General features: G+C 65.0%; 59 protein-coding genes and 1 tRNA gene (1 of these 60 only partly in view). 20 read left to right on the plus strand and 40 right to left on the minus strand.

Going from position 1 to position 55,416, the window contains the following annotated elements:
- From ACK543_RS02420 to ACK543_RS02430, 3 genes are all read left to right on the plus strand, one after another.
- Window positions 1-1,048, plus strand: a 1,048-nt coding sequence (locus ACK543_RS02420) for a M20 aminoacylase family protein (RefSeq protein WP_409941277.1), incomplete at its 5' end; no start/stop codon positions are given.
- Window positions 1,045-2,346: a D-amino acid dehydrogenase gene (locus ACK543_RS02425; RefSeq protein WP_409941278.1), complete on the plus strand. Its 1,302-nt coding sequence runs from the start codon at window positions 1,045-1,047 to the stop codon at window positions 2,344-2,346. The genes ACK543_RS02420 and ACK543_RS02425, both read left to right, overlap by 4 nt.
- 258 nt (window positions 2,347-2,604) lie before the next feature.
- Window positions 2,605-3,927, plus strand: coding sequence for a hemolysin family protein (locus tag ACK543_RS02430; protein ID WP_409941279.1), 1,323 nt, complete (start codon window positions 2,605-2,607; stop codon window positions 3,925-3,927).
- A gap of 232 nt (window positions 3,928-4,159) precedes the next feature.
- Here ACK543_RS02430 and ACK543_RS02435 read toward each other — a convergent pair whose 3' ends face one another.
- From ACK543_RS02435 to ACK543_RS02460, 6 genes are all read right to left on the minus strand, one after another.
- Window positions 4,160-5,485, minus strand: a complete 1,326-nt coding sequence (locus ACK543_RS02435) for an FIST N-terminal domain-containing protein (RefSeq protein WP_409941280.1) — start codon at window positions 5,483-5,485, stop codon at window positions 4,160-4,162.
- Between the two features lie 69 nt (window positions 5,486-5,554).
- Window positions 5,555-6,412, minus strand: coding sequence for a PhaM family polyhydroxyalkanoate granule multifunctional regulatory protein (locus ACK543_RS02440; protein WP_409941281.1), 858 nt, complete (start codon window positions 6,410-6,412; stop codon window positions 5,555-5,557).
- Window positions 6,413-6,638: 226 nt separating this feature from the next.
- Window positions 6,639-7,133: a copper chaperone PCu(A)C gene (locus ACK543_RS02445; RefSeq protein ID WP_409941282.1), complete on the minus strand. Its 495-nt coding sequence runs from the start codon at window positions 7,131-7,133 to the stop codon at window positions 6,639-6,641.
- A gap of 56 nt (window positions 7,134-7,189) precedes the next feature.
- The gene (locus ACK543_RS02450) at window positions 7,190-7,750 is read right to left on the minus strand and encodes a YcnI family protein (RefSeq protein WP_409941283.1); all 561 of its coding nucleotides are present in this window, start codon (window positions 7,748-7,750) and stop codon (window positions 7,190-7,192) included.
- Between the two features lie 137 nt (window positions 7,751-7,887).
- Window positions 7,888-10,224 carry a TonB-dependent receptor gene (locus tag ACK543_RS02455; protein ID WP_409941284.1) on the minus strand — a complete coding sequence of 779 codons (2,337 nt, stop codon included), beginning with the start codon at window positions 10,222-10,224 and terminating at the stop codon, window positions 7,888-7,890.
- A gap of 80 nt (window positions 10,225-10,304) precedes the next feature.
- The gene (locus ACK543_RS02460) at window positions 10,305-10,676 is read right to left on the minus strand and encodes a DUF2946 family protein (protein ID WP_409941285.1); all 372 of its coding nucleotides are present in this window, start codon (window positions 10,674-10,676) and stop codon (window positions 10,305-10,307) included.
- Window positions 10,677-10,972: 296 nt separating this feature from the next.
- On the opposite strand from ACK543_RS02460, the gene ACK543_RS02465 reads away from it, so the two are divergent.
- Both ACK543_RS02465 and ACK543_RS02470 read left to right on the plus strand, forming a co-directional pair.
- Entirely contained in the window at window positions 10,973-11,344 is a 372-nt protein-coding gene (locus ACK543_RS02465; protein WP_409941286.1) for a TraR/DksA family transcriptional regulator, read from the plus strand.
- Window positions 11,345-11,440: 96 nt separating this feature from the next.
- Window positions 11,441-11,815, plus strand: coding sequence for a hypothetical protein (locus ACK543_RS02470; protein WP_409941287.1), 375 nt, complete (start codon window positions 11,441-11,443; stop codon window positions 11,813-11,815).
- 124 nt (window positions 11,816-11,939) lie between these two features.
- Here the strand turns inward: ACK543_RS02470 and ACK543_RS02475 are convergent, their stop codons facing one another.
- Window positions 11,940-12,485: an Rrf2 family transcriptional regulator gene (locus tag ACK543_RS02475; protein ID WP_409941288.1), complete on the minus strand. Its 546-nt coding sequence runs from the start codon at window positions 12,483-12,485 to the stop codon at window positions 11,940-11,942.
- Window positions 12,486-12,629: 144 nt separating this feature from the next.
- Here ACK543_RS02475 and nhaR point away from each other — a divergent pair, with 144 nt between their 5' ends.
- Window positions 12,630-13,538, plus strand: coding sequence for a transcriptional activator NhaR (nhaR, locus tag ACK543_RS02480; protein ID WP_409941289.1), 909 nt, complete (start codon window positions 12,630-12,632; stop codon window positions 13,536-13,538).
- Window positions 13,539-13,701: 163 nt separating this feature from the next.
- Here nhaR and ACK543_RS02485 read toward each other — a convergent pair.
- The 19 genes from ACK543_RS02485 to ACK543_RS02575 form a co-directional block, all read right to left on the minus strand.
- Window positions 13,702-13,778 (minus strand) — tRNA-Met (locus ACK543_RS02485).
- A 22-nt stretch (window positions 13,779-13,800) separates the two neighbouring features.
- The gene (gene rplQ, locus ACK543_RS02490) at window positions 13,801-14,193 is read right to left on the minus strand and encodes a 50S ribosomal protein L17 (protein WP_063462385.1); all 393 of its coding nucleotides are present in this window, start codon (window positions 14,191-14,193) and stop codon (window positions 13,801-13,803) included.
- Between the two features lie 96 nt (window positions 14,194-14,289).
- Window positions 14,290-15,282 carry a DNA-directed RNA polymerase subunit alpha gene (locus ACK543_RS02495; RefSeq protein ID WP_409941290.1) on the minus strand — a complete coding sequence of 331 codons (993 nt, stop codon included), beginning with the start codon at window positions 15,280-15,282 and terminating at the stop codon, window positions 14,290-14,292.
- 111 nt (window positions 15,283-15,393) lie between these two features.
- Window positions 15,394-16,017, minus strand: coding sequence for a 30S ribosomal protein S4 (gene rpsD, locus ACK543_RS02500; protein WP_409941291.1), 624 nt, complete (start codon window positions 16,015-16,017; stop codon window positions 15,394-15,396).
- Between the two features lie 91 nt (window positions 16,018-16,108).
- Window positions 16,109-16,513, minus strand: a complete 405-nt coding sequence (gene rpsK / locus ACK543_RS02505; protein ID WP_005793662.1) for a 30S ribosomal protein S11 — start codon at window positions 16,511-16,513, stop codon at window positions 16,109-16,111.
- Window positions 16,514-16,531: 18 nt separating this feature from the next.
- The gene (gene rpsM, locus ACK543_RS02510) at window positions 16,532-16,897 is read right to left on the minus strand and encodes a 30S ribosomal protein S13 (RefSeq protein WP_409941292.1); all 366 of its coding nucleotides are present in this window, start codon (window positions 16,895-16,897) and stop codon (window positions 16,532-16,534) included.
- A 23-nt stretch (window positions 16,898-16,920) separates the two neighbouring features.
- A complete protein-coding gene (gene rpmJ, locus ACK543_RS02515) occupies window positions 16,921-17,034 on the minus strand; it encodes a 50S ribosomal protein L36 (RefSeq protein ID WP_005793651.1) in 114 nt (37 codons plus the stop codon).
- A 143-nt stretch (window positions 17,035-17,177) separates the two neighbouring features.
- Entirely contained in the window at window positions 17,178-18,497 is a 1,320-nt protein-coding gene (secY, locus tag ACK543_RS02520; RefSeq protein ID WP_409941293.1) for a preprotein translocase subunit SecY, read from the minus strand.
- Window positions 18,498-18,521: 24 nt separating this feature from the next.
- On the minus strand, window positions 18,522-18,953 hold the full coding sequence (gene rplO / locus ACK543_RS02525; RefSeq protein WP_409941294.1) for a 50S ribosomal protein L15: 432 nt from the start codon (window positions 18,951-18,953) through the stop codon (window positions 18,522-18,524).
- 10 nt (window positions 18,954-18,963) lie between these two features.
- Window positions 18,964-19,146 carry a 50S ribosomal protein L30 gene (rpmD, locus tag ACK543_RS02530; protein ID WP_007861725.1) on the minus strand — a complete coding sequence of 61 codons (183 nt, stop codon included), beginning with the start codon at window positions 19,144-19,146 and terminating at the stop codon, window positions 18,964-18,966.
- Between the two features lie 14 nt (window positions 19,147-19,160).
- On the minus strand, window positions 19,161-19,679 hold the full coding sequence (rpsE, locus tag ACK543_RS02535) for a 30S ribosomal protein S5 (protein WP_409941295.1): 519 nt from the start codon (window positions 19,677-19,679) through the stop codon (window positions 19,161-19,163).
- A 17-nt stretch (window positions 19,680-19,696) separates the two neighbouring features.
- Window positions 19,697-20,062 (minus strand): 50S ribosomal protein L18, encoded by a 366-nt coding sequence (rplR, locus tag ACK543_RS02540; RefSeq protein WP_409941296.1) that lies wholly within the window; start codon window positions 20,060-20,062, stop codon window positions 19,697-19,699.
- Between the two features lie 11 nt (window positions 20,063-20,073).
- On the minus strand, window positions 20,074-20,607 hold the full coding sequence (gene rplF / locus ACK543_RS02545) for a 50S ribosomal protein L6 (RefSeq protein ID WP_409941297.1): 534 nt from the start codon (window positions 20,605-20,607) through the stop codon (window positions 20,074-20,076).
- Between the two features lie 25 nt (window positions 20,608-20,632).
- Window positions 20,633-21,028, minus strand: coding sequence for a 30S ribosomal protein S8 (gene rpsH, locus ACK543_RS02550; RefSeq protein WP_056420320.1), 396 nt, complete (start codon window positions 21,026-21,028; stop codon window positions 20,633-20,635).
- A gap of 20 nt (window positions 21,029-21,048) precedes the next feature.
- Window positions 21,049-21,354, minus strand: a complete 306-nt coding sequence (gene rpsN, locus ACK543_RS02555; protein WP_007861712.1) for a 30S ribosomal protein S14 — start codon at window positions 21,352-21,354, stop codon at window positions 21,049-21,051.
- A gap of 8 nt (window positions 21,355-21,362) precedes the next feature.
- On the minus strand, window positions 21,363-21,902 hold the full coding sequence (gene rplE, locus ACK543_RS02560) for a 50S ribosomal protein L5 (RefSeq protein ID WP_069103889.1): 540 nt from the start codon (window positions 21,900-21,902) through the stop codon (window positions 21,363-21,365).
- Between the two features lie 9 nt (window positions 21,903-21,911).
- Window positions 21,912-22,232, minus strand: a complete 321-nt coding sequence (rplX, locus tag ACK543_RS02565) for a 50S ribosomal protein L24 (protein ID WP_409941298.1) — start codon at window positions 22,230-22,232, stop codon at window positions 21,912-21,914.
- Between the two features lie 9 nt (window positions 22,233-22,241).
- Window positions 22,242-22,610: a 50S ribosomal protein L14 gene (gene rplN / locus ACK543_RS02570; RefSeq protein ID WP_007861702.1), complete on the minus strand. Its 369-nt coding sequence runs from the start codon at window positions 22,608-22,610 to the stop codon at window positions 22,242-22,244.
- Between the two features lie 194 nt (window positions 22,611-22,804).
- Complete coding sequence (locus ACK543_RS02575; protein WP_409941299.1) at window positions 22,805-24,403, minus strand: FAD-dependent oxidoreductase; 1,599 nt, start codon at window positions 24,401-24,403, stop codon at window positions 22,805-22,807.
- Between the two features lie 268 nt (window positions 24,404-24,671).
- Between ACK543_RS02575 and glpK the strand changes: the two genes are divergently transcribed.
- From glpK to ACK543_RS02605, 6 genes are all read left to right on the plus strand, one after another.
- Entirely contained in the window at window positions 24,672-26,165 is a 1,494-nt protein-coding gene (gene glpK, locus ACK543_RS02580; protein ID WP_409941300.1) for a glycerol kinase GlpK, read from the plus strand.
- A 308-nt stretch (window positions 26,166-26,473) separates the two neighbouring features.
- A complete protein-coding gene (gene proC, locus ACK543_RS02585) occupies window positions 26,474-27,310 on the plus strand; it encodes a pyrroline-5-carboxylate reductase (RefSeq protein WP_409941301.1) in 837 nt (278 codons plus the stop codon).
- 460 nt (window positions 27,311-27,770) lie between these two features.
- Complete coding sequence (locus tag ACK543_RS02590; protein WP_409941302.1) at window positions 27,771-28,136, plus strand: c-type cytochrome; 366 nt, start codon at window positions 27,771-27,773, stop codon at window positions 28,134-28,136.
- Window positions 28,137-28,147: 11 nt separating this feature from the next.
- Window positions 28,148-29,491 (plus strand): FCSD flavin-binding domain-containing protein, encoded by a 1,344-nt coding sequence (locus tag ACK543_RS02595; protein ID WP_409941303.1) that lies wholly within the window; start codon window positions 28,148-28,150, stop codon window positions 29,489-29,491.
- A gap of 7 nt (window positions 29,492-29,498) precedes the next feature.
- The gene (locus ACK543_RS02600) at window positions 29,499-30,596 is read left to right on the plus strand and encodes a YeeE/YedE family protein (protein ID WP_409941304.1); all 1,098 of its coding nucleotides are present in this window, start codon (window positions 29,499-29,501) and stop codon (window positions 30,594-30,596) included.
- Between the two features lie 4 nt (window positions 30,597-30,600).
- Entirely contained in the window at window positions 30,601-31,380 is a 780-nt protein-coding gene (locus ACK543_RS02605; RefSeq protein ID WP_409941305.1) for a thiosulfate oxidation carrier protein SoxY, read from the plus strand.
- 46 nt (window positions 31,381-31,426) lie between these two features.
- On the opposite strand, the gene ubiA is transcribed toward ACK543_RS02605, so the two are convergent.
- From ubiA to recG, 4 genes are all read right to left on the minus strand, one after another.
- Window positions 31,427-32,314, minus strand: coding sequence for a 4-hydroxybenzoate octaprenyltransferase (gene ubiA, locus ACK543_RS02610; RefSeq protein WP_409941306.1), 888 nt, complete (start codon window positions 32,312-32,314; stop codon window positions 31,427-31,429).
- Between the two features lie 85 nt (window positions 32,315-32,399).
- Complete coding sequence (locus ACK543_RS02615; RefSeq protein ID WP_409941307.1) at window positions 32,400-32,903, minus strand: Dps family protein; 504 nt, start codon at window positions 32,901-32,903, stop codon at window positions 32,400-32,402.
- A 178-nt stretch (window positions 32,904-33,081) separates the two neighbouring features.
- The gene (locus tag ACK543_RS02620; protein WP_409941308.1) at window positions 33,082-34,047 is read right to left on the minus strand and encodes a LysR substrate-binding domain-containing protein; all 966 of its coding nucleotides are present in this window, start codon (window positions 34,045-34,047) and stop codon (window positions 33,082-33,084) included.
- 2 nt (window positions 34,048-34,049) lie between these two features.
- Window positions 34,050-36,215, minus strand: coding sequence for an ATP-dependent DNA helicase RecG (gene recG / locus ACK543_RS02625; protein WP_409941309.1), 2,166 nt, complete (start codon window positions 36,213-36,215; stop codon window positions 34,050-34,052).
- Window positions 36,216-36,337: 122 nt separating this feature from the next.
- Between recG and ACK543_RS02630 the strand changes: the two genes are divergently transcribed.
- The 3 genes from ACK543_RS02630 to queA all read left to right on the plus strand — a co-directional run bounded on the left by ACK543_RS02630 (window position 36,338) and on the right by queA (window position 39,930).
- Window positions 36,338-37,621, plus strand: coding sequence for an HD-GYP domain-containing protein (locus ACK543_RS02630; RefSeq protein ID WP_409941310.1), 1,284 nt, complete (start codon window positions 36,338-36,340; stop codon window positions 37,619-37,621).
- On the plus strand, window positions 37,615-38,604 hold the full coding sequence (locus tag ACK543_RS02635; RefSeq protein ID WP_409941311.1) for a 1-phosphofructokinase family hexose kinase: 990 nt from the start codon (window positions 37,615-37,617) through the stop codon (window positions 38,602-38,604). The genes ACK543_RS02630 and ACK543_RS02635 overlap by 7 nt, the downstream gene beginning before the upstream one ends.
- A 132-nt stretch (window positions 38,605-38,736) precedes the next feature.
- Window positions 38,737-39,930, plus strand: coding sequence for a tRNA preQ1(34) S-adenosylmethionine ribosyltransferase-isomerase QueA (gene queA / locus ACK543_RS02640; protein WP_409941312.1), 1,194 nt, complete (start codon window positions 38,737-38,739; stop codon window positions 39,928-39,930).
- Between the two features lie 6 nt (window positions 39,931-39,936).
- On the opposite strand, the gene ACK543_RS02645 is transcribed toward queA, so the two are convergent.
- The 8 genes from ACK543_RS02645 to trpE all read right to left on the minus strand — a co-directional run bounded on the left by ACK543_RS02645 (window position 39,937) and on the right by trpE (window position 47,500).
- A complete protein-coding gene (locus tag ACK543_RS02645) occupies window positions 39,937-41,538 on the minus strand; it encodes a gamma-glutamyltransferase family protein (RefSeq protein ID WP_409941313.1) in 1,602 nt (533 codons plus the stop codon).
- Between the two features lie 147 nt (window positions 41,539-41,685).
- Entirely contained in the window at window positions 41,686-42,414 is a 729-nt protein-coding gene (locus ACK543_RS02650; RefSeq protein WP_409941314.1) for a uracil-DNA glycosylase, read from the minus strand.
- Between the two features lie 73 nt (window positions 42,415-42,487).
- Entirely contained in the window at window positions 42,488-43,288 is an 801-nt protein-coding gene (gene trpC, locus ACK543_RS02655; RefSeq protein ID WP_409941315.1) for an indole-3-glycerol phosphate synthase TrpC, read from the minus strand.
- A 22-nt stretch (window positions 43,289-43,310) separates the two neighbouring features.
- On the minus strand, window positions 43,311-44,351 hold the full coding sequence (gene trpD / locus ACK543_RS02660; protein WP_409941316.1) for an anthranilate phosphoribosyltransferase: 1,041 nt from the start codon (window positions 44,349-44,351) through the stop codon (window positions 43,311-43,313).
- A 23-nt stretch (window positions 44,352-44,374) separates the two neighbouring features.
- Window positions 44,375-45,043 carry a LysE family translocator gene (locus ACK543_RS02665; RefSeq protein ID WP_409941317.1) on the minus strand — a complete coding sequence of 223 codons (669 nt, stop codon included), beginning with the start codon at window positions 45,041-45,043 and terminating at the stop codon, window positions 44,375-44,377.
- Entirely contained in the window at window positions 45,040-45,624 is a 585-nt protein-coding gene (locus ACK543_RS02670; protein WP_409941318.1) for an aminodeoxychorismate/anthranilate synthase component II, read from the minus strand. Before ACK543_RS02670 ends, ACK543_RS02665 begins: the two co-directional genes overlap by 4 nt.
- On the minus strand, window positions 45,621-46,004 hold the full coding sequence (locus ACK543_RS02675) for a chorismate mutase (protein WP_409941319.1): 384 nt from the start codon (window positions 46,002-46,004) through the stop codon (window positions 45,621-45,623). The genes ACK543_RS02670 and ACK543_RS02675 overlap by 4 nt, the downstream gene beginning before the upstream one ends.
- Window positions 46,001-47,500 carry an anthranilate synthase component I gene (gene trpE / locus ACK543_RS02680; RefSeq protein WP_409941320.1) on the minus strand — a complete coding sequence of 500 codons (1,500 nt, stop codon included), beginning with the start codon at window positions 47,498-47,500 and terminating at the stop codon, window positions 46,001-46,003. Before trpE ends, ACK543_RS02675 begins: the two co-directional genes overlap by 4 nt.
- A 628-nt stretch (window positions 47,501-48,128) precedes the next feature.
- Here trpE and maiA point away from each other — a divergent pair.
- Together maiA and ACK543_RS02690 are read left to right on the plus strand one after the other, a co-directional pair.
- Window positions 48,129-48,797 (plus strand): maleylacetoacetate isomerase, encoded by a 669-nt coding sequence (gene maiA / locus ACK543_RS02685; RefSeq protein WP_409941321.1) that lies wholly within the window; start codon window positions 48,129-48,131, stop codon window positions 48,795-48,797.
- Between the two features lie 8 nt (window positions 48,798-48,805).
- Window positions 48,806-49,723, plus strand: coding sequence for a polyphenol oxidase family protein (locus tag ACK543_RS02690; RefSeq protein ID WP_409941322.1), 918 nt, complete (start codon window positions 48,806-48,808; stop codon window positions 49,721-49,723).
- Here ACK543_RS02690 and ACK543_RS02695 read toward each other — a convergent pair.
- Complete coding sequence (locus ACK543_RS02695) at window positions 49,643-49,993, minus strand: hypothetical protein (protein WP_409941323.1); 351 nt, start codon at window positions 49,991-49,993, stop codon at window positions 49,643-49,645. The genes ACK543_RS02690 and ACK543_RS02695 overlap by 81 nt on opposite strands.
- 111 nt (window positions 49,994-50,104) lie before the next feature.
- Here ACK543_RS02695 and ACK543_RS02700 point away from each other — a divergent pair, with 111 nt between their 5' ends.
- From ACK543_RS02700 to phbB, 3 genes are all read left to right on the plus strand, one after another.
- Complete coding sequence (locus tag ACK543_RS02700) at window positions 50,105-51,805, plus strand: PHA/PHB synthase family protein (RefSeq protein WP_409941324.1); 1,701 nt, start codon at window positions 50,105-50,107, stop codon at window positions 51,803-51,805.
- A gap of 208 nt (window positions 51,806-52,013) precedes the next feature.
- The gene (locus ACK543_RS02705) at window positions 52,014-53,192 is read left to right on the plus strand and encodes an acetyl-CoA C-acetyltransferase (protein WP_409941325.1); all 1,179 of its coding nucleotides are present in this window, start codon (window positions 52,014-52,016) and stop codon (window positions 53,190-53,192) included.
- Window positions 53,193-53,388: 196 nt separating this feature from the next.
- Window positions 53,389-54,126 carry an acetoacetyl-CoA reductase gene (gene phbB, locus ACK543_RS02710; protein WP_409941326.1) on the plus strand — a complete coding sequence of 246 codons (738 nt, stop codon included), beginning with the start codon at window positions 53,389-53,391 and terminating at the stop codon, window positions 54,124-54,126.
- Window positions 54,127-54,630: 504 nt separating this feature from the next.
- Here the strand turns inward: phbB and ACK543_RS02715 are convergent.
- Window positions 54,631-55,416: the 3' portion of an ABC-F family ATP-binding cassette domain-containing protein gene (locus ACK543_RS02715; RefSeq protein WP_409941327.1), read on the minus strand. 1,275 nt of this gene lie beyond the right edge of the window; 786 of the gene's 2,061 nt are visible here — the last part of the coding sequence; the start codon falls outside the window, past its right edge — the gene reads right to left on this strand; it ends in the stop codon at window positions 54,631-54,633.

Consider the following 55,416-nt stretch of genomic DNA (forward strand, 5'->3'; position numbering starts at 1 on the left):
GGGCTACGAGGTCACCCGTGGCGTGGGCGGCACTGGCGTCGTCGGCACGCTGGTGCGCGGTACCGGCCCGCGCCGCCTGGGCCTGCGCGCCGACATGGACGCGCTGCCTATCCCTGAGGCCAGCGGCCGCCCCTGGGCCAGCCAGCGCCCGGGCCTGATGCACGCCTGCGGCCACGACGGCCACACCGCGATGCTGCTGGCCGCCGCGCGCCGCCTGGCCGAGGACGTTTCCTTCGACGGCACGCTGCAACTGATCTTCCAGCCGGCCGAGGAAGGTGGCGGCGGCGCGCTGCGCATGATGGCCGACGGGCTGTTCGAGCGCTTCCCCTGCGACGCCGTGTTCGCCATGCACAACATGCCCGGCGTGCCGCAGGGCCACCTCGTGCTGCGCGACGGCGCGGCCATGGCCTCGTCGGACTACGCCACCATCACGCTAACCGGCACCGGCGGCCACGGCGCCATGCCGCACCTGGCGGCCGACCCCATCGTGGCCGCGGCCAGCCTGGTGATGGCGCTGCAGACGGTGGTGTCGCGCAACGTCGATCCGCTGCAGGCCGCGGTGGTGACGGTGGGCGCGCTGCACGCGGGGCAGGCCAACAACGTGATCCCGGCCACGGCCACGCTGGAGCTGAGCGTGCGCGCCCTGGACCGCGGCGTGCGCGCGCTGCTGGAGCAGCGCATCCGCGCGCTGGCGGAGCAGCAGGCCGCGAGCTTCGGCGTGCGCGCCGAGGTGGCCTGGCGGCCCGGCTACGCGGTGCTCGTCAACAGCGCCGCCGAGACCGACTTCGCGCGCGACGTGGCGCTGGAGCTTCTCGGCCCCGACCGCGTGACGCTGCAGGGCCCGCCGCTGACCGGCAGCGAGGACTTCGCCTTCATGCTCGAGCAGCGACCGGGCTCGTACCTGCTCATCGGCAACGGCGACGGCCCGGGCTCGTGCATGGTGCACAACCCCGGGTTCGACTTCAACGACGACAACATCGCCGTCGGCAGCGCCTTCTGGGTGCGGCTGGCGCAACGCTTCCTGAACCCCACGGGAGAACCGGCATGAACGTGACCATCCTCGGCGCCGGCCTGCTCGGCGTCACCTCGGCCTACTACCTGCGGCAGCTCGGTCACGACGTGACCGTGGTCGACCGCCAGGCCACGCCCGCGGCCGAGACCAGCTTCGCCAACGGCGGGCAGATCTCGGTGAGCCACGCCGAGCCCTGGGCCAACCCGGGCGCGCCGCTGAAGCTGCTGCAGTGGCTGGGCCGCGAGGACGCGCCGCTGCTGTTCCGCCTGCGCGCCGACATGCGGCAGTGGCTGTGGGGCCTGCAGTTCCTGCGCGAGTGCACGCCGGGCCGCACGCGCCACAACATCGAGCAGATCGTGCGCCTGGGCACCTACAGCCGCAGCATGCTGCAGGCCCTGCGCGCCGAGCGCGGCCTGGCCTACGACCAGCGCACGCAGGGCATCCTGCACTTCTACACGAACCCCAAGGAGTTCGCGGCCGCCGAGGCCCCCGCGGCGCAGATGCGCGCGCTGGGTTGCGACCGCCGCGTCATCAGCGCCGACGAGGCCGTGGCGCTGGAGCCGGCGCTGCGCCACATCCGCCCGCAACTGGCCGGCGCCACCTACACGGCCGAGGACGAATCGGGCGACGCCAACCGCTTCGCCCGCGAGCTGGTGCAGCGCTGCATCGACGACGGCGTGCAGTTCCGCATGAGCCACACCGTGACGGCGCTGCGCACGGCCGGCGGCGCCATCGACCACGTCGAGGCCACCGACAGCGAGGGCCGCTTCCAGCGCCTGCGCGCCGACGCCTACGTGCTGGCCATGGGCAGCCTGAGCCCGATGCTGGCGGCGCCGCTGGGCATCAGGCTGCCGATCTACCCGGCCAAGGGCTACTCGGTGACCATGCCGGTGAAGGACGAGGCGCTGGCGCACCAGGTGTCGCTGACCGACGACGAGTACAAGCTGGTGTTCTCGCGCCTGGGCAACCGGCTGCGCATCGCCGGCACGGCCGAGCTCAACGGCTACGACCGCGACCTGAACCGCGTGCGCTGCGAGGCCATCGTCAAGCGCGTGGAGCAGCTGTTCCCCGGCGCCGGCGACACCGCGCAGGCGCAGTTCTGGACCGGCCTGCGTCCGGCCACGCCGAGCAACGTGCCCATCATCGGCCGCTCGAAGCTGCCCAACCTGTTCCTCAACACCGGCCACGGCACGCTGGGCTGGACGCACGCCTGCGGCTCGGGCAAGTCGATCGCCCGCATCGTGAGCGGCCTGGCTCCCGAGCTGGACTTCGCCTTCACCGGCATGGCCCGCCCGGCAGCACCTGCCATCCTCAGAGCCCAGGGCGTGCGCTGATTCGTTTGCTCTTATTCACATAGCTGCGTCACTCCATCAGACAGGCGCTACAGGCTCATTCGATTACAGATGCACCCGCCTGCGTCCGTGCCGTTGGGCGGTCTCATGTGCACCGCCTGGGCGCAGGTGCAGGTAAACACGACAGCGCCCGCAGCGCAGTCACCACGGTACCGGGTGGTCGGGCCAAAAGCCCCGTCGCCACAGGTTCTTACAATGCTCTGCTGATCAACACCCAAGGGCGCAGCGGGCGCCCTTCGTATGGAAATCGCAATACTGTTCGCCCTCATCATCTTGAATGGGGTGTTTGCCATGTCCGAGATCGCGCTGGTCACGGCGCGCAAGGCCCGGTTGCAAAAGCTGATCGATGAGGGCGATAGCGGCGCGGCTGCCGCTGTGAAGCTGGGCGAAGACCCCACGCGCTTTCTCTCCACCATTCAAATTGGCATCACGTCCATCGGCGTGCTCAACGGTATCGTGGGCGAGGCCGCGCTGGCAGAGCCTCTGGGGCACTGGCTGGGGTTACTGGGCGTGCCCCAGCCCTATGGCGGCTACGCGGCCACCGCGCTGGTGGTGGTGGTGATCACGTATTTCTCCATCGTGGTGGGCGAACTGGTGCCCAAACGCATTGGCCAGTCGTACCCCGAGACCTTCGCGCGCCTGGTGGCGCGGCCCATCCACTTGCTGGCGCTGGCAACCAAGCCGTTTGTGCTGCTGCTGTCCACCTCCACCCGCACGCTGCTGCGCCTGTTGGGCGTCAAGGAAACCAGCGGCAGCCCGGTCACGGAGGAAGAGATCCACGCCATGCTGGTCGAAGGCACCACGGCGGGGGTGATCGAGTCGCACGAGCACACCATGGTGCGCAACGTGTTTCGTCTGGACGACCGGCAGATTGGCTCGCTCATGGTGCCGCGCGGCAGCGTGGTGTGTCTGGATGTGGATGCGCCGTTCGAAGAGCACCTGCGCTGCATCGAAGAATCGAACCACGCTCGCTTTCCGGTGGTGCAGGGCGGCATGGACAAAATCTTGGGCGTGGTCAATGCGCGCCAGTGGCTGTCGCGCGCGATTCGCGACCGCTCGTGCACGCTGGCCGAGCAGCCGCTGCAGACGTCGCTGTATGTGCCTGAGACCATCACCGGCATGGAATTGCTGGACAACTTCCGCCAGTCTGATGTGCACATGGCGTTTGTCATCGACGAGTACGGCGAGGTGCAGGGCATCGTCACGCTGCAGGACCTGATCGAGGCGATCACCGGCGAGTTCCAGCCACGCGATCCTGAAACATCATGGGCGCTGCAGCGCGACGATGGCAGCTGGCTGCTGGACGGCCACATCCCCGTGCCCGAGCTCAAAGACCGCCTGAACCTGAACACCGTGCCCGAGGAAGAGCGCGGCCGCTACCACACGCTCAGCGGCATGATCATGCTGCTAACCGGCCGCCTGCCCAAGGTGACCGATACCGTGCGGTGGGAAGACTGGAAGCTCGAGGTGGTGGACATGGATGGAAAGACCATCGACAAGATCCTGGCGCGTCGGCTCACGCCCGAAGAAAAAGCCGAGTCGGACGACGACGCCACGGGCTGAGCGCCAGGCGCCGGTCTGCGGCTTGCACACCAACCCGACGAAGCCGGTCACGCGGGGCCTGTCCAAGCGCTGCGCAAGGCTTCGACAGGCTCAGCCCGAGCGGGTATCTCAGGCTCCATGCGGCCAGCCTTGCCACGCACAAAACCCCGTTTTGAGGGCCCCTGCCAGTGCCCGATGCAACCCTCACAAAGCCTGATCGGGCGAGCCTTCCAGTACGCAAGAGCCTGCGGGTTCAGTCGCCCGCCACAAACACCGTGAGCACGCCGGTGTAGCCGTACAGGTGGTGGTGCGCGATCTCGCCGCCTGCAAAAAACCCGGCCAGCGGCACGTCGCCCAGCGCATGGCGCACGATCTGCAGCTCGGCGCTGGGCCCGCCAAAGTGGGGGCCACCACGGCCTGAGCAGCTCACGTAAATGGCGCCGCAGATGCGCCGGTGCGTCTGGGGTCCGCCCTGCGGCGACGCGGCTGGCCCCGCGGCGGTGTCGCCCGTGCTGCCCGCACGACCGAACAGGGGCGCCAGCGCCAGCGGCTCAAGCTCGTCGGGTGTCAGCTCTTCCCGGATCTCGGCACAGATACGCATCAAGTCCGCCCGCGCCGCCACCGCATTGCGCTGGCAAAACGCAAGGTGCATGCCTGGCTCAACATAGTCGGCCAGCGCCACACCGCGCCGCGCGCCGTCCAGGCCCACGATGTGGCGCACGCGCGTGTCGGTACCAAAGTGGCCTGTGCGGCGCAGGCCCTGGGGCTGCGCGCCCGCGCTGACCAGCCCGGCCATCGTGGCGCGCACCTTGCGCAGCGCGGGTTGCGGGTCGCCGTTGAGCGTGACTTCCAGCGTGTCCAGCAGCACATCCAGCGCCTGCTCGCCGTCGAGCTCAAGCACCACGTTGTCCTGCGCTGCCGTGATGGTGTGCAGCGCGCCCACCGGCTGGCAGCCCTGCGTGACGCGCGAGACCATCCCCACCCCGGCGGCGAAGGCCACGCCGGACAGGCCCGCATCAAATACGCCGCTGGCCGCATCCTGCCCGGCCACCGTGCCTTGGCTACCCACCGCAAACTGCACACTGGCGCTGCGGCTGGCCGAGAGGCCGCCAAACAGGTAGCCCGTGGCGGTGCGCCTGGACATCTCGGCCAGCAGCTCGGCCAGTTCGGGCATGCGCCCATCGGCATGCACCAGCGCCGTGTGCGCGGCAAAGCCGCTGGGGCTGGCATCGGGGTGCGTGGGCAGCGGGGCCACGCCCGAGAACACGCGGTACTGGTCGGACGGCACATCCAGCAACATCACCGACAGCGCGGGCTCGTCAAAGTACTCGGCATTGTTGGCCGACACGCCCACACCCACCGTGCCGCTCCAGTCGGTCACGGCGGGCAGTTCGCTGCGCAGGTATGCGAGCAGAGCAGGCGCGTCGTTGGCGTAATGGTCGGTGATATAGACCAGGCCGAGCGTGGGGGCTGCGGCGTGGTCGGGCAAGGCCATCTGGGCGCGTAGCTGTGCGACGACCAGCGCCGCCGCCATGCGCCACTGGGGGTGGGTCGCGTGGCCGGAGGGAAAGAGTTTCATAGGGTTCAGAGCGGTGGGGCTGCGGGCTGAGCGCGTCCGTGCGATGTCACCCTCGCGCAGCCCAGCTCGTCAGCGCGAGGTCTTGCGCGGTGCGCTGCGGGCGGCGGGGGATTTGGCGGCGGGGCGCTTGCGGGCAGGCGTCTTCTTGGCCGCGGCCGCCTGGGGGGCGGGGGTCGCGGCGGGCAGGCGCTTCTTGGCAGCCGCTGCGCCACCGCGCATGGTCTGCATGCCCTGCGCGGTCAACTGGCTGGCCATGCCGGTGGCTGTCTTGATGGCCTCTTTGGCCAGGCCGGTGGCCATGTTCTTGGTGGTGTCGATGGCGGTTTGCTTGGCAGCGTCCTTCATGGCCGTGGCTGCGAGCTGCTGGAACTGGCTGGTGAGCGCGCCCCACCATTGCATCGGGTCCACCACGGGGGTTTCGGCGGCGGCGGCCTTGGTGCCTTTGGACTTGGGCTTTTCCGCGCGGGATGCCTGCGGCGCTGCCTCGGGCTGCGGTTCGTCTTCGGCGGGGGGACGCGCAGCCATGCGCACCGCAGCGCTGGCCACGGCGTCGGCCGCGCCCCCGGCGGCTTCGGCCGCCTTTTGCACGCCGTCCATCACGGTGTCGGCGGTCTTGAGCTTGAAGGCATTGGCCACATCACCCATGCTGAAGTTCATGCCCTTGAGCGTGGCCAGCGTCATCTTCTGCACTTCCAGCGCCTGGATGGTGGCCGACAGGGCGCGCGAGTTTTGCTCCAGCCAGAACTGCACCGCCTTGAGCTCCTCGATGCGCTTTTCCAGCTCTTCCACGTTGATGGTGGGCGCTACCCAGTTGGACAGGCTGGGCAGCTGCGGGATGCTGCTGCTCGCGCCCTTGGCAAGACTTTGCAGAAAATCAAAACCGGGGACAAATTTGCCGAAACCGAAGCTGTTGGATGTGTCGCTCATGGCCGCTCCGCAAGAGGTGGGTCCAGGAGCCTGTCGGACTTGGAAATCGTCGGCTGCAAGTTGACCGCAGCGGTCCATTTTTCACCGTCTTTTGGCCCCATAGCTGGGCTATGGGGCTGCAATCGACGCTCCAAGTCCGACAGCCTCCCAGGGGGTCTGTGGTGGGTCCACAGCTTACTCCAATGCGTCGCTGCCGGGATGTGGCGGATTTCTGCCCGGAAAGCAGTCAGTGCCTGTGACCGTGGCCTGCCATCCCGGCAGGGCCGCCCGGGGGTGTGGTGGCCACGGGCACGCTGATGGTGAGCCTGCTCTCAGCGCCCTTGGCATCCTGGAACACCAGCGTCAGGGGCACGGCCGTGTCCTTGGCCAGGGGGGCCTTCAGGTCCATCAGCATGACGTGGTAGCCGCCGGGCTTGAGCTCCACCGTCTTGCCAGCGGGCAGCTCCAGCGCCGGGACGGCGCGCATCTTCATCACGTCGCCTTCCATCTTCATCTCATGCACTTCGGTCACGCCTGCTGCGGGCGACTCGGCGCGCACCAGGCGGGTGGCGTCCTGGGCCGTCAGGCGCATGAAGGCGCCCGTGGCCTTTTGGCCCTGCACGCTGGCGCGTGCCCAGGCCCCATCGACCTTGACGGCGGCGCTTTGGGCCCAGGCGGGGGCGCTGGCGCATGCGGCTGCCAGCATGGCGGCCAGGGCGGTGGTGTAGAGCAGTTGGATCATGGCAGTGGTTGGGTGCTTAGGTTGAAAACAGGGTGGGCGCGCAGTGCTGCCCCAAGTCAGTGATGGTGGGCCCCCGCGCCAGCGGCGGGCAGGATTTCCAGCGCAGCGGCAGGGGACTTCAGGTCTGACAGCTTTTGTCCGGGCTTCGGCACTTCGATCCAGTCGTTGCGGCCGTCGGCGCAGGCCTGGCGTACCGGCCAGTACACCATGCCCGCCTGCGCGGGCGTGGTGGCCACCAGCACAAACTCGTCGTAGTGGGCATGGGGCAGCATGTCGTCGGCGGTCTTGGCCGTCCAGGTCACGCGCACCACGTCGTCGGTGATGGTACGGCCATGGCTGGTGTAGGGCTGGGCGAGCGTGTCGCGCTGCACCTCCAGCGTCCAGCCCGGCTTGGGCATGGGGCGTGCGCCGCGCATACCCGCCGGTATGTCCACCGCGATCTGCCGCGTGGGCGATGCGCCGCAACCGTGCCCGACCTTGAAGGTGGCCTTATAGCTGGCGCCTGCCGGGGCGACCTGGTATTCGAGCACCACATGGGCAAATGCAGTACCAAAAAAGGCTGTTACGCTTACCAGGCAAGCGTAAGCAGCTATGTTTTTAATAGCGTTGTTTTTCATTTTTTCACCTTTACGTTTCAACGATTCATGTCCTTCAAAACTGGCGCCCCACCCCGCCAGCGCCCCCGCGCAAGGGCCGCCCCGCCGTGCTGGGGGCGTCCCCCCCGGGGGGTGCGGCGAAGCCGCTCAGGGGGGACTCACAAACTCACCTTCAGCTCGGCCATGTAGGTGCGCTGCGGGTAGGGGTGGAAGTTCCAGAACTGGTAGTTGTTCAGGTTGTCGATGCCCACGGCGGCACTCACCTGCTTGGTGATCTGGTAGCGCACGCGCACATCGGTGGTGAAGTAGCGGCTTGCACCCTGGTAGGCAAAGCCGTTCACGTCGGTGTTGTCCAGCGTGCTGTATTGCTTGCCGCTGTAGCGCGCGCCCAGGGTGTATGACCACGTGGCGTCAGGCCGGTAGGTGGCCACCGCAGTGGCACGCCAGTTGGGGATGCGCGGCTGCCATTTGCCGACGCTGGCGGGGAACTTGTCGTTCTTCGTGATCTTGGAGTCCGTCCAGGTCAGGCTGCTGCCCAGCTCCAGCCCGCGCACAAACACGTTGGTGGCCTGGTAGGACAGATCAATGCCCTGGGTGCGGATGGCGTCCACGTTCTGCACGTTGGTCACGTTGGGCCTCACAAGCACGTTGGTCTGTGAGTACAGCGCGTCCCTGGTGCGCTCAAAAAAAGCCGTCAGGCGCAGCAGGCCTTCGCCACCCCAACCAGCCATGTCGCGCTCGGCAGTCAGCTCGGTGGTCCAGCTCTTTTCGGGTCTCAGGTTGGGGTCGTTGTTGATGAGCGTGCCGCTGCCGCTGATGCCACCCTGGTACAGCTCGGCCACGGTGGGCATGCGCACCGCGCGGCCGGTGGAGGCCTTGAGCACCCACCGATCATTGACCTGATAGGCCAGCGCAGCCTTGGGCGAGATGTACGTCTCGTTGCGCTCGGCGTGGCTCACCGTGGTGGTGGCGTTGCCCGTCTGGCCGTTGCTGGCGCTCCAGCGCTCGGCGCGGGCGCCCAGAACGGCCTTCCAGCGCGGCGCGATCTTCCAGGTGTCTTGCGCCCACAGGCCCAGCAGTTGCGTATCGCCGCTAAAGGCCTGGTTGCGGGCGCCCGCAGCGCCGTTGATCCAGTTCATTGTGGCGTTCTCGATGGTGCGCAGCTGGTAGCTGTCGCGCTGCAGGCCAAAGTCCACAATGTGCGCGCCCTGCACACCATCGGGCCGCCAGGTGCCTTTGGCCGCCAGGGTGTTCCAGCCTGTGCCCTTGCTGTTGACGATGCGGCCTGCGCCGCCGTTCAAGGCGGCGGGCAGCGCCACGGTGGCGGCACGCAGGGTGTCGCTTCGGTAGCCATACTGGCTGGCGGCCACTTCCCAGTCGAACACGCCTTTGGTGTTGCTCTTGACCGAGAGCCCATGCATGACGTGCGTGAGGTCCTCGCTCAAGACATTGAAGTCGGTGGGCGCGAGCGTGAACGAGCGGCCGTTGATGTTCACGGTGCCGCTGTAGACGGCGTTGCCATTCGCATCGCGCAGGTAGCTGGTGGGTCGGCCTTCGGATTCGTTGCGCCACCAGCCCAGGGTGTAGGCGGCCCGCACGGTGGGCGAGAAGTCGTAGGCGATCTTGGCCTTGATGTGGTCTTGCTGCGTGTGGTACTGGGTGGCCGTGCCCAGCAAGATCCAGGGCTGGTTGTTGCGGTTGGGCTGCAGCACCGCGCCCGTGACAGGCGTGCCCGCGCTGCCCGGCGTACCCGCCGAGACCAGGCGGGTCGGAAACACCATCGGCTGGCCTTCGCTGTCGGTCTTCTGGAAGTTGAGGAACCACGACCAGTCGCCCGAACGGTTGCCCACCGAGGTGCTGATCTGGTGGCCGCCGTAGGTGGCCTGGGTGTTGTAGAGGTCAAACGGCTGGTGCTGAACGCTGACCTTGCCATGCGCTTCAAACTGGGTGGGCATGCGCGTGACGTAGTCCACCACCGCACCCACCGAATTGCCCGCATACGCGGCAGAGAACGGCCCGTAGAGCACATCCACACGCTCGATCTCCTCGGGCGTGACCAGCATCCAGCGGGGCGCGTTGGTGGGGCCGTTGCCCAGGTAGTTGCTGAGCAAAATGCCGTCGGCAAACACCATCGACCGCGCCGGATTGCCCGTGCCCGAGGCGCGGGTGGACAGCACAGCGTGGTTGTAGTCGCCGATGTAGCGCTTGCGCACCAGGAGGCTGGGCAGGTACTTCAGGGCGTCTTCGCTATCGGTGGCGTTGATCGAATGCTCGATCTGCTCGCGGGTCACACCCTCGATGGTGGTGGGAATCTGCGTGGGCAGCGAGGTAGGCTGGCCTGCGCTGATGGTGACCACGCCCAGTTCCTTGATGGGGGCGTTGACGCTGGCGCTATCAGCGGCCTGTGCGAATGCGGGGACGGCCCCAGCGAACGTGAATGTGAGGGCGACGGGAAAGGCACTGGCCACGGCCAGCGCCATGCGGCGTTTGCGCATGAGAACTCCTGAATATCAAACCAAATAGCCCGACCACGCTTGCCACGCAAGCGCTATCAGCTACCAAATCAATAGCAACTTCAGGAGAAGGCGGGCGGTCCGCGCGGCGGCAGCGGCGCGGCAGTGCGCGCAGCAATGTGCGCCGCAGGGATGGGGCGCAGGGCATGCGCCAGGGGGTGCGCCACAGGCAGCCGCGCCTGTGATGCAGGAGGCGGGGCGCCGACCTGCGCGCACAGCGGGCAGTCCAGCGTGTGACTGGAAAGCTCCTGGGCACCGTCGTCGGTCTTGACCACCGCCTTGATCGCGCCAGAGCCGGAGCAAATCAGCTCCATGGCCTGCGGATGGACCAGCGGCGACGCCACGGCCACGCCCATCGACAACACCAGCCAGGCGAGCACCAGGCGCGCCAGCCAGCGCAGCTGGCGGTTGGTGTGCATGGGACGGGTCGGCATGGCCTGGGATTGTAAGCGGCGCCCGCCGAGCCGACGCGCAGGCACCTGCGTTAGCGCCACCGTGGGCCCAAGGCGGGGCGCGCAGTGGCCAGCAAACAGGCTCGCGGGTGGGCCCATGCCACGTGGTCCCTCTGGCCCCGGCCGGTCGGTGATTCGCACTGGGCGCATCGCTGGCCGTCCAGGCCACGGCTGGCCAGGCCGCAGGCAGGCAGGCAGGCAGATGTTGACATGGCTCAAGGCATACAGCGCCCATCGAGCGCATCATCAAAGCCATCAACCAGGATCCGGAGACCCCCATGGACGCCACCCAGACAGCCCACTTTCGCGACAGACTGCTGGCGCAGCAGCGTACGCTGCTCGCGCAGATCGCCGATCAGCGCGGCGGCGTCATGGGGCGGGCCGAGGCCGCCGCGGCGCACTTCGGGCACCCCGAAGACTCGCGCGCCCAGTTGGCCACCGAACGCGAGCTCGAGTTCGCCCTGGATGAGCACGAGACTTCGCACCTGAGCGCCATCGACGCGGCGCTGACGCGCATCGCCAGCGGCAGCTATGGCCAATGCACCGACTGCGGGACCGACATCGCTACCAACCGCCTGGAAGTCGCGCCAGAAGCGTCCCGTTGCCTGACCTGCCAGGACAGCGCCGAGCACCACGAACACCATGGCTGACAACGCGTCTTGGCAGCGTGCGCCACAGCCAACCCTGCTCCGCGCACATGCTGACGCTCCCTGCTTCCCTCAACCGACTTTTCTGGAAATCAAACCATGAGCACGTATCACGCCGTTGTATGGATGGACCATTCTGAAGCCCATGTGGTGATGTTCGACCGCGAACATGCCCAGGCGCAGCGCATCCGTTCGCGCAGCCACCACAAGCACCAGGGCAAGACTGAGGACACCAGCGCGTTTTTCGGCAGTATTGCCAAGGCCCTTGCCGAGACACGTGAAGTGCTTTTGGCAGGCCCGGGACTGGCCCGGAACCAGTTTCGCGACTGGTGCGAAAAGCATTGCCCTGCAGTGGCCCAGGTGGTGGTGGACTCCGTCGCGGCAGATCACCCCAGCGACGCGCAACTGGTGGCGATGGCGCGCCAGTACTTCAAGAAGTTCGACAAGATGGCGGCAGACCCATCCCTGGCCTGATGCGCGGCGCGGGGGGGCACTGCGCGGTGGTGCCGCAGTGGCTCATGGCTTGCGCTGGCACGCTTGACCCACACCCGGTGGGGGTCCCCGGGCCGTCCCCGGCGCCAGCGGCAGGCGCAGAGCGTCAGCGGCGGCGCAAGATCGGCATCGCGCCCAGCGCAAACACCGAGTTGGGCACGCCAACCTTCGCCATCATTGGCCGGGGCTTGGGAGCGAGCTTGCGCACGACAGCGGCAGGTTCAGCATCATCCGCCGGCACGCCCTTGGCGCGCTGCTGCTCGACAAGATCCTGCAACGATACGGACTGCAGGTATTCCATCACCCGTGCGTTGAAGGCGGACCACAGTTCGCCGGTCATCGACTTTGCTCGTTCAACCTGCCCCGGGTTGGCGCCGGTCCCGGCGTCATCGGATAACGTGTCCACCGCAAGGATGATGTCCGCGACAGAGATGTCACGCGGATGGCGCGCCAGCGTATAGCCGCCGCCGGGCCCGCGGGTGCTCTCGACCAGACCCGCTCGACGCAGGGCGCTGAACAATTGCTCCAGGTACGACAAAGAAATACCCAGCCGCGCGCTGATGGTTGACAGCGCAATGGGCCGCAACTTCTGGCGCACCGCCAGATCGGTGACTGCCGACACCGCCAGCTGACCTCGTGTGGTAATTCGCATCGTTGCTACTCCTTGTTAAGTGGATGAACCCCATTGGATCGTGCGGGTTCAGTGGCTCAATGTAGGGCATCGAATACTTCGCGTAAATTCGATAATTTGCTATAAACACATCGGGTTTTTCGAATTATTTGCAACCGCATCCACGTGAACTTCAAACATCTTCGCTATTTTTGGACAGTCGCCAAAGCAGGCGGCGTAGTGCGCGCGGGCGAGCAACTGCACACCACCCCCCAGACGCTCTCAGGGCAGATCCGGCTACTCGAAGAATGGCTTGGCCACGACCTGTTTCGCAAACGCGGCCGCGGGCTGGAGTTGACCAGTGAGGGCCGCGTTGCGCTCGGATACGCAGAGCAGATATTCGCGCTGGGTGATGAGTTGGAGCAGTCGGTCAAGCTCGCGCGCAACCAGGCACGCCCCCTGGAGTTTCGGGTTGGCGTGGCAGATTCGGTGGCCAAGTCGGTGGCCTACCACCTCCTGGAACCAGCGCTTGCCCCCGATTTAGGTCGCCCGGTTCACATGCTCTGTCACGAGGGAAAGTTTCCCGAGCTGATAGCCCAGCTGAGTCTGAACCGGCTTGATCTCGTCCTGGCCGACGAGCCCGTGTCCAAGAAGATTGGCGTCAAGGCATTCAATCACCAGCTCGGCGTCAGCGGCATGAGCTTTCTGTGCTCACCTGCGCTGCGCTCACAACTCAAGGGCGATTTCCCGGGCTGCCTGCAGGGGGCACCGATGCTCATTCAGGGCCCCATGTCCTCGGTGCGCCAACAGCTGGACCACTGGCTCAACAAGCACCAGTTGCGCCCCAGACTGGTGGGCGAGTTCGATGACAGCGCCTTGATGAATGCCTTTGGGCGGAAGGGTCGGGGCGTTTTCACCTCGCCCACCGTGCTCGATGCGGAAACCACGTCGCAATACGGCGTGGAAGTCATCGGGCGGTCCACCGAATTGGTCGAGGAGTTTTTTGCCATCTCCGTCGAGCGACGGATCACGCATCCGTGTGTCGCAGCCATGACTCGGACAGCCAAGGCTGACCTGTTTGGCAAATACCAATAAGACTAAGAGGATGAACGCGTTGCGGGTTGCAGCGACGCGCCCTGGCCACATCCAAAGCACCGCCACTGCACGCAACAGGCCCGGGCCTCCAAATCAGCCTACCACGAAAGGCAACAAAAAAGCCCACTGAAAGTGGGCTTTTCTTGAGCATTGCTGCTGATGTTGGTTGCGCGAGAAGGATTTGAACCTCCGACCTTTGGGTTATGAGCCCAACGAGCTACCAGACTGCTCCATCGCGCGGTAAGCTTTAAATTGTACCCTATTATTCAGCGGCGGCCGAATTATTTTCGGTTTCTGCGGCACGGTCCACCAATTCGACCAGTGCCATCGGGGCGTTGTCGCCCACGCGGAAACCCATTTTCAGGATGCGGGTGTAGCCGCCGGGCCGAACCTTGAAACGGGGACCAAGATCGTTGAAGAGCTTGGTGACGCTGTCACGGTCACGCAGACGGTTGAAAGCCAGACGCCGATTGGCGACCGAGTCTTCCTTGGCCAGGGTGATCATGGGCTCAATCACCCGGCGGAGTTCTTTTGCCTTAGGAACCGTGGTCTTGATGGCCTCATGCTCGATGAGCGAGTTCATCATGTTTTGCAGCATCGCAAGGCGGTGCGAGCTGGTGCGGTTGAGTTTACGAAGGCCGTGTCCGTGGCGCATGGTGCTTTCTTTCTGCTGTCGGTCTTATTAAATCAGGCAGCCGTATCAGGTACTGCCCGAGGCACTGTTCCCGCATGGAGAACCGAAAATTATAACTTAACGCTTGTCGAGGCCGGCTGGTGGCCAGTTCTCTAGCTTCATGCCAAGGGTCAACCCACGCGATGCGAGGACTTCCTTGATCTCGTTGAGCGACTTGCGACCCAGGTTAGGCGTCTTGAGCAGCTCGTTTTCGGTGCGCTGAATCAGGTCACCGATGTAGTAGATGTTCTCGGCCTTCAGGCAGTTAGCGGATCGCACGGTCAGCTCAAGCTCATCCACAGGACGCAGTAGGATCGGATCAAACGTTGCACCACCGCGCGGGCCTGCTGGCGCGTCAAACGCAGCCAGTTCGCCACCCTCGAGCTGAGCAAAGACGGCCAGTTGCTCCACCAGGATCTTCGCGGAGGCACGCACCGCATCTTCTGCAGTGATGGCCCCGTTGGTTTCAATTTCGACGACCAGCTTGTCCAGATCGGTCCGCTGCTCAACCCGAGCGCTCTCAACCGTATAGCTCACGCGCTTGACGGGGGAGAACGATGCGTCCAGCACAATGCGGCCGATCGACTTGGTGGGCTCGTCTGCGTAGCGGCGAAGATTGCCGGGCACGTAGCCGCGTCCCTTTTCGACCTTGATCTGCATGTCTAGCTTGCCACCGGCGGACAGGTGAGCAATCACGTGATCCGGGTTGACGATCTCGACATCGTGCGGAGTCTGGATGTCACGGGCAGTGACCACGCCTTCTCCATCCTTGCGCAGGCTCAGGGTGACCTCGTCGCGGTTGTGAAGTTTGAACACCACGCCCTTGAGGTTCAACAAAATGTCGACCACGTCCTCTTGAACGCCATCGATGGAGGAGTATTCATGCAGCACGCCTGCAATCGTGACTTCCGTCGCTGCGTAACCCACCATGGACGAGAGCAAAACGCGCCGGACGGCATTGCCCAGCGTGTGACCGTAACCACGCTCGAACGGCTCCAGTGCAACCTTGGCACGGTTATGGCCAAGCTGCTCAACATTGATCGCCTTGGGTTTCAGCAAATTGGTTTGCATTCAGACTTCCTCTCAATACCCCCAGCTCGTTACACCGGTAAGGCTGGTGAAGCGCCTGCACCGCGATGCCTCGCGGTACAGGGACGGATTTCTCGAAAAATATGCAGCCGATTAACGCGAGTACAACTCAACGATCAGCGATTCGTTGATGTCTGCGCCAAACTCGTCGCGGTCAGGCACCTTCTTGAAGACGCCTTCGGCCTTGTCGGCATTCACTTCGACCCACGCTGGCATACCCACCTGAGCGGCCAGTTGAAGGGCTTCGACCACGCGACCCTGCTTCTTGGACTTTTCGCGAACAGCCACCACGTCGCCGGCCTTCACGAGGTACGAAGCGATGTTGACGGACTTGCCATTGACGGTGATCGCCTTGTGCGAGACAAGCTGGCGGGCTTCTGCGCGCGTGGAGCCAAAGCCCATGCGGTAGACGACGTTGTCCAGACGCGATTCCAGCAGGAACAGCAGGTTGGCGCCGGTGTTGCCCTTCTTGCCATCAGCGGCTTCGAAATAGCGGCGGAACTGCTTTTCGAGCACGCCGTACATGCGCTTGACCTTTTGCTTTTCGCGCAATTGCAGGCCGTAGTCGGAGGTACGGGCACCCGAAGTGCGGCCATGCTGGCCGGGCTTGGAGTCGAATTTCGACTTGTCCGCAATCGAGCGACGAGCGCTCTTGAGGAACAGGTCGGTGCCTTCACGGCGGGATAGTTTGGCCTTGGGGCCGAGGTAACGTGCCACTTGAGCTTCCTTTGTGTCATCTGCCGCAAACCATTGCGGGAGCCGTCTGAGGCGCTTGCGCGTGCACAGACGGCGGTGGGCTTATAGAAAATTAGATGCGGCGGCGCTTTTGAGGGCGGCAGCCATTGTGGGGTACCGGCGTCACATCGGAGATCGACGTGATGCGGATGCCCAGTGCGCCCAGAGCGCGCACCGACGACTCACGACCTGGGCCGGGACCCTTGATCTCAACGTCCAGGTTTTTGATGCCTTGGTCGATAGCAGCGCGGCCAGCCACTTCAGACGCCACCTGGGCGGCGAACGGTGTGGACTTGCGCGAGCCCTTGAAGCCCTGGCCACCCGACGAAGCCCATGACAGGGCGTTGCCCTGGCGATCGGTGATCGTGATGATGGTGTTGTTGAACGAAGCGTGCACGTGGGCAATGCCGTCCGAAACGTTCTTGCGGACCTTCTTGCGAACGCGCTGAGCTGCGTTATTGGCAGGAGACTTAGCCATGTTGATCTTTCAATCTCGTTATTTCTTCAGTGCAGCCGCACCCTTGCGCGGGCCCTTGCGGGTGCGAGCATTGGTACGCGTACGCTGACCACGCAACGGCAGACCGCGACGGTGGCGGAAACCGCGATAGCAACCGATGTCCATCAGGCGCTTGATGTTCATCGTGGTCTCACGGCGCAGGTCACCCTCGATGGTGAACTTTTCGATTTGCTCGCGAATTTTTTCCAGATCGCCGTCCGTCAGATCTTTGATCTTCTTGCTGTAGGCGATGCCAGTTGCTTCGCAAATCTTGCGAGCGCGGGTGCGACCGATGCCAAAAATGGCGGTCAGGCCTATTTCCGCATGCTTGTGCGGCGGGATGTTGATGCCAGCGATACGTGCCATATGCGTCCTCTAATACTTTCCAATCAACCTTGGCGCTGCTTGTGACGCAGGTCCGTGCAGATCACGCGCACCACACCCTTGCGGCGGATGATCTTGCAGTTGCGGCAGATTTTTTTGACCGAAGCCGAAACTCTCATTGCATTCTCCTAAAACTTTTCCATCTGTCCCGGCTGTTTGGCTCGGAACACAATCTTTAACCGCCACGCCAATGCGCGCCAACTAACCGCGATTCCATATGGGAGGCCAGCCAGTGTTCGCTGAACAGCCACTCTGGATCACATCAACCGCCCGCGCTGCCTTTGAAACTTGCCTTCTTGAGCAACGACTCATACTGCTGCGACATCATGTAGTTTTGAACCTGGGCCATGAAGTCCATGGTCACCACCACGATGATCAGCAGCGATGTGCCGCCAAAGTAAAACGGAACGTTGTACTTCAAGATCAGGAACTCGGGCAACAGGCACACGAATGTGATGTATACCGCACCGGCCAGCGTCAGACGAACCAGGATCTTGTCGATGTAGCGTGCCGTCTGCTCACCAGGACGAATCCCGGGAATGAATGCGCCGCTTTTCTTCAAGTTGTCCGCCGTCTCACGGCTGTTAAACACCAGCGCCGTGTAGAAAAAGCAAAAGAAGATGATCGCGGCGGCATAGAACATCACATAGATGGGCTGACCGGGGGTCAGTGCACCAGAGATGTCCTTCAGCCAGCGCATCGACTCTCCGGCGCTGAACCAGTTCACCACCGTTGCCGGCAGCAGGATGATCGACGACGCGAAGATCGGCGGAATGACCCCGGCCATGTTGAGCTTCAGGGGCAGGTGCGACGACTGGCCGCCATACACCTTGTTGCCGACCTGCCGCCGAGCATAGTTCACCAGAATCTTGCGCTGACCACGCTCCACGTACACCACGAAGTAGGTCACGAGACCAACCACCAGCACGATGAAGATGGCCGCCAGAATGCTCATCGCACCCGTACGCACCAACTCCAGCAATCCACCAATCGAGCTGGGCAGACCCGCCGCGATACCCGCAAAGATCAGGATCGAGATGCCGTTGCCAAGACCGCGTTCGGTAATCTGCTCACCCAACCACATCAGGAACATGGTGCCGGCAGTCAGGCTCACCACCGCAGTCATGCGGAAACCAAAACCAGGGCTGAGAACCAGGCCTGCAGAGCTTTCCAGAGCCACGGCGATCCCGAGCGACTGGAAGATGGCCAGCCCCAGCGTACCGTAGCGCGTGTACTGCGTGATTTTCCTGCGGCCCGCTTCGCCTTCCTTTTTCAACTGCTCGAACGTGGGTACCACGTAGGTCATCAACTGCATGATGATCGATGCCGAGATGTACGGCATGATCCCCAGAGCGAAGACCGTGAAGCGCGAAAGCGCACCACCCGAGAACATGTTGAACAGGTTCAGGATGCCGCCTTGCTGGCCATTGAACAACTGTTGCAGCTGGGCTGGATCGATACCAGGAACCGGGATATGCGCCCCGATGCGATACACGACCAGCGCAAGCAGCAAAAACACCAGCCGACGACGCAGGTCGCCGAACTTGCCGGTTTTTGCAATTTGAGCCGCGCTAGTAGCCACAGAGATATTCCTTCAGACCCACACTCAGGCGACGCTGCCGCCAGCGGCTTCGATCGCAGCCTTGGCACCGGCCGTCGCACCCACACCGGTCAACTTGACCGCTTTGGTGAGCGACCCGCTCTTGATGACCTTGACCACCTTGGCCAACTCGCCAACGAGGCCCGCCTGCTTGAGCGCGAGCACGTCCACTTCGGCCAGACCGAGCTGCTCCAGCGCCGAAAGCGTTACTTCGGCATTGAACTTGAGCAGGTGCGACTTGAAGCCACGCTTGGGCAGGCGACGTTGCAGGGGCATTTGGCCACCCTCAAAGCCTACCTTGTGGTAACCACCGGCACGCGACTTTTGACCCTTGTGACCACGGCCAGCGGTCTTGCCCAGGCCGGAGCCGATACCACGGCCTACGCGGCGCTTGGCATGCTTGGCGCCGTCTGCGGGCTTGATGCTATTGAGTTCCATGATCGATCTCTCAGAGGACTTTGACCAGATAGCTGATCTTGTTAATCATGCCGCGCACTTCGGGCGAGTCCTGCAGTTCGCTCACGCTGTTGAGCTTGCGCAGACCCAGGCCGCGTACGGTGGCGCGGTGCGATTCCTTGGTGCCAATCGGGCTGCGCACCAGTTGAATCTTGACGGTTTGTTGCGTTGTCATTTTCAGGCTCCGGTTCAGGCGAAGATGTCTTCGACCGTCTTGCCGCGCTTGGCCGCAACGCTCGAAGGCGTGGTCGAATTGACCAGGGCGTCGAAAGTGGCACGAACCATGTTGTAGGGATTGGACGAACCATGGCTTTTGGCCACGATGTCGGTCACGCCCAGCACTTCGAAGACAGCGCGCATGGGGCCGCCTGCGATGATGCCGGTACCCTTGGGAGCGGGAGCCATCATGACGACCGCGGCACCGTGGTGGCCCGTGACGTTATGGAAGATCGTGCCGTTCTTGAGCGACACCTTGACCATGTTACGACGGGCTTCTTCCATGGCCTTTTGCACGGCAGCAGGCACTTCCTTGGACTTGCCTTTGCCCATGCCGACGCGGCCATCACCATCACCAACCACCGTGAGCGCGGCAAAGCCGAGGATACGGCCACCCTTCACGACTTTGGTCACGCGGTTCACCGCGATCATTTTTTCGCGCAGACCGTCGTCTTGGCCTTCGCTCTGCACTTTGGGTTGAAATTTAGCCATTTTGTATTCCGCTCCGCTTAGAACTGCAGGCCGGCTTCACGGGCTGCGTCGGCCAGTGCCTTGACGCGACCGTGGTAGGCGAAACCTGCGCGATCAAATGCAACCTTTTCGATGCCGGCCGCCTTCGCTTTTTCAGCGATACGCTTGCCGATGATCTGGGCTGCAGCGGCGTTGCCACCCTTGCCCGAACCGCCCAGCGATTTGCGCACGTCGGCTTCTGCCGTGGACGCAGAGGCCAGCACCTTGCTGCCGTCGCCGGAGATGACACTGGCGTAGATATGGAGGTTCGTACGGTTCACCGTGAGACGCGCCACGCCTTGCTGTGCAATGCGGATACGGGTCTGACGCGAACGACGAAGACGCTGCTCTTTCTTGGTCAACATGTTGCAGCTCCTTATTTCTTCTTGGTCTCTTTGATCGTGATCTTTTCGTCCGCATAACGGATGCCCTTGCCCTTGTAGGGCTCAGGAGGACGAACAGCACGGATCTCAGCGGCGATCTGGCCGACGCGCTGACGGTCAGCACCCTTGACCACCACTTCGGTGGGTGTGGGCGTTGCGACCGTGATGCCGGCGGGCATTTCGATGTTGACCGGGTGCGAATAGCCAACCGCCAGGTTCAGCTTGGAGCCAGACGCTGCCGCCTTGTAACCCACGCCCACCAGGCTGAGCTTCTTTTCAAAGCCCTTGCTCACACCGACCACCATGTTGTTGACCAACTGGCGAAGTGTGCCGCTCATAGCGTTTGCTTCGCGGGAATCGTTGGCGGGCTCAAAGCTGAGCTTGCCGTTGTTCGAGGTCACTTTCACCAGCGCGTTTTGCGCGAGCGACAACGTGCCGCCAGAACCCTTGACGGAGATCTGGTCTTCTTTCACGGACACATCCACGCCAGCGGGGATGGTCACGGGCATTTTTCCTACTCGGGACATTTCAGTTTCTCCTCAATGCCGCGGGTTAGGCCACGTAGCACAGCACTTCACCACCAACACCGGTAGCGCGCGCCTTGCGATCCGTCATGACACCCTTGGGCGTCGTGACAATTGCCACGCCCAAACCGTTCATGACCTGTGGAATGGAATCACGGCCTTTGTAGACACGCAGGCCAGGGCGGCTGACGCGCTCGATGCGCTCAATCACGGGGCGGCCTGCGTAGTACTTCAGGGCAATTTCGAGTTCGGACTTGCCGGCTTCGGTCTTGACCTGGAAGCCGTCGATGTAACCTTCGTCCTTCAGCACCTGGGCGATGGCGACCTTCACTTTGGATGAAGGCACCAGAACCGTGGCCTTGGAGACCATCTGCGCATTACGGATGCGGGTCAGCAAGTCAGCGATGGGATCACTCATGCTCATGTTTAATCTCTCCTGCCTGCTTACCAGCTGGCTTTGGTGACACCGGGGATGTCGCCTGCAAAAGCCAGTTCGCGGATCTTGGCGCGAGCCAGACCGAATTGACGGAAGGTTCCACGTGGGCGACCGGTGATTTCGCAGCGGTTGCGCTGGCGCGTGGGGTTGGCGTTGCGGGGGAGCTTTTGCAGGCCCAGACGGGCTGCATCACGCTCTTCGTCGCTGCGCTTGGCATCGCCAGCAATGGCCTTCAGTTCCGCATACTTGGTTGCGTACTTGGCTGCCAGTTTTTCGCGCTTCAGTTCGCGCTGGATCAAAGCTACTTTAGCCATGCTTCGCCTCAGTTCTTGAACGGGAAACGGAAACCTGCCAGAAGCGCCTTGGCTTCTTCGTCGGTCTTGGCCGTTGTGGTGATGCTGATATTCAGGCCGCGCAGTGCGTCAACCTTGTCGTACTCGATCTCAGGGAAAATGATCTGTTCCTTGACACCGATGTTGTAGTTGCCGCGGCCATCGAAGGCCCGGCCAGAGATACCACGGAAGTCGCGCACGCGCGGCAGGGCCACGGTCACGAAACGGTCCAGGAACTCGTACATCTGCACACCGCGCAGGGTGACCATGCAACCAATGGCCTGGCCTTCGCGGATCTTGAAACCGGCGATCGCCTTCTTGGCCTTGGTCACCACGGGCTTTTGACCAGCGATCTTGGTCAGGTCGGCCACGGCGTTGTCCATCACCTTCTTGTCCGAGACTGCCTCGCTCACACCCATGTTGAGCGTGATCTTGGTCAGACGAGGAACCTGCATCGGCGAGGTGTAACCGAACTGCTTGGTGAGTTCGGGAGCGATCTTGTCGCGGAATACTTCTTGAAGTCGTGCCATGTTTACCCCTTAGGCCGCCTTGATTTCAGCGCCGCTGGACTTGAACACGCGAACGCGTGTGCCGTCTGCCTGCACCTTGATGCCCACACGGTCAGCCTTGCCGGTGGCCGCGTTGAAGATGGCCACGTTGGACTGGTGGATCGGCATGGACTTTTCCACGATGCCGCCGGTCGTACCCTTCATGGGATTTGGCTTGGTGTGCTTTTTGACCAGGTTGATGCCGTCGATGACGATGTAGGAGTCATCCTTGCGCAGCGACACCGTGCCGCGCTTGCCCTTGTCACGGCCGGTCAGCACGATGACTTCGTCGCCCTTGCGAATCTTGTTCATGGCGCGTCCTTAGAGAACTTCAGGAGCCAGGGACACGATCTTCATGAACTTTTCGGTACGCAGTTCACGCGTCACGGGTCCGAAGATGCGGGTGCCGATAGGCTCCAGCTTTGCATTGAGCAACACTGCCGCGTTGCCATCGAATTTGACGAGCGAGCCATCACCGCGGCGGATGCCCTTGGCGGTACGAACGACCACTGCGCTGTAGACCTCGCCTTTTTTGACGCGGCCACGCGGAGCGGCTTCTTTGATGCTCACCTTGATGATGTCGCCAACGCTTGCATAGCGACGCTTTGAGCCACCCAGCACTTTGATGCAAAGGACGGACTTGGCGCCGGTATTGTCGGCAACCTCTAACCGAGATTCTGTCTGGATCATTTCAATATTCCCAACTTGCACCAGAAGACCGCTGCCCCAGAGAAGCTCTCGGGGGCCGCACATCAGCCAGTCAGTCTTGGGCCCGTCGTCCGCGCTGCAAACCATTTGCAGCACTTCCCGTTGGGCAGAAACCTCACGCTTGAAGCGCGAAGCCCTCGATTATTGCAAAACGCGTTTGCCCTGTCAACCCAGGATCAGATTGGAGAGTGCAGGTACTGGGGCGCCAGCGCCAGAAAGTCTTGCAGCGCGGGGGATGTACCCAGCTCGTCAAGCAGGATGTCGGCCACCGCTGGGGCGACATCGATGGCCTGGCGGACATCCAGAAAGAGCATTCTGGACCTGCGGGCGAGCACGTCTTCCACGGTGCAGGCGTACTCGTGGCGGGCCGCAAAGCGCACCATGGCTTCGGTCAGTCCGCCCCCCAGCTGCCGGTTTGCACCTGCAAGGGCCTGCACGTGCGGAGCATCGCTGCCATACGAGTGCAAGCCCCGCGCGTCGCTGATGCGGTGCGTGGTGGCCACCCCTTTGGGCGCGCCGACGAGGAGCAGTGAATGGGTGACGCCAGCGTCTTTTTCGGGCAGCAGGCCGCGAGTGAAGCATTTTTGCAACACATCTTCGGCCATGGCGCGGTAGGTGGTCCATTTTCCGCCGGTGACGGTGACCAGCCCGCTGCGGCTTGCCAGCACCGTGTGCTCGCGGCTCAGGCCTTTGGTATGGTCACCATCGTCGTCCTGCGGCTTGACCAGCGGGCGCAGTCCGACCCAGATGCTTCGGATATCCTGCACGCCCGGCGCCCGGGTGAGGTAGCGCGCCGATTCCTCCAGGATGAAGCGCACCTCCTTGGCAAATGCAAGCGGCTCGCGCACGACGTCGTGGCGCGGGCTGTCGGTGGTGCCCACAATGAGCTTACCCAGCCATGGCACCACAAACAACACGCGGCCGTCCGCCGTCCTGGGCACCATCAGGGCGTGGTCGGACGGGAGAAAGTCCCTGTCGATCACGATGTGCACGCCCTGGCTGGGCGCCACCATGGGCTTGACCGGTCGGCCAATGGCCTGGCCGTCCATCTGGCGCAAACCATCTGCCCAGACGCCCGTGGCATTGACCACGGCGCGGGCGCGTACGGTGAATTCCTGGCCTTGCATCGCGTCGCGGCAGACGAAACCGGCGACCTTGCCCTGGTCATGCACCAGGGCGGTGGCAGGGCAATAGTTCACCACAAGGGCGCCCAGGCTGGCCGCCGTGCGCGCCAGGGCCAGTGCCAGGCGGGCGTCGTCGAACTGGCCGTCCCAGTACTTCACGCCGCCCCTGAGACCGGCAGGCTGGAGCGTGGGAAGGCATCGGAGTGTGCTGTCCTTGCCCAAAAACTCGGTTGAACCCAGCCCAGCCTTGCCGGCCAGGGCGTCGTACAACGTGAGCCCCATGCCGTAGAACGGGGTTTCCCAGAACCGGTAGGACGGCATGACAAATGGCAACGGCTGCGCCAGATGGGGCGCGTTGTGCAGCAGCGTGGCGCGCTCGTGCAGCGCCTCGCGCACCAGGGCAATGTTCCCCTGCGCCAGATACCGCACGCCGCCATGCACGAGCTTGGTGGCGCGCGACGACGTGCCCTTGGCGAAATCGTGGGAGTCCACCAGAACCACCGAAAAGCCACGTGCCGCCGCATCCACCGCCACGCCGAGGCCGGTGGCCCCGCCCCCGATCACCGCCAGATCGTACTGAACCGGCTGCGCAAGGCGGCTCAGCAAGTCGGCCCGGCGGGTGGGAAGGGGGGAAGGCGTGTCAGTCGTCATGGGCTGATCGTGGTTGCGGCTGCGTCTGAACGTCGCCTGTGAAGGACCGTGGTCCGTGTGCCCCGGCGATGCATGCAGCGGGCGCGCACCGGCCTGTTGCCTTCATGCAGGCCGACCCTCACAGGCCTGCTTCATTGGGCCTGTTCACACTATTTTTGTAAGATGACTTGCGATTCAAAAGGGCCAGACGCCAAATGTAGCTGGGGCGCGGTTTTCGCCTCGTTCGCACGGACAAAAATCGTGTGAACAGGCCCTCATCATTCTTTTTATGACCTACCTGCTCGCACTCGACCAAGGCACTTCCAGCTCGCGCAGCATCGTGTTCGATGAGCACGGCCACATCGTGGCGCAGGCGCAGCTGGAACTGCCGCAGATGTACCCCCAGCCCGGATGGGTGGAGCATGACCCGCAGGAGATCTGGCGCACCCAGCTGGCCACTGCGCGCGATGCGCTGGCCAAGGCTGGCCTGAGCGCGAGCAGCGTGCGCGCCGCGGGCATCACCAACCAGCGCGAAACCACGGTGCTGTGGAGCCGCAAGACTGGCCAGCCCGTGCACCATGCCATCGTGTGGCAAGACCGCCGCGCCGAGCCGGCCTGCGCCCGGCTGCGAAGTGAGGGCCACGCCGCCACCATCCAGGCCAAGACGGGCTTGCTGGTGGATGCCTATTTTTCGGCCACCAAGCTGCAGTGGCTGCTGGACCAGGTTCCCGGCGCGCGCGAAGCCGCCGAACGCGGCGAGCTGGCCTTTGGCACCGTGGACAGCTGGCTGATGTGGAAACTCACCCACGGCCAGGTGCATGCGACCGATGTGAGCAACGCCTCGCGCACCATGCTGTTCAATGTGCACACCAACCAGTGGGACGACGAACTGCTGGCGCTGTTGCGCATACCGCGCGCGCTGATGCCCGAGGTGCTGCCATCGGCCGCCCACTTTGGCGACACGGCGGCCGACCTGCTGGGCCATGCCATTCGCATTGGGGGCGCGGCCGGTGACCAGCAGAGCGCGCTGTTTGGCCAGGCGTGCTTTACGGCAGGCATGGCCAAGAACACCTATGGCACGGGCTGCTTCATGCTGATGCACACGGGCGGCACGTTCCAGACCAGTCAGAACGGCCTGCTTACCACCAGCGCAGCGCAGGCCTCTGCCACGCCCGAGTTCGCCATGGAAGGCAGTGTTTTTGTGGGTGGCGCGGTGGTGCAGTGGCTGCGCGACGGCCTGCGCGCCATCTCCACCAGCGGCGAGGTCGAGTCCCTGGCGCAAAGCGTGCCTGACTCCGGCGGCGTGATGATGGTGCCTGCCTTCACGGGCCTGGGCGCACCGTACTGGAAGCCCGACGCGCGCGGCACCATCACGGGCCTGACGCGCGGCACCACGCTGGGCCACATTGCCCGCGCTGCGCTGGAGAGTATCGCCTTCCAGAGCGCCGCCCTGCTGCTGGCCATGAGCCGCGACGCCGTGGCCGCTGCAGGCGCCCCGGTGCGCGAGCTGCGCGTGGACGGCGGTGCGTGTGTCAATGATTTGCTCATGCAGTTCCAGGCCGACCTGCTGGGCATTGCGGTGGTGCGCCCCGCCGTGATCGAAACCACCGCCCTGGGCGCGGCCTATCTGGCAGGGCTGTCCAGCGGCGTGTACCGCAGCACCGACGAGCTGTCCCGGCTGTGGCGGGCAGACCGCCGCTTTGAGCCCGCCCTGGGCCGCGACCGCGCACAGGCGCTGATGGCGAACTGGGAGCATGCGGTGCGGCAAACGGTCGCCGCATAGCGGCCAACCCCCTGAGGCGCTGCGCGCCTTCCCCCTTCTCTCGAATCGCTGACGCGACTCGGGAAGGGGGACGCAGCCCTCGCTGCGGGGCGGCCCTTGCTCGGCCGCTCTGGCCTTGCGCCGCGCCAGTGGCCGCCGTCGTGACGATGCGAACGGTTTCGGGTGCGTGGGCTCACCGACCCGCCCTCAAGGCGGGGCCAGGCCAAACCTGATCTCGCACCCTGGCCTGAGCACCTGTCCCCACTGGCGAACCAACGCGGATACCATCGCATTCCTGCATTGACCACCCTCCACTGATTGCCTGCACCATGAGCCAGACCACGTCCTCGCCCAGCCTTCCGACCATTGCGTTCATTGGCGGCGGCAATATGGCCAGCGTCATCATGGGGGGGCTGATCCGGCAGGGGCATGCGGCCAGCAACATCGAAGTGGTGGAGCCGTATGAGCCCACGCGCGCGGGGCTGCTGCACAGCTATGGCATCGCGGCCCAGGAATCGCCCACGGCCGCGCTGCAGCGCGCGCAGATCGTGGTGTGGGCGGTCAAGCCCCAGACCTTCAAGGACGCCGCTGCCGCCACCCGCGCCCACACGGAGGGCGCGCTGCACCTGAGCGTGGCGGCGGGCATTCGCTCGGACAGCATTGCAAAGTGGCTGGGCAGCGAGCGCATCGTGCGCTCCATGCCCAACACGCCTGCGCTGGTGGGCAAGGGCATGACCGCGCTGTATGCCCGCACGGCCGTCAGCGCCGCCGAACGCCAGAGCGTGCAAGCCATCATGGCGTCCACCGGGGAGTTTCTGTGGGTCGATGCGGAAAAGCAGCTCGATGCCGTGACGGCGCTGTCGGGTTCGGGCCCCGCCTACGTGTTCTATTTCCTCGAAGCCATGACCCGCGCCGGTGTGGGCATGGGCCTGAGCGAGCAGCAGGCGCACCAGTTGGCAGTGGGTACGTTTGTGGGCGCATCCGAACTGGCACGGCGCTCGGATGAGCCGCCCGCTGTGCTGCGCCAGCGGGTCACCTCCAAAGGCGGCACCACGTATGCGGCACTGACGTCGCTCGAGCGCGACGCGGTGGGCGAGGCCTTTGTGCGGGCGATGCAGGCGGCCGAACATCGGGCCCAGGAGCTGGGTGACGAGTTTGGGGCCTGATTTTAGGCACCGCCGCCCGGCAGAAAACGTTTTGTTGCTATTAATTTTGATAGCACAGCTCCCCCACCGCGCGCTGCTTGCGCGCTTTTGCTTATATGCATATCACGTCTTCGTGGTTACACCTCAACCGAGATCTCTCTAAACTCGTCCGGTAGTCTGTCGGACTTGGAAGTCGTCGGCTGCAAATCGACTGCAGCGGTCCATTTTTTCCGCCTTTTTGCCCCATAGCTCGGCGAAGGGGCTGCACATCAGGCAAAAACTGTCCTCGCTGGGGCCGATTTTCGCTTTCGACGCTCCAAGTCCGACAGGCTTTTAGGAGATCTTCCCGGACGAAGGCCGCCTGTCTTTACCGTTTGTCCTGCGATCCGAAACCGCCATGGCGCGCCGCACAGGTGGCCTGCCCTGGCTGGGTGATCTCTGTGCACTCGTCACTCCCGCTCATTGGTCCCAAGGCATCCACATGAACCTGAACAAACTCTCTTCTTTGGCCCCGCGTTGGCAGCCGTCCGGCCTGCGCCGCGCTGTGTGTGGCGCAGTGGCGCTGCTGGGCGTCGGCATGGCACTGGCCCAGACTCCCGCCCCGTTGTCCCAGCAGCAGGTCAAACTGCTGGCAGCGGCCTGCGCCAGCTGTCATGGCACGGACGGTAGCTTTGTGGGCCCCATTCCCGCCATTGCGGGGCGTCCGGCGGATGTGCTGTCCACGCAGTTGCTCAACTTCAAGCACCGCGCCCCCGCCGGGACCACGGTGATGGACCGCCTTGCCAAGGGCTATACCGACGAGGAACTGCGCGCTCTGGCCTCGCACTTCTCATCGATCCGCAAGTGAAGGGAGTCAACATGCACAAGAACAAAACGGTCATGGCCAACATCAGCACGCCCACCGCTTCCTCGCGCCGCCGGTTCCTGCACGGCCTGGGCGCGGCGTCCATGCTGCCGGTGCTGGCCGCCTGCTCTGCCCCAACCATCGGTCGCGCCTCTGCAGGCCGTGTGGTCGTGGTGGGTGGCGGCTTTGGCGGTGCCACGGCGGCCAAGTACATCAAACGCGCCAATCCTGCGGTGGATGTCGTGCTGGTCGAGCCCAACAAGCGGTTTCACACCTGCCCCATGTCCAACCTTGTCCTGGCGGGCGAGCGCACGCTGGACTCCATCTCGCACGGCTATGACGAACTGCAAGGCACCTACGGCGTGCGCGTGGTGCATGCCCGGGCGGAAGACGTGAACGCGACCGCACGCACGGTGCGCCTGTCCACGGGCGCGGTGCTGGAATATGACCGCCTGCTGCTGTCGCCCGGCATCGACTTCCGCTGGAACGCCATCGAGGGGTACGACGAGCGCGCCTCCGAACTGGCACCCCATGCCTGGCGTGCCGGGGCACAGACCACGTTGCTGCGCCGCCAGCTCGAAAGCATGGAGGACGGCGGGGTGTTTGTGCTGAGCGTGCCCGCAGACCCGTTCCGCTGCCCGCCCGGCCCCTACGAGCGGGCCAGCCTGATCGCCCATTACTTCAGCCGCCACAAGCCCCGCTCCAAGGTGCTGATCCTCGACGCCAAGGACAATTTTTCCAAGCAGGGGCTGTTTCAGGCGGCATGGAAGAAACTTTATGGCAACCGCGTTGAATGGGTCGGGCTGTCCAAGGATGGCCGCGTGGTGCGCGCGGACGCTGCGCGGCGCGAAGTGCAGACGGAATTCGGCACGCTGCACAAGGCAGCCGTGCTGAACGTGGTGCCACCCCAAAAAGCCGGTTTTATCGCCGATCGTGCTGGCGTGACCGACGCCTCGGGCTGGGTGCCGGTCCACCCCAACACGTTCGAGTCGCGCCTGCAAAAGAACATCTATGTGGTGGGCGATGCCACCGTCGCTGCGCCCATGCCCAAGTCAGGCTTCACGGCCAACACCCAGGCCAAGGTGGCTGCGGCCGCCATCGTGGCGTCGCTGGATGGCAGCACACCCGCGCAGGCCATCTGGGTCAACACCTGCTACAGCCTGGCCTCGCCCGACTATGGCGTCACGGTGGCAGGCGTCTTCCGGGTCGAGAACGACAAGATCATCAGCGTGCCCAATTCCGGCGGTCTGAGCAGCGCCAATGCCGACGACAGCATCCGCCGCACCGAAGCCGCGTATGCACACGGCTGGTACCAGGCGATCAGCCAGGACACCTGGGGCACACCTCGACCGGCGTGATGCCGTCATGATCGACTGGAACGCACTCTCGGGAGAGCAGCGCGAAACCTGGGTGCTGGGGGCCACCGCCGCGCTGGGCCTGGCCTACGGCGTGCTGGCGCAAGGCAGCCGTTTGTGTTTTCTGCGTGCGGTGCAGGCTGTGCTTGCGCGCACGTCGATGGCCCCGCTGCGCCTGTTTGCCGTGGCCATGGCCACCGCGCTGGTGGGCAGCCAGTGGTTGTCTGTGGCCGCCGACGTGGACTTGCGGCAGTCGCTGTACGCGCAAAGCCGGCTGTCGCCGGTGCTGGTGGTGCTGGGCGGGCTGCTGTTTGGCTACGGCATGACGCTGGCCAATGCCTGCGGGGCGCGCAGCCTGGTGCTGCTGGGCAGCGGCAACCTGCGATCGCTGGTGACGCTGCTGTGCCTGGCGGTGGGGGCGTCTGCCACGCTGTCTGGCGTGCTGGCCCCGCTGCGCATTCGCGTGACCGAAGCCACCCAGACCTCGCTGACGGCCACCACCGTGCCTGATGTGATCGCCCTGCTGACCCCCCTGTCCGGCGCAGCCGCCCGGTGGGCCTGCGTGGTGGCGCTGGTGGCGGTCTTGCTGACCTGGGCGTTCACGCGCCAACCCACGGTGGCCGAGCCTGCATCAGCGCGCCGCCCCCAATGGCGCGCGCTGCTGCCGGGGGTGCTGATCGGTCTGCTGGTGCCCCTGGGCTGGTGGATCACCGGTCGCCTGGGGGCCGATGATTTCGAGCCGGTGCCGCTGGGCTCACTGACCTTTGTGGCCCCGGTGGCACAAAGCCTGCAATACCTGCAGTTGTCCACCGGCATCGCGCTCGGTCACGGGGTACTGCTGTGCGCTGGTGTGCTGGTGGGTGCATGGGCCAGCGCGCTGCTGCGCCGCGAGTTTCAATGGCAGGGCTTCACCAGTGCCGCGCAGACGGGCCGCTCGATGGCGGGCGGCCTGCTCATGGGCGTGGGCGGCGTGCTGGCCCTGGGCTGCACCATCGGGCAGGGATTGACCGGGTGGTCAACCCTGGCCCTGAGCACCTACCCCGCGCTGGCGGGCATCGTGGCGGGTGCATGGCTTGCCGGACGCTCTGGCCCCCATCAAGGACAATGACGCGATGCAACGAAGAAACTGCCTCTGGACCCTGGGCGCACTGCTGGCCACCGGCACCGCCAGCGCGCAAGACGCCACCGCCACCACCTTTGCACCCGCCCAGCAGCTGCTGCGTGGCCGCACGGTGCAGGCGGCGGGGCTGGAGCTGGATGTTCCGGCGCTGTCAGAAAACGGCGGGGCCGTGCCGCTGGCCGTGGCTTTTCGCGGCGCGCCGCCTGCGGGCGAGACCGTGGTGGCCATCCACCTGCTGGCCACGCGCAACCCCAACCCCGGCCTGCTGAGCTTCGAGCTGCCCGGGGACCGGGTGCTGCCCGACTTTGCAACCCGCGTGCGCCTGGCCGAGAGCCAGACCGTGATCGCCATAGCGCTGGGCAGCAAGAACAGCGCCTGGGTTGCGCAGCGCAAGGTGCAGGTCACCGTCAGCGGCTGCCTGGGCGGCGGGGAGGCAGCGCCAAACGAGGGCCTGCGCGCGCCCCGCATCGCGCTGGCACGCCCGACCAAGGCGGGCGGCCCCATCGAGGTGAAAGCCCTGGTACAGCACCCCATGGAAACCGGCCTGCGCCCCGGCACCGACGGCAAGCTGCTGGCGCAGAACCTGGTGCGCGACTTCACCCTCCGCCTGGGCGAACGCCCGGTACTCACGGCACGCTTTCAGACGGGCACCTCTGAAAACCCGTACCTGCGATTCCTGCTGCAGCACCCCTCTGCGGCAGGCCCCGCCGTCTTTACCTGGACCGACCAGACCGGCCGCACGCTGCGCGAGGAGCGCGCCCTGCCGGTTTGAGGGTTAAATTACCCCATCGCGCACGCCGCACGGGCATTGTTAGCTATTACTTTAGTAGCAAGTCTCGCACACCATAGCTACCGGCAATGCCCGCAAACACCGTGGCACCCAGCCAGTGGTTGACGCGAAAAGCCTTGAAGCACCCCTCGCGCGTGCGGGTGCGGATCAGCGTGTAGTGCCACACCGCCTGGGCCAGGGCGGCGGCAATTGCTATATAAAAAATAGCGTTCAGGGCATACGCATCAAGCGCGACCGCCCATATTCCCAAGAAAAGCAGATAGAACAGCACGATACCGGCGACATCGAACCGCCCCAGGGTGATGGCGGAGGTCTTGATGCCGATCTTGAGGTCGTCATCGCGGTCCACCATGGCGTATTCGGTGTCGTAGGCCAGCACCCAGAACAGGTTGCCCAGCCACATCCACCATGCCACGGCAGGCACGCTGCCCTGCACGGCCGCAAAGGCAATCACGATGCCAAAGTTGAACGCAATGCCCAGCACTGCCTGCGGCATCGCGAGGACCCGCTTGGTGAACGGATAGGCAATGGCCACCAGCACGGCAGGCACCGACCACGCCACGGCGGCGGCGTTGGTGGTGAGCACCAGGCCAAACGACACCAGCGCCAGCACCGCCCCCAGGGCCAGGGCCGCTTTCACGCGTACGGCCCCGGTGGTGACCGGGCGCTGCGCGGTGCGCTTGACGTGCTTGTCGAAGTCGCGGTCGGCCACGTCATTCACACAGCAACCGGCGCTGCGCATGAAAATGGTGCCCAGCACAAACACCATCAGCAGGTGCCAGCCCGGGAACCCGTCGGCCGCGATCCACAGCGCGCTCAGGGTGGGCCACAGGCACACCAGCCAACCGGCGGGACGGTCCCAGCGGATGAGGTCAAGGTACAGCGCCAGAGCGCTGCGTGGCGGGGCGGTCTGCATGCGGGCGGTGGGAGGCAGAAAGGGTGATGACGGCGCGGGCCACTGGGCGGATCGCCGTCGGGGACGACCAGTCCAGCGAAACTGCCTACTCCTCGAGCAAGGACCGCAGCATCCATGCCGTCTGCTCATGGACGGTCAGGCGTTGCGTGAGCAGGTCGGCCGTCGGCTCGTCATGGGCCTTGTCGGCCAGGGGGAACAGGCTGCGGGCCGTGCGCGCCACGGCCTCATGCCCCTGAACCAGCACCCGCACCATCTCCAGCGCCTTGGGGGGCCTGGACGGGGCGTCGGGCACCGTGGCCAGCTTGCCAAACTCGGCATACGAGCCGGGCGCCACATGGCCCAGCGATCGGATGCGCTCGGCAATCGGGTCCACCGCGTTCCACAGCTCGGTGTACTGCGCCATGAACATGGTGTGCAGCGTGTTGAACATCGGGCCGGTGACGTTCCAGTGAAAGTTGTGCGTGGTCAGGTACAGCGTGTAGGTGTCGGCCAGCAGGCGCGAGAGGCCCTGGGCGATGGCGGCACGGTCCTTGTCGCCGATGCCGATGTTGATGACAGGTGCGGACGGGGTTTTGGAGGCTTTGGCCATGCAGAAAATCCTTCATTCAAACGACAGGTTCAATCCGCGGCGACGCCGGGGGTGTCTGGCGCGCTCGGGCGTGGGGTCACTGTAGCGCAAGCCCCGCGTGCGTTTCTGCCCTGCGACCACGGCAGGCCACGACGCGCCAGCAGCGCCGCCAAAGGGCCCCGCAAGAGCGCAGCAAGGCTCACGAAAGCCGCGTCACGCCCGGCAACTCGCACGCATAGACAGCGTTGCGCAAGGCTGCAATCGCCTCGTACCGCGTGAAGCTGCGCCGCCACGCCAGCACCACGCGGCGCGTGGGCGGCGCGCTGCCATCGGCTTCCTCCACCGGCAGATAGCGGATGTGGGATTCGTCGCTTTTGCGGCGGCGCACCCCTTTTTGGAGCGCATCGCGCGGCACCGAGAGCCGGGGCACCAGCGTGACCCCCATGCCTGCCGCCACCATGTGCTTGATGGTTTCCAGCGACGAGCCTTCAAAGGACTTGCGGATGCCTTCGGCATTGCTGGAAAAGCGCGCGAACTCAGGGCAAACCTCCAGCACATGGTCGCGAAAGCAGTGCCCCGCGCCCAGCAGCAGCATGGTCTCGCTCTTGAGGTCGGCCGCCGTGACCGATTCGCGCGCCGCCAGCGGGTGCGTGCTGGGCACCGCGGCCATGAACGGCTCGTCATAGAGCGGGGCGATGGCCAGCCCCGTGTCTGGAAAGGGCTCGGCCAGGATGGCGCAATCGATTTCGCCGGTGCGCAGCATCTCCAGCAGCTTGACCGTGAAGTTCTCTTGCAGCATCAGCAGCATTTGCGGGTTGTGCGCAATGGAGTGCCGCACCAGCTCGGGCAGCAGGTAGGGGCCGATGGTGTAGATCACGCCCAGGGTGACCGGACCGGCCAGCGGATCTTTGCCGCGCTTGGCGATTTCCTTGATGGCAGCGGCCTGCTCGAGCACGCTTTGCGCCTGGCGCACGATTTCCTCGCCCAGGGGCGTCACGGTCACCTCACCCGCGCTGCGCTCAAAAAGCTTCACGTCCAGCTCTTCTTCCAGCTTTTTGATGGCCACCGACAGCGTGGGCTGCGACACATAGCAGGCGTCGGCCGCACGGCCGAAGTGCTTTTCGCGGGCGACTGCGACGATGTACTTGAGTTCAGTCAGGGTCATGTTCAGGCCTTGAGAAAGTCTGATTTTCCCCCCAGCCATCGGGCCACATGCTGCTCGGCCAGCCCCGGGTGCTGCTCCAGCATCACCGGAGCCAGCGCGCGTGCCCATTCCAGCAGGTGGGTGTCGGTGGCCAGGTCGGCAAAGCGCAGCAGCGCATCGCCCGACTGCCGCGCGCCCAGAAATTCGCCAGGCCCACGAATCTCCAGGTCGCGCCGGGCGATCTCAAAGCCATCGGTGGTTTCGGCCATGGCGCGCAGGCGCTCCTTGGCGGTTTCGCCCACGCGGCCGCTGTCGTTGGTGGCGTACAGCAGCACGCAGGCCGATGCCGCAGCGCCCCGCCCCACCCGGCCGCGCAGCTGGTGCAACTGCGAAAGGCCAAAGCGCTCGGCATGCTCGATGACCATGAGCGAGGCATTGGGCACATCCACGCCCACCTCAATCACGGTGGTGCTGACCAGCACGCCCATCTGCCCGCTGGTGAACAGCGCCATCACCGCCTTCTTCTCGGCGCTGGGCATGCGCGAATGCAGCAGGCCCACCATCACGCCGGGCAAGGCCTCGCTCAGCTCGGCATGGGTGGCCGTGGCATTGCTCAGGTCCAGCGCCTCGCTCTCCTCGATCAGCGGGCACACCCAGTACACCTGCCGCCCGGCGGCCACCTGGGCCCCGATGCGCTCGATCACCGCATCCTTGCGGCTGTCGGCAATCAGCTTGGTGACGATGGGCGTGCGGCCGGGGGGCAGCTCGTCGATGACCGACACATCCAGGTCCGCGTAGTAGCTCATGGCCAGCGTGCGCGGGATGGGCGTGGCGCTCATCATCAGCATGTGCGGTTCCATGGGGGCCAGCTTCTTGCGCAATGCCAGCCGCTGCGCCACGCCAAAGCGGTGCTGCTCGTCGATGATGGCCAGCGCCAGGTTCTTGAACTGCACCTGCTCCTGGATGACGGCATGGGTGCCCACCACCAGCGCCGCCTCGCCGCTGGCCACCAGCGCCAGCATGGCGGCGCGGTCTTTCTTCTTTTGCCCGCCCACCAGCCACGCCACCTTGCGGCCCCGCTGCGCCAGCAGGGGCTCCAGCCAGCCGATCATCTTGGCAAAGTGCTGCTCGGCCAGGATTTCGGTGGGCGCCATCAGCGCGCACTGCCAGCCCGCATCCATGGCCAGGCAGGCCGCCAGGGCCGACACCACCGTCTTGCCCGAACCCACATCGCCCTGCAGCAGGCGGTGCATGGGCACCGGGCGGGCCAGATCGTCAGCGATTTCCTGGCCCACCCGGCGTTGCGCGGCGGTCAGGTCAAATGGAAGCGCCGCCAGGAGCTGCTCGTGCAGCGGCAACGTCCCATCGGCAGGCCTTGGCGGGGCCAGCACCGGCGCCCGCAGCCTGTCGCGCTCGCGACGCGACTGTTGCTGCGACAACTGCTGGGCCAGCAGCTCCTCGGCCTTCAGACGCTGCCAGGCGGGGTGACTGTGGTCCTCCAGGGTCGAGAGCGCGACATCAGGCGTTGGATGGTGCAAAAAAGTGAGCGCCTCACGCAGGCTGAACAAGCGCAGGGCACTGTTTTGATACAAAATTTTCAGCGGTGGCTCGACCCCAGGGGGCAGCGTGTCCGACAGGTCCGCCCGGCTGAGCGCGCCCACCACTGCACGCCGCAGGTAGGCCTGCGGCAACCCTGCCGTGGTCGGGTAGACCGGGGTGAGCGCAACGGGCAGCTCGCCGCCCGCGACACGAAAGGCCGGATGCAGCATCTGCCGCCCCCAGAAGCCGCCCTTGACTTCGCCCCGGATGCGCAGGCGGCTGCCTACCCCCAGCGTTTTCTGGTGCGAAGGGTAAAAGCTGAAAAACCGCAGCTCACAGGTTCCGCTGCCGTCATCCACCTGCACCAGCAGCTGGCGGCGCGGGCGCAGCTGCACCTCGCAGGCGGTCACGGTGGCTTCAATCTGCACGATCTGCCCATCGCGCGCGCTGGCCAGCGGCGTGATGCGGGTTTCGTCCTCGTAGCGCAGCGGCAAGTGCAGCGCCAGGTCGATATCGCGCCGCAACCCCAGTTTGCGCAGGGCCTGCTGCGCCACCGTGCCGGGGCCAGGTGCGGCCGCAGACGCTGCGCGCTTGCGCGCGCCGACAGGGGCGACCAGGGGAGAACGCGGCGAGTTCGAGGCGGGGGGCATGCGGCGATGAGAAATTTAGGCGGCGCCCACAAGCGAACCGCGTCCAAAAAGGCTACCATGGTTACCATTGCTAACTGTCTTTGCGATCTGCGTGGGTCATTCGGCAGACGGCGTCTTACACCATGCTCAAGCGTATCGATACCAAAGACCTGACTCTGGGGATGTACCTCCACGAATTCTGTGGTTCGTGGATGGATCATCCGTTCTGGCGGGTCAAGTTCCTGCTGAAAGACCCGGCTGACCTTGCGCGCATCCACGCGACGGCCATCCGCGAGTGCTGGATCGACACGTCCAAGGGCCTGGATGTTGCAGTCGGAACCGCGCCGATATCCCAAGAGCAATTCGTTCCTCAGATCGACACCGATTTCGGTCAGCCGGAAAATCTGTCCATCGCCAACGTCACGATTGCGCCCCGACCGCCTCCCCCATCGGCGCGCAACCTGGCCCCAACGGACATGCACACCGAACTGCGCCAGGCCGCAGCCATCTGCAACAAGTCCAAGGACGCCGTGGTCTCCATGTTCAGCGAGGCCCGCATGGGTCGCGCAGTGGATGCCGACGGGGCGCAAAACCTGGTGGCCGAAATCTCCGATTCCGTCACCCGCAACCCTGGCGCACTGATCAGCCTGGCGCGTCTGAAAACAGCAGACGACTACACCTTCATGCATTCGGTGGCGGTGTGCGCGCTCATGGTGGCGCTGGCGCGGCAACTCAATCTCGATGATGAGCAAACCCGACTGGCAGGCATGGCCGGGCTGCTGCACGACATGGGCAAGGCGGCCATTCCGCTTGCCATCCTCAACAAGCCCGGCAAGCTGACCGACCACGAATTCGAGGTCATTCGCTCGCACCCGGTCGAGGGCTACCACATGCTGCGAGAGGGTGGCAACCTTCCCGAGGCGGTGCTCGATGCCTGCCTGCACCACCACGAAAAAATCGATGGATCGGGCTACCCCGACAAGCTCAGTGGCGACGCCATCAGCGAGATTGCGCGCATGGCGGCAATTTGTGACGTGTACGACGCCGTTACCTCCGACCGGCCCTACAAACGGGGCTGGGATCCGGCCGGCTCGCTGCAACGCATGGCTGAATGGACCAAGGATCACTTCGACTCCCGGCTGTTTCATGCGTTCGTCAAGAGCATTGGCATCTATCCCGTGGGTTCCCTGGTGCGGCTGGCGTCCGGGCATGTGGGTGTGGTGATCGAGCAATCGCCCGCGGCGCTGACCACCCCCATCGTCAAGGTGTTTTTCTCCACCAAATCGGGGCTGCGCATCGGGCCCGAGGTCATCAACCTGTCCGCACCCGACTGCCATGACAAGATCGTGGCCCGCGAGAACCCCGACCAATGGCGGTTTCCGGACCTCAACGAACTCTGGTCAGGCTTCAGCGAACGGCAATGGTGAACCCGGTGGCGACGGCGATGCACCCCGCGGGCATCGTCACCCTCACCCCCAACCCCGCGCTGGACCTGGCCACCACCACGGCGCAGGTCGCCCCCACCCACAAACTGCGCTGCGGGCCGGTGCAGCGGTTTCCGGGTGGCGGGGGGATCAACGTCGCACGTGTACTGCAACGGCTTGGGGCCGATGTGCAGGCATGGGCCCTGGCAGGCGGTGCCGCCGGTGCGCAAATCGCTGCCCTGCTGGCAGCGGAGGGCGTGGCCACGCGCATGCACCCCATTGCGGGCGACACCCGCGAAAACCTGTCGGTGGTGGAGACCTCCACCGGGCGGGAATTCCGCTTTGTGCTGCCCGGGCCGCAGGTGGACCCGGCCGAGTGGCATCGGCTGTGGACGGCCCTGCTCGAATACACTGCCGCTGCCCATCCAGGTGCCCCGCGCTGGTGGGTTGCCAGCGGCAGCCTGCCGCCGGGGCTGCCCGACACCACCTATGCCGACCTGGCCCACGCCGCCCGCCGCCACGGCGTACACCTGGCACTGGACACCTCCGGCCCGGCACTGGCAGCCGCGCTGCAGGCCGGGGTGGCACTGGTCAAGCCCAGCCTGCGCGAGCTGCGCGAACTGCTGCACGAGCCGCTGGCGGAGCCTGCCGACTGGCACCGGGCCGCACGGGCCCTGGTGCGCCAGGGGCAGGCCGACAGGGTGGCCCTGTCGCTTGGCGAGCAGGGCGCGCTGCTGGCCACGCGCGAAGGCAGCTGGCATGCCCCTGCGCTGCCAGCGACTGCAGAGCACGGCACTACCGGCGCGGGCGACTGCTTTCTGGCAGCGCTGGTGTGGTCGCTCGACCGGGGCGACGCACCGCCCGAAGCCCTGCGCTGGGGCATTGCCGCAGGCGCGGCGGCCCTGCAGTCGCCCGGCACATCGCTGGCGGCCACGGCCGATATGCGCCGACTGCTGATACAGGTCCCCGCGCCGGCCTCACTTTGACCCCACCACTGCGGCCACACGGTGGGCCACCGACGCGGCCGGGAAGGGTGGGCACCGCGGGTCATGGGACAATCAACTCGCTTTTTCATCCACTCACCCCCTTGGCACGGGCCTGTTCGGCCCTCAAGCACCATGACCCTCCTCCCATCGGGCGCTCCGGACGCCGACCGGGCGCACCCTGCCGCGCGCTCCTTCACCCTCAGCGATTTCGACTTCTCGCTGCCCCCCGAACTCATTGCCCAGCACCCCACCGCAGAGCGCAGCGCGTCGCGCCTGCTGGACGGCCGCGCCATGCAGCCCATGGACCGCATCTTCCGCGACCTGCCCGGTCTGCTGCGCGAAGGCGACCTGCTGATCTTCAACGACGCCCGCGTGGTGAAAGCGCGCATCTTTGGCGAAAAGGCCAGTGGCGGCAAGCTTGAGCTGCTGATCGAGCGCGTGCTGCCCGCCGAGGCCGGCAACCCCGCCAACGAAGTCGTGGCGCACATGAAGGTCAGCAAAAAACCCCTGCCCGGCAGCACGGTACACATGGCCGGGGGCCGCCATGCCGGCGGGTTTGATGCCACGCTGCTCTCGCGCTGGCCCCATGAGGACGGCCCGCTGTTCCGCTTTGCGCTGCACGGCCCGGCGGGCGAAACGCCGTGGGAGCTGATGGAGCGCCACGGCCACCTGCCGCTGCCGCCCTACATCGAGCGCCAGCAAAACAGCGACCACGACCCCGACGAAGCCGAGGACAGCGAGCGCTACCAGACCGTGTTTGCCAGCAAGCCCGGTGCCGTGGCCGCCCCCACCGCCGCGCTGCACTTTGACGAGGGCGTGCTGGCCACGCTGGCCGCGCGCGGCATCGAGCGCGCCAGCGTCACGCTGCATGTGGGCGCCGGCACCTTCCAGCCCGTCAAGACCGAAAACATCGCCGAGCACCAGATGCACAGCGAGTGGTACGAAGTGCCCCTGGCCACACTGGCCGCGCTGGAGCGCTGCCGCCAGCGCGGCGGCCGTGTGGTGGCGGTGGGCACCACCACCGTGCGCACGCTGGAGTCATGGGCCCAGTCGGGGCAAGCCACGGGCGATACCAACATCTTCATCACTCCGGGCTTTGACTTCAAGGTGGTCGATCTGCTCATCACCAACTTCCACCTACCCAAAAGCACGCTGATGATGCTGGTGAGCGCCTTTGCCGGTTATGCCCACATCATGGGCCTGTACCGCCACGCGATTGCGCAGCAGTACCGGTTTTTCAGCTATGGCGATGCGATGGTGCTGGGGCGTGCAAGCGCTAGTCAATCCATCGCCACCAGTGATGGATGGCTGGGCGGTGAAGGCTGATTCGACTTAAAAAGCGACCGCGTGCCCGTCCTTGCGGGGGTCGGAGCCTGCCACATAGTGACCGCCCTCGCGCAGCACCAGCTGCGCGCCGCCAAAGGCAAACACGCCATCGCCCGGCTCCACCGTCACCTCATGTCCGCGGGCGCGCAGCGCAGCGACCACGGCCGGGTCGAACGCGGGCTCCACCGCCACGCCCTTGCCACCGGTGATGCGCCAGCGCGGGGCATCGACCGCGGCTTGCGGATTCTGGCCATAGCGCAGCAAGCGCAGGGCCATCTGGGTGTGGCCCTGGCTTTGCATGGGGCCGCCCATCACGCCAAACGCCATCTGCGGCGTGCCGTCGGCATGCATGGCAAACGCCGGGATGATGGTGTGCGAGGGGCGCTTGCCCGGCGCCACCTGGTTGGCGTGACCCGGGATCAGGTTGAAGTTGTGGCCGCGGTTCTGCAGGCTGATGCCGGTACCCGGCACCACCACCCCTGAGCCAAACCCCATGTAGTTGGACTGGATGAACGAAACCATCATGCCTTGGCTATCTGCCGCCGCCAGGTACACCGTGCCGCCGGGGCGCGGCGTGCCGTGGCCGGGGTCGCCAGCGCGCGTGGGGTCGATCAGCGCCGCGCGGTTTTTCAGGTAATCGGCGTGGAGCAGCTCGGCCGGGGACACCCGCATGGCATCGATGTCGGCGTTGTACTGGTGCAGATCGGCAAAGGCGAGTTTCATGGCCTCGATGCTGGCATGCACCGTCTCCACGCTGTCTACCGGGTGCGCGCCAATGCCATGCGCGTCCAGCATGCCCAGCGCCATCAGCGCGGCAATGCCCTGGCCGTTGGGCGGAATCTCGTGAATGATCGAATCGCCAAAGCGCTGCTGGATGGTGCCCACCCAGTCGGCCCGGTGCGCAGCCAGGTCGGCAAGGGTCATGGCACCGCCATGGGCCTGTGCATGGGCCACCATGCGCTCGGCCAGATCGCCCCGGTAGAAGGCCTCGCCCTCGGTCTCGACAATCCGCTCCAGCGTGCGGGCGTGCGCCTCGCTGCGGAAGATCTCGCCCGCCTGCGGAGCCCGCCCGCGCGGCATAAAGCACTCGGCAAAGCCCGGCTGCGCGCCAAGCTTGGCAGCACCCAGCGCCCACTGCCGGGCAATGATGGGCGAGACGGGAAAGCCATGGCGCGCGTAGTCGATGGCAGGCTGCGCCAGTTGCGCCAACGGCAGTTGGCCCAGCCGCCTGGAAAGCGCCACCCAGGCCGATACAGCGCCCGGCACCGTGACGGTATTCCAGCCTCTCTCAGGGATGCCGCCGATCGCCTCGAAGTACTCCGGCGTCCACGCCGCAGGCGAGCGGCCCGAGGCGTTCAGGCCATGCAACTCCTGGCCATCCCACACGATGGCAAACGCGTCGCTGCCGATGCCGCAACCCGTGGGCTCGAGCACGGTGAGCGCCATCGCGGCGGCAATGGCCGCATCCACCGCATTACCCCCCGCCAGCAGCATGCGCAGCCCCGCCTGCGCAGCCAGTGGCTGCGAGGCAGACACCACGTTGCTTCCCATCACCGCGCTGCGCTGGGAGGCATAGGGAACAGACCAGTCAAGCGTTTTGGTGTTCATATCGGTGTGACTCCATGGCGGACGCTGGCAAGGCCCCAAAGGCCCGGGCGGATCAGTCCGCCTCGCGCCGCGAAACCGGGCTGGCGCAGTGCCAACCCCGCAAACATGCCGTCATGAAGCGGGAGCGCAAAGTCGGGCGTGACCATCTCAGCGCGGCACGCCATCACCGTGCTGTTCCCGGAATTGTCGCGCCTTGCCGAAATGCCCGTTACCCATGAACGGTACGGGCGGCCGCAGCGCCGATAACGGCGAGGGGTGGTTGGACATCAGCACCAGGTGCCCGCGATCAGCCGGGATGTGCACGCGCTTGGACTGGGCGTGCGAACCCCACAGCATGAACACCACCGGCCGCGGGCCTTCGGCCACATGGCGGATGACGGCGTCGGTGAGCTGCTCCCAACCCTTGCCCGCATGGCTGGCGGGCTGGCCCTCTTCCACCGTGAGGCCGGTGTTGAGCAACAGCATCCCGTTTTTGGCCCACTTCACCAGGCTGCCGCCGGGCTCGGGCCAGGCCGGCGGCGGGGTGCCCAGGTCACGCTGGATTTCTTTGAAGATGTTGCGCAGCGAGGGCGGCAGCGGCACCCCTGGCGCTACCGAAAACGCCAGCCCTTCGGCCTGACCGCGGCCGTGGTAAGGGTCTTGCCCCAGGATGACCACGCGCACTGCATCGGGTGGTGTGAGCTCCAGCGCCCGCAGCGGGCGTGGCGGAAAAATCACCGCCCCGGCATCCAGCCGCGCCTGCAGAAACGCCAGCAGCGCCTGGCCCCGGGTACCCGCCAGGAAATCATCCACCAGCGGCTGCCAGCCCGGTGCCACGGGCCAGCTGGCCGGGTCAGCGCTGACCAGCTGCGTGGCAGCGTCGGATGCGAAAACCATAGTCAAAATACCCGTTTACGCTTGATGCGATTGATTTTTTAGCTATTATTTTAATAGCAATATCAATACCAGATCAGGCGAACAGTTGGGCCAGCGCCAGCCCTGGGTCGTCCGCGCGCATGAACGCCTCGCCCACCAGGAAGGCGTGCACACCGGCATCGCGCATGGTCTTCACATCCTGGGGCTTGAGGATGCCCGACTCGGTCACCAGCAGGCGGTCTGGCGGCACGTCTTTCAACATGCCCAGCGTGGTGTCCAGCGTCACCTCGAACGTGCGCAGGTTGCGGTTGTTGATGCCCACCAGCGGCGTCTTGAGCTTGAGCGCCCGCTCCAGCTCCGGCCGGTCGTGCACCTCCACCAGCACCGCCATGTCCAGGCTGCGCGCGATGGCCTCAAAGTCGGCCATCTCGGCATCATCCAGGCAGGCGGCGATCAGCAAGATGGCGTCCGCCCCCATCGCGCGCGACTCGTAAATCTGGTACGCATCGACCATGAAATCCTTGCGCAGCACAGGCAGCGAGGTGCTGGCGCGCGCCTGCTTGAGGTAGTCGGGCTGGCCCTGGAAGAACTGCCGGTCGGTCAGCACCGACAGGCACGCCGCACTGACCTTGCCGTCGCCTTCCATGTAGCTCTGGGCGATGTCGGCGGGCTCAAAGTCGGCGCGCAGCACGCCCTTGCTGGGGCTGGCCTTTTTGATTTCGGCAATCACCGCCGCCTGGCCCTTGGCAATCTTGGCGCGCAGCGCGCCTTCAAAGTCGCGGGTGAGCACACGGCTTTCGGCGTCGGCGCGCATGGCGGGCAGCGACAGGCGCTTTTGGGCAGCGGCCACTTCTTCGTGCTTGACGGCGACGATTTTGTTGAGGATGTCACTCATGGAAAAACCTGGTTGGTGGGTATCACGCGGCAGCGCCTGCCAGCGCATGCGTGCGCGTGACCAGTTGCTCCAGCTTGGCCCGCGCCGCGCCCGATGCAATGGCCGCACGCGCTTTTTCAAGGCCTGCTGGCACCGAATCAACCACATTGGCTGCATACAGCGCCACGCCAGCGTTCAGGCACACAATGTCGTGCGCCGCGCCGGGCTCGCCTTTGAGCACGCCTAGCAGCATCGCGCGCGACTGCTCGGGCGTTTCGACCTTGAGGGCGCGGTTGCTGGCCATGGCCAGGCCAAAATCTTCGGGGTGGATTTCGTATTCGGTGATCTGGCCGTTTTTCAGCTCGCCTATCAGCGTGGCAGCGCCCAGGCTCACTTCGTCCATGCCGTCGCGGCCATACACCACCAGCGCGTGCTCTGCGCCCAGGCGCTGCAGCGCGCGCACCTGGATGCCCACCAGGTCGGGGTGGAACACGCCCATCAGGATGTTGGGCGCGCCTGCCGGGTTGGTCAGCGGGCCCAGGATGTTGAAGATGGTGCGCACGCCCAGTTCCTTGCGCACCGGAGCCACATTTTTCATGGCCGGGTGGTGGTTGGGCGCGAACATAAAGCCAATGCCCACCTCGGCAATGCACTGTGCGATGGCCTCGGGCGGGAGATTGATGTGGATGCCCAGGGCTTCCATCACATCAGCGCTGCCGCTTTTGCTCGACACGCCGCGCCCGCCATGCTTGCTGACCTTGGCGCCCGCAGCGGCGGCCACGAACATCGAGCAGGTAGAGATGTTGAAGGTGTTGGCACCGTCACCACCGGTGCCCACGATGTCCACCAGGTGCTTGCTGTCGGGCACATGCACCTTGGTGCTGAACTCGCGCATCACCTGTGCGGCGGCGGTGATCTCGCCAATGGTTTCCTTCTTCACGCGCAGACCGGTGATGATGGCAGCCGTCATCACGGGCGACAGCTCGCCCTGCATGATGAGGCGCATCAGGTGCAGCATCTCGTCGTGGAAGATTTCGCGGTGCTCTATGGTGCGCTGCAGCGCTTCCTGGGGGGTAATGGGCATGTCTATGTCTCCTGGGTTGGCGTTCAGGCCGCCGGTTGATCAGTAAAGGCCAGCTTGAGTCCGAAGCCGATGAACATGGCACCCGCCACGCGGTCGAGCCAGTGCATGCCCCGCCGGATGACTGTGGCACGCCGCGCCATCCACGAGGCCGCCAGCGCCCAGCCCACATTGACCGGGATGGCGTTCACATTGAACAGCACGCCCAGCAACACAAAGGCCAGCGCCTTGTTGTCAGCCCCCGGCGCAATGAACTGCGGCACAAAGGCCAGAAAGAAAATGGCAACCTTGGGGTTGAGCACATTGGTCCAAAAGCCGCCGAGGAACACCTTGCGAAGGTTCGTGTGCTGCGCCGAGCCTGCCCTGGCAGCCACCAGCGCAGCCGTGTTGCCGTCATCGGCGGCGGGCCTGGACAGCAGCATGCGCGCGCCCATCCACAGAAGGTAGGCCGCGCCCAGCCACTTGAGCACGGTGAATGCGGTGGCCGATGTGGCCAGCAGGGCACCCACACCCGCAGCGGCCGCAAAGATGTGCACGAAGCAACCGGCGGTAATGCCCAGCCCGGCCACGACGCCTGCACGGGTGCCCGAGCGCAGCGCATTGGTCAGGATGTAGAGCACGTCCGGCCCGGGCGTCAGATTCAGCAGCCAGCCTGCGGCGATGAACATCACCAGCTGGTGGCTGTCGATGATCATGCGCGCTGCTCCAGAAAGTTCTTGAGCATGGCGTGGCCGTGTTCGGTTAGGACGCTTTCGGGATGGAACTGCACGCCCTCGATCGCCAGCGCCCGGTGGCGCACGCCCATGATCTCGCCGTCATCGGTCCACGCCGTCACCTCCAGCACATCGGGGCAGGTGGCGCGCTCGATGGCCAGCGAGTGATAGCGGTTGACGGTGAACTGCTCGGGCAGCCCCGCAAACACGCCCTTTTGCGCCGTGGTGATGACGCTGGTCTTGCCGTGCATGAGCTGCTGCGCGCGGATGATGCGGCCGCCAAACGCCGCACCAATGGCCTGGTGCCCCAGGCACACGCCCAGGATGGGCAGCTTGCCGGCAAAGTGCTGGATGGCTGCCACCGAGATGCCTGCCTCGGCGGGCGAACATGGGCCGGGCGAAATCACCAGGCGGTCAAGCTGCCCGGCCGCGAGGCGCGCTTCGATCTCGGCCACGGTGATTTCGTCGTTGCGAAACACCTCCACGTCCGCGCCCAGCTCACCGAAGTACTGGACGATGTTGTAGGTGAAGCTGTCGTAGTTGTCGACCATCAAGAGTTTCATGCGGCGCTCCCTGCGGCGTCACGGGCCGCTGGCGGGTTCTGGGCGGCATCGGCCTGCCCTGCGCGCAAGCGCGCGAACTCGCGGTGTTCATAGGCGATGGAATGCTCCATCAGGCTGCGGTACATGGCCTCGACCACATCAGGCTGGCCGCCATGGCGGGCGGCAGCGGCACGCACCCGCTGAACGATGGCCTCGATGCGCGCCTCGTCACGCACCACCGAAGCGCTGGGCTTGATGCGCGCAGCCTGCGTCATGTAGCCGGTGCGCTGCACCAGCAGCGGCACGAGGATGTCATCCAGCGCGTCGATGTGGCGGCGCACATCGTCCATGGTGGTGCAGGGCTGCACCAGATCAATGGCTTTGGCGACGGGGCCGGTCATTCCAGTCCCTCCTCCACCAGCTCGGCAGCGCGCAGCAAGGCCCGGGCCTTGTGCTCGGTCTCGTTCCATTCCAGCTCGGGCACCGAATCGGCCACCACGCCAGCCGCTGCCTGCACATACAGCGTTCCGTCCTTGATGATGCCCGTGCGGATGGCAATGGCCACATCCATATCGCCCGCGTAGCTCAGGTAGCCGCAAGCGCCTCCGTACAGGCCGCGCTTGGTGGGCTCCAGCTGGTCAATCAGTTCCATCGCATGGACCTTGGGCGCGCCGGTCAGCGTGCCCGCCGGAAAGGTGGCCTTGAGCACATCCATGCTGGTCATGCCATCGTTGAGCATGCCTTCCACGTTGCTCACGATATGCATCACGTGGCTGTAGCGCTCCACCACAAAAGCCTCCGTCACCTTGACAGTACCCGTCCGGGCGATGCGCCCGATGTCGTTGCGCGCCAGGTCGATCAGCATCACATGCTCGGCACGCTCCTTGGGGTCGTTGATGAGCTCCACCTCGGCGGCCTTGTCCTTTTCGGGCGTGGCTCCGCGCGGGCGGGTACCGGCCAGCGGGCGGATGGTGACCTTGGTGCCTTCGTCCGTCTTTTCCTGGCGCACCAGAATTTCGGGGCTGGCGCCCACCACATGAAAGTCGCCAAAGTCGTAGAAATACATGTACGGCGACGGGTTCAGCGAGCGCAGCGCGCGGTACAGGGAGAGCGGGCTTTCGGTGTAGCGCTTGTGGATGCGCTGGCCCACCTGCACCTGCATGAAGTCGCCGGCAGCGATCAACTCCTTGGCGCGCTCGACCGCGGCCAGGTAGTCAGCCTTGGCAAAGTCGCGCTGCGCGGGGTGGCTTTCGGTGGCTTTGACCACCGGGGCACTCACCGAATATTTGAGCTGGTCCTTCAGGTCACGCAGCCGCTTCTTGGCCCGGGCATACGCCTCGGGCTGGGCCGGGTCGGCATAGACGATGAGATAGAGCTTGCCCGAGAGGTTGTCGATGACCGCCAGTTCCTCGCACTGCAGCAGCAGGATGTCGGGGCAGCCCAGCGTATCGGGCGGGCAGGTGGTCTCGAGCTTTTTTTCGATGTAGCGCACCGCGTCGTAGCCGAAGTAGCCGGCCAGGCCGCCGCAAAAGCGTGGCAGACCGGGGCGCAAAGCCACCTTGAAGCGCTTTTGGTACTCCGCAATGAAGTCCAGCGGGTTGCCTGCGGCAGTCTCCACCACCTGACCGTCATTGACCACCTCGGTGCGCGCCGCAGCGCCAAAGCCACTGGCCCGCAGCAGCGTGCGGGCGGGCAGGCCAATGAAGCTGTAGCGACCAAAGCGCTCGCCACCCACGACAGATTCAAGCAGAAAACTGTGTCTGCCGCCGTCCTTGGTGCGCGCCAACTTCAGGTACAGCGAGAGCGGGGTTTCCAGGTCCGCAAAGGCTTCGGCCATGAGCGGAATTCGGTTGTAGCCTTCGCGGGCCAGGCTTTTGAATTCAAGTTCTGTGATCACGGGGAGGGCTCCCAGCTGTCGCAGCGAGCATCCCTGGGCACAGAATGCGTGGCACTGCGGTTCATTCAATCGGCCTCCCCGCAACAGAAAGGGAGGAGGCCACGGGTGGGGCACGCTGCGGCGCCGGCGCGCCCAGGTGCCATCAGGCGTTCAAAGCGACAGGCGGCCGCCAGGGCCAGGCTCCCCGGTCGCTGCAACCTGTGATGAACACGTGGTGAATGAACATGGGGCCGAAGTGTAGCAAAGCTTGCACCTAGGAGCCCGTCGGACTTGGAGCGTCGAAAGCGAAAATCGGCCCCAGCGAGGACAGTTTTTGCCGAATTTGCAGCCCCATAGCCGAGCTATGGGGCAAATAGGCGGTGAAAAATGGACCGCTGCGGTCGATTTGCAGCCGACGATTTCCAAGTCCGACAGGCTCCTAGGAGCCCATGATGCTGGGCGATTCACCCGCGCCCATCCGCGCACCGTGGCGCAGTGCCAGGCAAGACACTGCCGGTTATGAAGCGGCGCCTGCGTAGTTCACAATCCTCCACAAGTGGCTGGCCCAGCCCGGCGACGATCAGGTCACCCGCGCCGCGCGGCATTGCGGCACCCGCTTTCCACCCCTTGCCCTGACGATCCAGCATCCATGCAGCTATACAACTACTTTCGCTCCTCGGCCTCGTTTCGCGTGCGTATCGCGCTGCAGATCAAGGGCCTGGACTATGACTACATCCCGGTTCACCTGGTCAAGGGCGAGCATCGTGACCCGGCCTTTGTAGCGCGGGTCGGCGACGCGCTGGTGCCCATGCTGGTCACCGATGGCGGTGCGACCCTGTCGCAGTCCATGGCCATCATCGAATACCTGGACGAGAGCCACCCCACGCCCCCCCTGCTGCCGTCCACACCGATGGCGCGGGCGCGCGTGCGTGCCCTGGCGCAGATGGTGGCCTGCGAAATTCATCCGCTCAACAACCTGCGGGTGCTCAAGTACCTGGTCAACGAGCTGAAGGTGACTGAGGACGCCAAGACGGCCTGGTACCGCCACTGGGTTCGCAGCGGTTTGGAGGCTTTTGAGCGGCAGTTGCAGCTGCTTTCGCACGAGCGCAGCGCGCAGGGCCTGCCGCCGTCGGTGCTGTGCTGGGGTGATGCCCCCACGCTGGCCGACTGCTGCCTGGTGCCACAGATCTTCAATGCCCGGCGTTTCGATGTGGACCTGAGCGGCCTGCCGCTGACGCTGGGCGCCTTTGACGCCTGCATGGCGCTGCCCGCGTTCCAGCAGGCCCAGCCGTCGGCCTGCCCGGACCACGAGGCGTGAGCCGCCGCATGCTGCCCCGCGCTGAGCCGTCGCCAGTGCTGCCTGCGGATTGGCTGGTGCCGGACTGGCCTGCTCCGGCTGGCGTGCATGCACTGTGCACCGCGCGCAGCGGTGGCGTCAGTGCCGCGCCGTACGCCAGTTGCAACCTGGGCGACCATGTGGGCGACAACCCGGCCGCCGTGCGCGCCAACCGCGCCCGCCTGACCGATGCGCTGCAAGCCGTCACGCCAGGCACCAGGCCCGTGTTTCTGCGGCAGGTGCACGGCCATTGCGTGCTGTCACTGAGCGCCGCAACCGCCGATGGTGCCGAGGCCGACGCCAGCGTCACCACCGAAACCGCCGTGGCCTGCACCATCATGGTGGCCGACTGCCTGCCGGTGCTGCTCGCCCACGCCTGCGGCTTGGCGGTGGCCGCCGCCCATGCAGGCTGGCGCGGTCTGGCAGGGCAGGGCGGGCGCGGCGTGCTGGAGGCGGTTTTTGAACAATTTTGTGCGGTTACGCACGACGTGAATCACTTTGATGCTACTATTTCAATAGCAAATTCGAAAAATCTTGCGGGCCCTCACACGCAGGCGGCCGCTGCCCGGGCCGCCGTGGCTGATCAAACCCTGGCCTGGCTGGGCCCCTGCATCGGCCCCACGGCATTTGAGGTGGGGGTGGAGGTGCGCGAGGCTTTCTGCGGCGCCAACCCTGGCGCAGCCGCATGCTTTGTCGCGCATGCGGGGCATCGTGGCAAGTTCCTGTGCGATCTGGCGGGGCTGGCGCGCCTTCGACTGCAGTCGCTGGGCATCACCCGCATCTATGGCAACGATGGCAGCGCGCCCTGGTGCACGGTGACCAACGCCTCACGGTTCTTTTCGCACCGCCATGGCAGCGCCCGGGGTGAGGGCAGCGGACGGTTCGCCGCCTGCATCTGGAAGGGGTGATGCGCCCTCCGGCCCCGGCGCTGCGGTGGCCGCGTGCGCGCGCGCCTGCTCCTGCGCCGCGTCGTGAGCCGCCTGTTCGGCCGCCTCGCGCGCCTTGATGGCGCGCTTGCGCGAGGGTGTGCCCAGGATGTAGACCAAAATACCCATGGGCAGCAAGCCGTACAGCGCAAACGTGATGATGGCCCCCAGCACGGTGCCCGTGGTGCTCGTGGCCTCGGCCACCGCCATCATCAGAGTGACGTAAGCCCAGGCAATGACGATCAGGTACATTGTTTCCCCATCAAAAGTTGTTGTTCCACGGCGTGGGCAACAATCGACACAAATATTGAGCAAAATCCATTCAGCCTGCCGAGCAGGGTGAACAACCATCGAGGAAAGAGCATGACGACCGACTCACAGTGGGCAGAAAGCGCCCAGCAGTTCCAGAAAATTTTCGAGGAAGGCTGGGCACAGACACTGCAATCACTGCAAAAGCTCGATGTCGGCGCACCGGTACCGGCCACCCCGGCCATCAAGTTCGCCCCTGAACGGCTCCAGGAACTGCAGCAGCAGTATCTCAAGGAAGCCCAGGAACTTTGGTCGCAGGGCCTTCAAGGCAAAGCCGAGGTCAAGGATCGCCGCTTTGCCGGCGAAGGCTGGGCCAGCAACCCGGTAGCGGCTTTTTCAGCGGCGGCCTACCTGCTCAACGCCAAAGCTCTCATGGGTCTGGCGGATGCGGTTGAGGCAGACGAAAAAACCCGTGCCCGCATACGCTTTGGCGTGGAGCAGTGGATGGCGGCCATGTCGCCCAGCAATTATCTGGCCTTCAACGTCGAGGCGCAGAAAAAGGCGATTGAAACCAAGGGTGAGAGCATTGCCAAGGGCATGCAGAACCTGCTACACGATATCAAGCAGGGCCACGTGTCCATGACGGACGAGAGCCTCTTTGAGGTGGGCCGCAATGTGGCCACGACCGAAGGCGCGGTGGTGTTTGAAAACGAACTGTTTCAGCTGCTGGAGTACAAACCCCTCACGGCCAAGGTGTACGAGCGCCCATTTCTGCTCGTGCCGCCTTGCATCAACAAGTACTACATCCTTGACCTGCAGCCCGAGAATTCGCTGATCCGCTATGCCGTGGAGCAGGGCCAGCGCACCTTTGTGGTGAGCTGGCGCAACCCGGATGCTTCGCTGTCGCACAAGACCTGGGACGACTACGTCGAGGGCGGCGCGATGGCTGCGGTGGATGTGGTGCAGAAGATCACGGGCGCAGAGCAGATCAACGCCTTGGGCTTTTGCGTAGGCGGCACCATCCTGAGCAACGCACTGGCAGTCTTTGCCGCCCGTGGCGAAGAACCCGTGGCCAGTGCCACCTTCCTCACCACGCTCATCGACTTCACCGACACGGGCATCCTGGATGTGTTCATCGACGAGGCTTTCGTCAAGTTCCGCGAGATGCAGATGGGCCAGGGAGGGCTGATGAAGGGTCAGGACCTGGCCTCGACCTTCAGTTTTCTGCGCCCGAACGACCTGGTGTGGAACTACGTGGTGGGTAACTATCTCAAAGGTGAGACCCCGCCTCCGTTCGACCTGCTGTACTGGAACAGTGACAGCACCAACCTGCCTGGCCCTTTTTACGCGTGGTACCTGCGCAATTTCTACCTCGAAAACAAGCTCGTGCAGCCTGGCGCCCTCACGGTGTGCGGCGAAAAGCTCGACCTCCATCAGCTCACCCTGCCCGTGTACATCTATGGCTCGCGCGAGGACCATATCGTGCCCGCTGCGGCGGCCTACGCCTCAACCCAGGTGCTGCCGGGCAGAAAGCGTTTTGTGATGGGCGCATCGGGCCACATCGCTGGCGTCATCAACCCGCCCGCCAAGGGCAAGCGCAGCCACTGGATCCGGGCCGACGGCAAGTTTCCGGCCACGCTGGACGCCTGGCTGGCCGGTGCCACCGAGCATCCCGGCAGCTGGTGGACCGACTGGTCAAACTGGCTCAAGGGCCATGCGGGCAAGCAGATCGCCGCGCCCAAAGCCTACGGCAAGGGGGCCAAGTTCAAGGCCATCGAACCGGCTCCGGGCCGCTACGTCAAGCAAAAGGCCTGAAACGCAACAGGCGCTGGGGTGGGGTGATCCGAGGTGCGGCGTCCGGCATGAGGCACCTCCAAAGCCCGACCAGCGCTGAGACCAGCCACCCGGGCGTCCGGTGTCTGAACAGTTCGATGTTGCATCCATCACGATTACGCAGTCGCACGTACATCCGTCGCTGCGAAAATCACACCAGTTAACCCCTCCCAACCACAAGGACCATCTCATGGAAGACATCGTCATCGTTTCGGCAGCCCGCACCGCAGTGGGTAAATTTGGCGGCGCGCTCGCCAAGGTTCCGGCCACGGAGCTGGGTGCCGTCGTCATTCGCGAAGCCATTGCCCGCGCCGGCCTGTCGGACGCGCAAGTGGGCGAAGTCATCATGGGGCAGGTGCTGACCGCTGGCGTCGGCCAGAACCCGGCGCGCCAGGCATCCATGAAGGCGGGTGTTGCCAAGGAAACCCCGGCCCTGACCATCAACGCCGTGTGCGGCTCGGGCCTGAAGGCGGTGATGCTGGCAGCCCAGGCCGTGGCCTGGGGCGACAGCGAGATCGTCATCGCCGGTGGCCAGGAGAACATGAGCCTGGCCCCTCACGTCCTCAATGGGTCGCGTGACGGTCAGCGCATGGGCGACTGGAAGATGGTCGACTCCATGATCGTCGATGGCCTGTGGGACGTGTACAACCAGTACCACATGGGCATCACCGCCGAAAACGTCGCCAAGCAGTACGGAATCAGCCGTGACATGCAGGACGCCCTGGCGCTGGGCAGCCAGCAAAAGGCAGCCGCTGCCCAGGATGCAGGCAAGTTTGTGGATGAAATCGTGGGTGTGAGCCTGCCGCAGAAGAAGGGCGATCCGATCCTCTTTAATACCGACGAGTACCTGAACCGCAAGACCAACGCCGAGGCGCTGGCGGGCCTGCGCCCCGCTTTCGACAAGGCGGGCAGTGTGACGGCCGGTAACGCGTCGGGCCTCAATGACGGTGCCGCCGCGGTGGTGGTGATGACGGCCAGGAAGGCCGCCGCGCTGGGTCTCAAACCGCTGGCGCGCATTGCCGCTTTTGGCACCAGCGGGCTGGACCCCGCCACCATGGGCATGGGCCCGGTGCCTGCCTCGCGCAAGGCGCTCGAGCGTGCGGGTTGGAAGGCGGCCGACGTTGACCTGTTCGAACTGAACGAGGCCTTCGCCGCCCAGGCTTGCGCTGTGAACCAGGAGCTTGGCATTGACCCTGCCCGCGTCAACGTCAACGGTGGCGCCATTGCCATTGGTCACCCCATTGGCGCATCGGGCTGCCGCATTCTGGTCACGCTGCTGCATGAAATGCAGCGCCGCGACGCCAAAAAAGGCCTGGCAGCGCTGTGCATTGGCGGCGGCATGGGTGTGTCGCTCGCGCTCGAGCGCTGATTGCACCGAAGGCGCCCGGCGATCGGCCAGGCCGCCTGCACCCGCGATCGGCGGCTGGGGGCCACAGCAGTGGCCCCGGCGCAGCAACGGCACCAAAAAATGCCCCGTTTTTAGTGTTTACCTTCACGGGAGCCAGTGCTTTCTTGGTTAGAGTGCAGGTGAAACAGAATTTCAACCGGCGAACAGGAGAAAACAGATGAGCCAAAAAATTGCGTACGTGACGGGAGGGATGGGCGGTATCGGCACTGCCATTTGTCAGCGGCTGCACAAGGATGGATTCAAGGTCATCGCGGGCTGCGGCCCTACGCGGGACCATGCCAAGTGGCTGGCTGAGCAAAAGGCCCTGGGTTACACGTTTTATGCCTCGGTCGGCAATGTGGGTGACTGGGATTCGACGGTCGAAGCCTTCACCAAGACCAAGGCCGAGCACGGCACGATTGATGTGCTGGTGAACAACGCGGGCATCACGCGTGATCGCATGTTCGTCAAAATGTCCCGCGAAGACTGGGACGCCGTGATCGAAACCAATCTCAACAGCATGTTCAACGTGACCAAGCAGGTGGTGGCGGACATGGTTGAAAAGGGCTGGGGCCGCATCATCAACATCAGCTCGGTCAACGGCGAAAAGGGACAGGCGGGCCAGACCAACTACTCGGCAGCCAAGGCCGGCATGCACGGTTTTTCGATGGCGCTGGCGCAGGAGCTGGCCACCAAGGGCGTGACGGTGAACACCGTGAGCCCGGGCTACATCGGCACCGACATGGTCAAGGCCATTCGCCCGGACGTGCTGGAAAAGATCGTGGCCACGGTTCCGGTCAAGCGGTTGGGCGAACCCAGCGAAATCGCATCCATCATCGCCTGGCTGGCCTCGGAAGAAGGTGGCTACGCCACCGGTGCCGATTTCTCGGTCAACGGTGGTCTGCACATGGGCTGATGGGCCTTTGTTGCGCGGCCCGACGGGCTGCGCAACGCCCGAAAAGCAAAAACCCCGCAATGCGGGGTTTTTTATTGGGCTTTTGTCAGGCTCAACCGGTGCCTGGATTCTTGGGGAGCCGCCTCACGCAGAACGCAGTGACTGGCTGGTTTCCTGGTGGGGTGCGTGGTGCCCTCAGGTTGTGATGCGGCGCACAAGGCGGTTGCGCATCACGCCATTGATGCTCAGAAACGGGCCGGAGCGCGCTTGCGATCGCGTTCGTCTTCGGGCCAGGCAGACAGGATTTCGTTGCGGTTCATTTGGAAAAACTCCTTGGATGAACCAACAACGTGCCCCAGAGACAGGCCGTTGACACCATTTCGAAAAAAAATGCAATCCGTCATGCGCCGTAGCGCAGGCCGCTAAATGATCCTGATTTGATAGCGCCTTATCCAGTACTGTCGCGCGCAACACTGGGTTTTTTTATATTTTTTGCTGCACCCACTTGCATGGGTGCCTGTCAGATCAGGCCGTCGTGTCTTCCAGGGCCGCTGAAATCTCCAGCCAGCGTTCCTCCAGTCTGGCCGTTTCGTCGTGGTTGGCCTTGAGCTTGCGGCCGCATTCAGCGATTTCGCTCGGGGCTGCCGGGCGGGACAGGGTGTCTTCCAGCGCCGCGCGTTCGGCTAAGAGGGCCGCCAGTTGCTGGTCGATCTGTTCCAGCTCTTTGCGCAGTGGCCGGGTCTTTTCGGCGCGAAGCTGGCGGGCCTGGGCGTCGAGCTTGCGCTGCTCGCGCCCGTCCTTGCCGAAAGGAGCCGACGGGCCTGTCGCAACGGGGGGCGTTGTCTCGGCGGCCGCAGCGGGCCGCAGGGGTGGCGCCGGTGCCTGGCTTGGGTCCGAGGGCAGTTCACTGGCCTGCAAGCTGCTTTGCCGGTCGGCCTTGTCGCTGTCTGCCAGGCGCGCCAGCTCGCGCAGTCGCTTGGATTCTTCCAGCAGGTAGTTCTGGTAGTCGTCCAGATCACCATCGAAGGGCCCGACCTTGCCACGGCCGACCATCCAGAAGTCTTCGCACGCCGAGCGCAGCAGCGCACGGTCGTGGCTGACCAGCATGACGGTGCCATCAAAGTCGTTGAGCGCCATGGCCAGGGCCTCGCGGGTGGCCAGGTCCAGGTGGTTGGTGGGCTCGTCCAGCAGCAGCAGGTTGGGGCGCTGCCAGACGATCATGGCCAGCACCAGGCGGGCTTTTTCGCCGCCACTCATGGTGCCTACGGCCTGCTTGACCATGTCGCCGGTGAAATTGAAGCTGCCCAGATA

This window comes from Acidovorax sp. (assembly GCF_046341535.1).
Taxonomy (GTDB): Bacteria; Pseudomonadota; Gammaproteobacteria; order Burkholderiales; family Burkholderiaceae_C; genus Acidovorax.

Coding starts and splice junctions, on each gene's coding strand:
- ACK543_RS02425 (WP_409941278.1), top strand. CDS start 1,045: ATGAACGTGACCATCCTCGGCGCCGGCCTGCTCGGCGTCACCTCGGCC.
- ACK543_RS02430 (WP_409941279.1), top strand. CDS start 2,605: ATGGAAATCGCAATACTGTTCGCCCTCATCATCTTGAATGGGGTGTTT.
- ACK543_RS02435 (WP_409941280.1), bottom strand. CDS start 5,485: ATGAAACTCTTTCCCTCCGGCCACGCGACCCACCCCCAGTGGCGCATG.
- ACK543_RS02440 (WP_409941281.1), bottom strand. CDS start 6,412: ATGAGCGACACATCCAACAGCTTCGGTTTCGGCAAATTTGTCCCCGGT.
- ACK543_RS02445 (WP_409941282.1), bottom strand. CDS start 7,133: ATGATCCAACTGCTCTACACCACCGCCCTGGCCGCCATGCTGGCAGCC.
- ACK543_RS02450 (WP_409941283.1), bottom strand. CDS start 7,750: ATGAAAAACAACGCTATTAAAAACATAGCTGCTTACGCTTGCCTGGTA.
- ACK543_RS02455 (WP_409941284.1), bottom strand. CDS start 10,224: ATGCGCAAACGCCGCATGGCGCTGGCCGTGGCCAGTGCCTTTCCCGTC.
- ACK543_RS02460 (WP_409941285.1), bottom strand. CDS start 10,676: ATGCCGACCCGTCCCATGCACACCAACCGCCAGCTGCGCTGGCTGGCG.
- ACK543_RS02465 (WP_409941286.1), top strand. CDS start 10,973: ATGGACGCCACCCAGACAGCCCACTTTCGCGACAGACTGCTGGCGCAG.
- ACK543_RS02470 (WP_409941287.1), top strand. CDS start 11,441: ATGAGCACGTATCACGCCGTTGTATGGATGGACCATTCTGAAGCCCAT.
- ACK543_RS02475 (WP_409941288.1), bottom strand. CDS start 12,485: ATGCGAATTACCACACGAGGTCAGCTGGCGGTGTCGGCAGTCACCGAT.
- rplQ (WP_063462385.1), bottom strand. CDS start 14,193: ATGCGCCACGGACACGGCCTTCGTAAACTCAACCGCACCAGCTCGCAC.
- ACK543_RS02495 (WP_409941290.1), bottom strand. CDS start 15,282: ATGCAAACCAATTTGCTGAAACCCAAGGCGATCAATGTTGAGCAGCTT.
- rpsK (WP_005793662.1), bottom strand. CDS start 16,513: ATGGCTAAGTCTCCTGCCAATAACGCAGCTCAGCGCGTTCGCAAGAAG.
- rpsM (WP_409941292.1), bottom strand. CDS start 16,897: ATGGCACGTATCGCTGGCATCAACATCCCGCCGCACAAGCATGCGGAA.
- rpmJ (WP_005793651.1), bottom strand. CDS start 17,034: ATGAGAGTTTCGGCTTCGGTCAAAAAAATCTGCCGCAACTGCAAGATC.
- rplO (WP_409941294.1), bottom strand. CDS start 18,953: ATGGAACTCAATAGCATCAAGCCCGCAGACGGCGCCAAGCATGCCAAG.
- rpmD (WP_007861725.1), bottom strand. CDS start 19,146: ATGACAACGCAACAAACCGTCAAGATTCAACTGGTGCGCAGCCCGATT.
- rpsE (WP_409941295.1), bottom strand. CDS start 19,679: ATGGCTAAATTTCAACCCAAAGTGCAGAGCGAAGGCCAAGACGACGGT.
- rplR (WP_409941296.1), bottom strand. CDS start 20,062: ATGTTGACCAAGAAAGAGCAGCGTCTTCGTCGTTCGCGTCAGACCCGT.
- rplF (WP_409941297.1), bottom strand. CDS start 20,607: ATGTCCCGAGTAGGAAAAATGCCCGTGACCATCCCCGCTGGCGTGGAT.
- rpsH (WP_056420320.1), bottom strand. CDS start 21,028: ATGAGCATGAGTGATCCCATCGCTGACTTGCTGACCCGCATCCGTAAT.
- rpsN (WP_007861712.1), bottom strand. CDS start 21,354: ATGGCTAAAGTAGCTTTGATCCAGCGCGAACTGAAGCGCGAAAAACTG.
- rplE (WP_069103889.1), bottom strand. CDS start 21,902: ATGGCACGACTTCAAGAAGTATTCCGCGACAAGATCGCTCCCGAACTC.
- rplX (WP_409941298.1), bottom strand. CDS start 22,232: ATGAACAAGATTCGCAAGGGCGACGAAGTCATCGTGCTGACCGGCCGT.
- rplN (WP_007861702.1), bottom strand. CDS start 22,610: ATGATCCAGACAGAATCTCGGTTAGAGGTTGCCGACAATACCGGCGCC.
- ACK543_RS02575 (WP_409941299.1), bottom strand. CDS start 24,403: ATGACGACTGACACGCCTTCCCCCCTTCCCACCCGCCGGGCCGACTTG.
- glpK (WP_409941300.1), top strand. CDS start 24,672: ATGACCTACCTGCTCGCACTCGACCAAGGCACTTCCAGCTCGCGCAGC.
- proC (WP_409941301.1), top strand. CDS start 26,474: ATGAGCCAGACCACGTCCTCGCCCAGCCTTCCGACCATTGCGTTCATT.
- ACK543_RS02590 (WP_409941302.1), top strand. CDS start 27,771: ATGAACCTGAACAAACTCTCTTCTTTGGCCCCGCGTTGGCAGCCGTCC.
- ACK543_RS02595 (WP_409941303.1), top strand. CDS start 28,148: ATGCACAAGAACAAAACGGTCATGGCCAACATCAGCACGCCCACCGCT.
- ACK543_RS02600 (WP_409941304.1), top strand. CDS start 29,499: ATGATCGACTGGAACGCACTCTCGGGAGAGCAGCGCGAAACCTGGGTG.
- ACK543_RS02605 (WP_409941305.1), top strand. CDS start 30,601: ATGCAACGAAGAAACTGCCTCTGGACCCTGGGCGCACTGCTGGCCACC.
- ubiA (WP_409941306.1), bottom strand. CDS start 32,314: ATGCAGACCGCCCCGCCACGCAGCGCTCTGGCGCTGTACCTTGACCTC.
- ACK543_RS02615 (WP_409941307.1), bottom strand. CDS start 32,903: ATGGCCAAAGCCTCCAAAACCCCGTCCGCACCTGTCATCAACATCGGC.
- ACK543_RS02620 (WP_409941308.1), bottom strand. CDS start 34,047: ATGACCCTGACTGAACTCAAGTACATCGTCGCAGTCGCCCGCGAAAAG.
- recG (WP_409941309.1), bottom strand. CDS start 36,215: ATGCCCCCCGCCTCGAACTCGCCGCGTTCTCCCCTGGTCGCCCCTGTC.
- ACK543_RS02630 (WP_409941310.1), top strand. CDS start 36,338: ATGCTCAAGCGTATCGATACCAAAGACCTGACTCTGGGGATGTACCTC.
- ACK543_RS02635 (WP_409941311.1), top strand. CDS start 37,615: ATGGTGAACCCGGTGGCGACGGCGATGCACCCCGCGGGCATCGTCACC.
- queA (WP_409941312.1), top strand. CDS start 38,737: ATGACCCTCCTCCCATCGGGCGCTCCGGACGCCGACCGGGCGCACCCT.
- ACK543_RS02645 (WP_409941313.1), bottom strand. CDS start 41,538: ATGAACACCAAAACGCTTGACTGGTCTGTTCCCTATGCCTCCCAGCGC.
- ACK543_RS02650 (WP_409941314.1), bottom strand. CDS start 42,414: ATGGTTTTCGCATCCGACGCTGCCACGCAGCTGGTCAGCGCTGACCCG.
- trpC (WP_409941315.1), bottom strand. CDS start 43,288: ATGAGTGACATCCTCAACAAAATCGTCGCCGTCAAGCACGAAGAAGTG.
- trpD (WP_409941316.1), bottom strand. CDS start 44,351: ATGCCCATTACCCCCCAGGAAGCGCTGCAGCGCACCATAGAGCACCGC.
- ACK543_RS02665 (WP_409941317.1), bottom strand. CDS start 45,043: ATGATCATCGACAGCCACCAGCTGGTGATGTTCATCGCCGCAGGCTGG.
- ACK543_RS02670 (WP_409941318.1), bottom strand. CDS start 45,624: ATGAAACTCTTGATGGTCGACAACTACGACAGCTTCACCTACAACATC.
- ACK543_RS02675 (WP_409941319.1), bottom strand. CDS start 46,004: ATGACCGGCCCCGTCGCCAAAGCCATTGATCTGGTGCAGCCCTGCACC.
- maiA (WP_409941321.1), top strand. CDS start 48,129: ATGCAGCTATACAACTACTTTCGCTCCTCGGCCTCGTTTCGCGTGCGT.
- ACK543_RS02690 (WP_409941322.1), top strand. CDS start 48,806: ATGCTGCCCCGCGCTGAGCCGTCGCCAGTGCTGCCTGCGGATTGGCTG.
- ACK543_RS02695 (WP_409941323.1), bottom strand. CDS start 49,993: ATGTACCTGATCGTCATTGCCTGGGCTTACGTCACTCTGATGATGGCG.
- ACK543_RS02700 (WP_409941324.1), top strand. CDS start 50,105: ATGACGACCGACTCACAGTGGGCAGAAAGCGCCCAGCAGTTCCAGAAA.
- ACK543_RS02705 (WP_409941325.1), top strand. CDS start 52,014: ATGGAAGACATCGTCATCGTTTCGGCAGCCCGCACCGCAGTGGGTAAA.
- phbB (WP_409941326.1), top strand. CDS start 53,389: ATGAGCCAAAAAATTGCGTACGTGACGGGAGGGATGGGCGGTATCGGC.